At 74.9% G+C, this 42519-nt stretch carries 44 protein-coding genes; 28 read left to right on the top strand and 16 right to left on the bottom strand.

All coding sequences use genetic code 11. The features are described from left to right. Nucleotides 1-107: 107 nt before the first annotated feature. Complete coding sequence (gene htpG, locus ACIA5A_RS23895; RefSeq protein WP_396766329.1) at nucleotides 108-2000, bottom strand: molecular chaperone HtpG; 1893 nt, start codon at nucleotides 1998-2000, stop codon at nucleotides 108-110. 134 nt (nucleotides 2001-2134) lie between these two features. Here htpG and ACIA5A_RS23890 point away from each other — a divergent pair, with 134 nt between their 5' ends. The 3 genes from ACIA5A_RS23890 to ACIA5A_RS23880 are packed head-to-tail and all read left to right on the top strand — an operon-like array spanning nucleotide 2135 to nucleotide 4319. After that, nucleotides 2135-2863: a FadR/GntR family transcriptional regulator gene (locus tag ACIA5A_RS23890; protein ID WP_396766327.1), complete on the top strand. Its 729-nt coding sequence runs from the start codon at nucleotides 2135-2137 to the stop codon at nucleotides 2861-2863. Then, nucleotides 2860-3687, top strand: a complete 828-nt coding sequence (locus tag ACIA5A_RS23885) for a sterol desaturase family protein (protein WP_396766324.1) — start codon at nucleotides 2860-2862, stop codon at nucleotides 3685-3687. The genes ACIA5A_RS23890 and ACIA5A_RS23885 overlap by 4 nt, the downstream gene beginning before the upstream one ends. Then, the gene (locus ACIA5A_RS23880; RefSeq protein WP_396766321.1) at nucleotides 3684-4319 is read left to right on the top strand and encodes a lysoplasmalogenase; all 636 of its coding nucleotides are present in this window, start codon (nucleotides 3684-3686) and stop codon (nucleotides 4317-4319) included. The genes ACIA5A_RS23885 and ACIA5A_RS23880 overlap by 4 nt, the downstream gene beginning before the upstream one ends. Before the next feature lie 47 nt (nucleotides 4320-4366). Here the strand turns inward: ACIA5A_RS23880 and ACIA5A_RS23875 are convergent, their stop codons facing one another. Both ACIA5A_RS23875 and ACIA5A_RS23870 read right to left on the bottom strand, forming a co-directional pair. Continuing rightward, nucleotides 4367-5431 carry a PKD domain-containing protein gene (locus tag ACIA5A_RS23875; protein WP_396766318.1) on the bottom strand — a complete coding sequence of 355 codons (1065 nt, stop codon included), beginning with the start codon at nucleotides 5429-5431 and terminating at the stop codon, nucleotides 4367-4369. 97 nt (nucleotides 5432-5528) lie between these two features. Continuing rightward, nucleotides 5529-6392: an NAD(P)-dependent oxidoreductase gene (locus ACIA5A_RS23870; protein ID WP_396766315.1), complete on the bottom strand. Its 864-nt coding sequence runs from the start codon at nucleotides 6390-6392 to the stop codon at nucleotides 5529-5531. Nucleotides 6393-6607: 215 nt separating this feature from the next. Here ACIA5A_RS23870 and ACIA5A_RS23865 point away from each other — a divergent pair, with 215 nt between their 5' ends. The 6 genes from ACIA5A_RS23865 (at nucleotide 6608) to ACIA5A_RS23840 (ending at nucleotide 11468) form a co-directional block, all read left to right on the top strand. Beyond that, entirely contained in the window at nucleotides 6608-7165 is a 558-nt protein-coding gene (locus ACIA5A_RS23865) for a hypothetical protein (RefSeq protein WP_396766313.1), read from the top strand. A 61-nt stretch (nucleotides 7166-7226) separates the two neighbouring features. Continuing rightward, on the top strand, nucleotides 7227-7718 hold the full coding sequence (smpB, locus tag ACIA5A_RS23860) for an SsrA-binding protein SmpB (RefSeq protein ID WP_396766310.1): 492 nt from the start codon (nucleotides 7227-7229) through the stop codon (nucleotides 7716-7718). Between the two features lie 77 nt (nucleotides 7719-7795). After that, nucleotides 7796-8233: a VOC family protein gene (locus ACIA5A_RS23855; protein WP_396766308.1), complete on the top strand. Its 438-nt coding sequence runs from the start codon at nucleotides 7796-7798 to the stop codon at nucleotides 8231-8233. 50 nt (nucleotides 8234-8283) lie between these two features. Continuing rightward, complete coding sequence (locus ACIA5A_RS23850) at nucleotides 8284-8859, top strand: helix-turn-helix domain-containing protein (RefSeq protein WP_396766305.1); 576 nt, start codon at nucleotides 8284-8286, stop codon at nucleotides 8857-8859. Continuing rightward, nucleotides 8856-10118, top strand: coding sequence for an MFS transporter (locus ACIA5A_RS23845; protein WP_396766302.1), 1263 nt, complete (start codon nucleotides 8856-8858; stop codon nucleotides 10116-10118). Before ACIA5A_RS23850 ends, ACIA5A_RS23845 begins: the two co-directional genes overlap by 4 nt. Before the next feature lie 114 nt (nucleotides 10119-10232). Continuing rightward, the gene (locus ACIA5A_RS23840; protein ID WP_396766300.1) at nucleotides 10233-11468 is read left to right on the top strand and encodes an RICIN domain-containing protein; all 1236 of its coding nucleotides are present in this window, start codon (nucleotides 10233-10235) and stop codon (nucleotides 11466-11468) included. 28 nt (nucleotides 11469-11496) lie between these two features. On the opposite strand, the gene ACIA5A_RS23835 is transcribed toward ACIA5A_RS23840, so the two are convergent. Then, nucleotides 11497-11739 (bottom strand): flavin reductase, encoded by a 243-nt coding sequence (locus ACIA5A_RS23835; RefSeq protein ID WP_396766297.1) that lies wholly within the window; start codon nucleotides 11737-11739, stop codon nucleotides 11497-11499. Next, nucleotides 11736-12083, bottom strand: coding sequence for a hypothetical protein (locus ACIA5A_RS23830; protein WP_396766294.1), 348 nt, complete (start codon nucleotides 12081-12083; stop codon nucleotides 11736-11738). Before ACIA5A_RS23830 ends, ACIA5A_RS23835 begins: the two co-directional genes overlap by 4 nt. Nucleotides 12084-12203: 120 nt before the next feature. Here ACIA5A_RS23830 and ACIA5A_RS23825 point away from each other — a divergent pair, with 120 nt between their 5' ends. The 4 genes from ACIA5A_RS23825 to ACIA5A_RS23810 are packed head-to-tail and all read left to right on the top strand — an operon-like array spanning nucleotide 12204 to nucleotide 14232. Next, on the top strand, nucleotides 12204-12971 hold the full coding sequence (locus ACIA5A_RS23825; RefSeq protein ID WP_396766445.1) for a Scr1 family TA system antitoxin-like transcriptional regulator: 768 nt from the start codon (nucleotides 12204-12206) through the stop codon (nucleotides 12969-12971). After that, nucleotides 12962-13153, top strand: a complete 192-nt coding sequence (locus ACIA5A_RS23820; protein WP_396766291.1) for a DUF397 domain-containing protein — start codon at nucleotides 12962-12964, stop codon at nucleotides 13151-13153. The genes ACIA5A_RS23825 and ACIA5A_RS23820 overlap by 10 nt, the downstream gene beginning before the upstream one ends. A gap of 5 nt (nucleotides 13154-13158) precedes the next feature. After that, a complete protein-coding gene (locus ACIA5A_RS23815; RefSeq protein ID WP_396766289.1) occupies nucleotides 13159-13758 on the top strand; it encodes a GNAT family N-acetyltransferase in 600 nt (199 codons plus the stop codon). A gap of 27 nt (nucleotides 13759-13785) precedes the next feature. Further along, nucleotides 13786-14232, top strand: coding sequence for a hypothetical protein (locus ACIA5A_RS23810; RefSeq protein WP_396766286.1), 447 nt, complete (start codon nucleotides 13786-13788; stop codon nucleotides 14230-14232). A gap of 54 nt (nucleotides 14233-14286) precedes the next feature. On the opposite strand, the gene ACIA5A_RS23805 is transcribed toward ACIA5A_RS23810, so the two are convergent. Beyond that, nucleotides 14287-20067: a TIR domain-containing protein gene (locus ACIA5A_RS23805; protein WP_396766283.1), complete on the bottom strand. Its 5781-nt coding sequence runs from the start codon at nucleotides 20065-20067 to the stop codon at nucleotides 14287-14289. Between the two features lie 77 nt (nucleotides 20068-20144). Between ACIA5A_RS23805 and ACIA5A_RS23800 the strand changes: the two genes are divergently transcribed. Beyond that, complete coding sequence (locus ACIA5A_RS23800) at nucleotides 20145-21374, top strand: SLC13 family permease (protein ID WP_396766280.1); 1230 nt, start codon at nucleotides 20145-20147, stop codon at nucleotides 21372-21374. A gap of 250 nt (nucleotides 21375-21624) precedes the next feature. On the opposite strand, the gene ACIA5A_RS23795 is transcribed toward ACIA5A_RS23800, so the two are convergent. After that, on the bottom strand, nucleotides 21625-22059 hold the full coding sequence (locus ACIA5A_RS23795; RefSeq protein ID WP_396766277.1) for a hypothetical protein: 435 nt from the start codon (nucleotides 22057-22059) through the stop codon (nucleotides 21625-21627). Next, on the bottom strand, nucleotides 22052-23371 hold the full coding sequence (locus ACIA5A_RS23790; RefSeq protein ID WP_396766274.1) for a molybdopterin-dependent oxidoreductase: 1320 nt from the start codon (nucleotides 23369-23371) through the stop codon (nucleotides 22052-22054). Before ACIA5A_RS23790 ends, ACIA5A_RS23795 begins: the two co-directional genes overlap by 8 nt. A 144-nt stretch (nucleotides 23372-23515) precedes the next feature. Between ACIA5A_RS23790 and ACIA5A_RS23785 the strand changes: the two genes are divergently transcribed. Next, nucleotides 23516-24589: an NAD-dependent epimerase/dehydratase family protein gene (locus ACIA5A_RS23785; RefSeq protein ID WP_396766271.1), complete on the top strand. Its 1074-nt coding sequence runs from the start codon at nucleotides 23516-23518 to the stop codon at nucleotides 24587-24589. A 175-nt stretch (nucleotides 24590-24764) separates the two neighbouring features. Here ACIA5A_RS23785 and ACIA5A_RS23780 read toward each other — a convergent pair whose 3' ends face one another. Further along, the gene (locus ACIA5A_RS23780) at nucleotides 24765-26183 is read right to left on the bottom strand and encodes a hypothetical protein (RefSeq protein WP_396766268.1); all 1419 of its coding nucleotides are present in this window, start codon (nucleotides 26181-26183) and stop codon (nucleotides 24765-24767) included. 145 nt (nucleotides 26184-26328) lie between these two features. Here ACIA5A_RS23780 and ACIA5A_RS23775 point away from each other — a divergent pair, with 145 nt between their 5' ends. From ACIA5A_RS23775 to ACIA5A_RS23760, 4 genes are all read left to right on the top strand, one after another. Then, nucleotides 26329-27003 (top strand): glycosyltransferase family 2 protein, encoded by a 675-nt coding sequence (locus ACIA5A_RS23775; RefSeq protein ID WP_396766266.1) that lies wholly within the window; start codon nucleotides 26329-26331, stop codon nucleotides 27001-27003. Beyond that, nucleotides 27000-27680, top strand: a complete 681-nt coding sequence (locus tag ACIA5A_RS23770; RefSeq protein ID WP_396766264.1) for a DUF2064 domain-containing protein — start codon at nucleotides 27000-27002, stop codon at nucleotides 27678-27680. The genes ACIA5A_RS23775 and ACIA5A_RS23770 overlap by 4 nt, the downstream gene beginning before the upstream one ends. A 56-nt stretch (nucleotides 27681-27736) precedes the next feature. Continuing rightward, nucleotides 27737-28429 carry a methyltransferase domain-containing protein gene (locus ACIA5A_RS23765; RefSeq protein WP_396766261.1) on the top strand — a complete coding sequence of 231 codons (693 nt, stop codon included), beginning with the start codon at nucleotides 27737-27739 and terminating at the stop codon, nucleotides 28427-28429. Between the two features lie 67 nt (nucleotides 28430-28496). Further along, complete coding sequence (locus ACIA5A_RS23760; RefSeq protein WP_396766258.1) at nucleotides 28497-29393, top strand: GNAT family N-acetyltransferase; 897 nt, start codon at nucleotides 28497-28499, stop codon at nucleotides 29391-29393. Between the two features lie 12 nt (nucleotides 29394-29405). On the opposite strand, the gene ACIA5A_RS23755 is transcribed toward ACIA5A_RS23760, so the two are convergent. Beyond that, the gene (locus tag ACIA5A_RS23755; protein ID WP_396766255.1) at nucleotides 29406-30272 is read right to left on the bottom strand and encodes a sigma-70 family RNA polymerase sigma factor; all 867 of its coding nucleotides are present in this window, start codon (nucleotides 30270-30272) and stop codon (nucleotides 29406-29408) included. Nucleotides 30273-30404: 132 nt separating this feature from the next. Here ACIA5A_RS23755 and ACIA5A_RS23750 point away from each other — a divergent pair, with 132 nt between their 5' ends. After that, nucleotides 30405-31208 (top strand): SDR family oxidoreductase, encoded by an 804-nt coding sequence (locus tag ACIA5A_RS23750; protein WP_396766252.1) that lies wholly within the window; start codon nucleotides 30405-30407, stop codon nucleotides 31206-31208. Here the strand turns inward: ACIA5A_RS23750 and ACIA5A_RS23745 are convergent. From ACIA5A_RS23745 to ACIA5A_RS23725, 5 genes are all read right to left on the bottom strand, one after another. Continuing rightward, on the bottom strand, nucleotides 31183-32085 hold the full coding sequence (locus ACIA5A_RS23745) for an inositol monophosphatase family protein (protein ID WP_396766250.1): 903 nt from the start codon (nucleotides 32083-32085) through the stop codon (nucleotides 31183-31185). The two genes, ACIA5A_RS23750 and ACIA5A_RS23745, sit on opposite strands and share 26 nt — an antisense overlap. 15 nt (nucleotides 32086-32100) lie before the next feature. After that, complete coding sequence (locus ACIA5A_RS23740; RefSeq protein ID WP_396766248.1) at nucleotides 32101-32754, bottom strand: hypothetical protein; 654 nt, start codon at nucleotides 32752-32754, stop codon at nucleotides 32101-32103. Continuing rightward, complete coding sequence (locus tag ACIA5A_RS23735) at nucleotides 32751-33761, bottom strand: hypothetical protein (RefSeq protein ID WP_396766245.1); 1011 nt, start codon at nucleotides 33759-33761, stop codon at nucleotides 32751-32753. The genes ACIA5A_RS23740 and ACIA5A_RS23735 overlap by 4 nt, the downstream gene beginning before the upstream one ends. 55 nt (nucleotides 33762-33816) lie before the next feature. After that, nucleotides 33817-34593, bottom strand: a complete 777-nt coding sequence (locus tag ACIA5A_RS23730) for a methyltransferase domain-containing protein (RefSeq protein ID WP_396766242.1) — start codon at nucleotides 34591-34593, stop codon at nucleotides 33817-33819. 142 nt (nucleotides 34594-34735) lie between these two features. Next, complete coding sequence (locus tag ACIA5A_RS23725) at nucleotides 34736-35689, bottom strand: TolB family protein (RefSeq protein ID WP_396766239.1); 954 nt, start codon at nucleotides 35687-35689, stop codon at nucleotides 34736-34738. 139 nt (nucleotides 35690-35828) lie between these two features. On the opposite strand from ACIA5A_RS23725, the gene ACIA5A_RS23720 reads away from it, so the two are divergent. The 8 genes from ACIA5A_RS23720 (at nucleotide 35829) to ACIA5A_RS23685 (ending at nucleotide 41052) form a co-directional block, all read left to right on the top strand. Next, nucleotides 35829-36422, top strand: coding sequence for an HD domain-containing protein (locus tag ACIA5A_RS23720; protein WP_396766236.1), 594 nt, complete (start codon nucleotides 35829-35831; stop codon nucleotides 36420-36422). Nucleotides 36423-36535: 113 nt separating this feature from the next. After that, a complete protein-coding gene (locus ACIA5A_RS23715; protein ID WP_396766234.1) occupies nucleotides 36536-37090 on the top strand; it encodes a hypothetical protein in 555 nt (184 codons plus the stop codon). 96 nt (nucleotides 37091-37186) lie between these two features. Continuing rightward, a complete protein-coding gene (locus ACIA5A_RS23710) occupies nucleotides 37187-37870 on the top strand; it encodes a response regulator (protein ID WP_396766232.1) in 684 nt (227 codons plus the stop codon). 7 nt (nucleotides 37871-37877) lie between these two features. Next, nucleotides 37878-39266 carry a sensor histidine kinase gene (locus tag ACIA5A_RS23705; protein WP_396766229.1) on the top strand — a complete coding sequence of 463 codons (1389 nt, stop codon included), beginning with the start codon at nucleotides 37878-37880 and terminating at the stop codon, nucleotides 39264-39266. Beyond that, entirely contained in the window at nucleotides 39254-40156 is a 903-nt protein-coding gene (locus ACIA5A_RS23700) for a Gmad2 immunoglobulin-like domain-containing protein (RefSeq protein WP_396766226.1), read from the top strand. Before ACIA5A_RS23705 ends, ACIA5A_RS23700 begins: the two co-directional genes overlap by 13 nt. Nucleotides 40157-40202: 46 nt before the next feature. Next, on the top strand, nucleotides 40203-40682 hold the full coding sequence (locus ACIA5A_RS23695; RefSeq protein ID WP_396766224.1) for a DUF2975 domain-containing protein: 480 nt from the start codon (nucleotides 40203-40205) through the stop codon (nucleotides 40680-40682). Continuing rightward, the gene (locus ACIA5A_RS23690; RefSeq protein WP_396766221.1) at nucleotides 40682-40903 is read left to right on the top strand and encodes a helix-turn-helix domain-containing protein; all 222 of its coding nucleotides are present in this window, start codon (nucleotides 40682-40684) and stop codon (nucleotides 40901-40903) included. Before ACIA5A_RS23695 ends, ACIA5A_RS23690 begins: the two co-directional genes overlap by 1 nt. Before the next feature lie 2 nt (nucleotides 40904-40905). Continuing rightward, nucleotides 40906-41052, top strand: a complete 147-nt coding sequence (locus ACIA5A_RS23685; RefSeq protein ID WP_396766218.1) for a hypothetical protein — start codon at nucleotides 40906-40908, stop codon at nucleotides 41050-41052. Between the two features lie 30 nt (nucleotides 41053-41082). On the opposite strand, the gene ACIA5A_RS23680 is transcribed toward ACIA5A_RS23685, so the two are convergent. Further along, nucleotides 41083-42282, bottom strand: coding sequence for an RtcB family protein (locus tag ACIA5A_RS23680; RefSeq protein WP_396766216.1), 1200 nt, complete (start codon nucleotides 42280-42282; stop codon nucleotides 41083-41085). Nucleotides 42283-42519: the final 237 nt, after the last annotated feature.

Here is a 42519-nt window from a genome sequence, read left to right as displayed (position 1 = left end):
CACGCTCGGCGCGCCCCGCGCCCCGGGCCCGGCCTCGCCCCCGGCCCGCTCGGCCGGGCGGGGCCCCTGCTCCCCCCCTGGCTTAACGCCGGCGCCCCTCCTTTCATCTACAGGTTGCGGGCGAGGCGGTCGGCGAGGATGCGGGTGAAGCGGGCCGGGTCGGCCAGCTCACCGCCCTCGGCCAGCAGCGCCATGCCGTACAGCAGCTCGGCGGTCCCGGTCAGCGCGGCGGTGTCGCCGCCCTCGCCGTGCGCCTTGCGCAGCCCGGTGACCAGCGGGTGCGTCGGGTTCAGCTCCAGGATCCGCTTGACCCGGGGCACCTCCTGCCCCATCGCCCGGTACATCTTCTCCAGCGTCGGCGTCATGTCGTGCGCGTCGCCCACCACGCATGCCGGCGACGTGGTGAGCCGGGTGGACAGGCGCACCTCCTTGACACTGTCGGTGAGCGCGCCGCCGAGGAAGGTGAGCAGGTCGGCGTACTCCTGCCGCTCGGCCTCGGCCTTCTCCTTCTCCTCCTCGGTCTCCAGGTCGACCTGGCCCTTGGCCACCGAGCGCAGCGTCTTCCCGTCATACGCGCCGACCCGCTCGACCCACACCTCGTCCACCGGGTCGGTGAGGATCAGCACCTCGTAGCCCTTGGCCCGGAACGCCTCCAGGTGCGGGGAGTTCTCGATGGTGGCCCGGTTCTCGCCGGTGGCGTAGTAGATCTCGGTCTGGCCGTCCTTCATCCGCTCCACGTAGGCGCGCAGCGTGGTCGGCTCGGCCGGGTCGTGGGTGGAGGCGGCGCGGACCAGGTCGAGCAGCGCCTCGGTGTTGTCCGGGTCCTCCAGCAGACCCTCCTTGACCACCGGCCCGAACTCGGTCCAGAACGTGGTGTACGACTCGGCCGACATGTCCTTGAGCGTGCCGAGCACCTTCTTGACCAGCCGCCGGCGTACCGCCCGGATCTGCCGGTCCTGCTGGAGGATCTCCCGGGAGATGTTCAGCGACAGGTCGTGCGCGTCCACCACGCCCTTGACGAAGCGCAGGTAGTTGGGGATCAGCGCCTCGCAGTCGTCCATGATGAAGACGCGCTTGACGTAGAGCTGCACGCCGCGGCGGCCCTGCGGGGAGAACAGGTCGAGCGGGGCGTGCGAGGGCAGGAAGAGCAGCGCCTCGTACTCGAAGGTGCCCTCGCCGCGCATGTGGATGGTCTCGAGGGGGTCGGCCCAGTCGTGCGCGACGTGCCGGTAGAACTCCTTGTACTCGGCCTCGTCGACCTCGTCCCGCGAGCGCGCCCAGAGCGCCTTCATCGAGTTGAGCGTCTGCTCCTCGCGGGTGGTGGCGCCGTCCTCGCCGGGCTTGTCGACGGTCATCCGGATCGGCCAGGCGATGAAGTCGGAGTATCGCTTGACGATCTCCCGGACGGTCCACTCGGCGGTGTAGTCGTGCAGGTTGTCGTCGGCGTCGGCGGGTTTGAGGTGCAGGGTGACCGAGGTGCCCTGCGGCGCGTCGTCGATCTCCTGCACCGAGTAGGTGCCCTCGCCGCTGGACTCCCAACGGGTGCCGCCGGCCTGCCCGGCGCGGCGGGTCAGCAGCGTCACCCGGTCGGCGACCATGAAGGTGGCGTAGAAGCCGACGCCGAACTGGCCGATCAGCTCCTGCGAGGCGGCCGCGTCCTTCGTCTCGCGCAGCTTGCGCAGCAGCTCGGCGGTGCCGGACTTGGCGATGGTGCCGATCAGCGCGACCACCTCGTCGCGGGACATGCCGATGCCGTTGTCCCGAACGGTGAGCGTACGGGCGTCGCGGTCGACCTCCAGCTCGATGTGCAGGTCGGAGGTGTCGGCCGACAGGTCCTTGTCGACAAGCGACTCCAGCCGCAGCTTGTCCAGCGCGTCGGACGCGTTGGAGATCAGTTCACGCAGGAAGACGTCCTTGTTCGAGTAGATCGAGTGCACCATCAGCTGCAGCAGCTGACGCGCCTCGGCCTGGAACTCCAACGTCTCGACCCGGTCGCTCACACCGACTCCCTTCACCGTGGCGGGCCTACGGCGGAAAGGATACGAGGGGTGACCGGGGCGGCACGCACCGGCCGTCCGGGAAAACTGGTCCAATCAGTTGACGGGTTGATGTGTCCGGGGCCACACTGCTGCCCATGGCCTTCGTCCCCGTCCCCCGCGCCTCGGTCTCCGACCACGTCTTCGGCCAACTCCGCGACGCGATCGTGGCCGGCCGCCACCGCCCGGACGAGAACCTGCCCGGCGAGCGGGAGCTGGCCGCCGCGTTCGCGGTGAACCGGCACGCGGTCCGGGAGGCGCTGCGCCGGCTGCAACAGCTCGGCCTGGTCCGGGTGAGCCAGGGCGGCGCGACCCGGGTGCTCGACTGGCGGGTGCACGCCGGCCTGGACCTGGCGCTGTCGCTGGCCCGTTCGGGCGACGTACTCCCGGTCGAGACGCTGGTGCGCGACATGCTGGAGATGCGGGCCTGCGTCGGCGTCGACGCGGCCCGGCTCTGCGCCGAACGGGCCGACGCGGCCGCCGTCGCCGCGCTGGTCCACGCCGCCGAGGAGTACGGCACGCTCGCGCCCGACCTGGACCGGATGGCGGAGGCCAACATCCGCATCTGGCGGCTGGTGGTGCGCGGCAGCGGCAACACCGCCTACCAGCTCGCCTTCAACAGCCTGGTGGCCGGCACGTTCGCGGTCGGCGACGTCCCCCCGGACGCCCGCGCCGCCGAACTGCTCGACGTGGCCGGGCACCGCCGGCTCGCCGCCGCCGTCGCGTCCGGTCAGGGGGCGGCGGCCGCCCGGCACGCCCGGGCGCTGCTGACCGCCCCGGTCACCACCCACACCCCCACCCCCACCGGAAGGGAAGCGCGCGCATGATCCCCGCCGTGCTGTACGCCGTCCCGGCGTTCCTGCTGCTGATCGTCATCGAGGCGGTCTCCTACCGCTTCCTGCCCGACGACGACGAGCGTGGCTACGAGCTGCGCGACACCACCACCAGCCTGTCCATGGGGCTGGGCAGCCAGGTCATCGGCTTCCCCTGGAAGCTGCTGACGGTCGGGCTCTACGCGGCCCTGTGGACCGTCGCGCCGGTGCACCTCTCCCCCGGCGACTGGTGGACCTGGGCGATCGTCTTCTTCGCCGACGACCTGGCCTACTACTGGTTCCACCGGTCGCACCACGAGGTACGCGTGCTGTGGGCGAGCCACGTGGTGCACCACTCCAGCGTCCACTACAACCTCTCCACCGCGTTGCGGCAGAGCTGGACGCCGATGACGTCGCTGCCGTTCTGGCTGCCGCTGGCGCTGCTCGGCATCCCGCCGTGGATGATCTTCCTGCAGCAGTCGATCAGCCTGCTCTACCAGTTCTTCCTGCACACCGAGCGGGTCGGCAGGCTGCCCCGGCCGATCGAGTGGGTGTTCAACACGCCGTCGCACCACCGGGTGCACCACGGTTCCAACACCGAATACCTGGACCGCAACTACGGCGGCATCCTCATCGTCTGGGACCGGCTGTTCGGCAGCTTCGCCCCCGAGCGGGCCCCGGCGCGCTACGGCCTGACGAAGAACATCGGCACCTACAACCCGCTGCGGGTGGCCACCCACGAGTTCGCCGCGATCCTCTCCGACGTCCGCCGGGCCACCTGCTGGCGGCACCGCCTCGGCTACCTGTTCGGCCGTCCCGGCTGGCAGCCGGCCCGGTGAGGCGCCCCTGGCTCGCCCTGTTCGGGCTCGTCGCCGCCGTCGAGCTGGTCGCGGTGGCGGTCGACTCGACAGTGCTCCAGTGGCTGGCCAAGCCGCTGCTGGCGCCGGTGCTGCTGGCGTACCTCCTGACGCACCGACGCCGGGTGGACGCGGTGGCCGCCGGCCTCGTCGCGGCCACCGCCGGCGACGTGGCCCTGCTCGTGCCGGGCCGGACCGCGTTCCTGGTCGGCATGGGGTTCTTCCTGCTCGCGCAGCTCGCGTTCCTGGCCGGTTTCACGCGTCGCGGTCGCGCGCCGGCGGTGGCCTGGGCCGGTTACCTGCTCGCCTGGGCGGCCGGCAACGCGCTGCTGTGGGGCGCGCTGGGGCCGCTGCGACTGCCGGTGCTCGGCTACAGCCTGGCGCTGTGCCTGATGGCCGCCGCCGCGGCCGGCGTGTCCGCCCGGGTCGCGGCCGGCGGGGCGTTCTTCCTCGTCTCCGACCTGCTCATCGGCGTGGGCGCGGCCGGCACCGAGCTGCCCGGCGCGGGTCTGCTGGTGATGGGCACCTACTGTGCCGCGCTGCTGCTGATCACCACCGGCTGGGTGGCCGCCCACGCCGACGCCGCCCGCGAGCCGGAGCTGGTGCCCGCCTGAGCGGCGCGGGTGGCGGTGTGCGGGAGCCGCACACCGCCACCCGCCCGTCAGCGGATCCGGACCGGGGCGGAGAGCAACTCGTTGTCCGCACCGAGCGCGTCCCGGTGCTCCGCCACCGCGGCCACCGCGCGGAAGGTGACCTTGCCGGCCACCGCGTCCTGCGGCGTGACGGTGTACGCGAACGAGAACGAGGTACGCCCGCCCCCGGTCGTCGCCGGAACCGGCTTGGTGAGCGCGTCCACCTGCTCGAATCCCCACGGGTGGCTGCGCTCGAGGCGGACCTCCACGGTCTCGTCGTAGCGGGTGTTCCGCAGGTCGACGGTGACGCCGACGCGCTGCCCGGCGCGGGCCGTCGAGGGGGCGTTCAGCCTGACGACCGCGACGTCGTGCGTGCGGACCACCGAGGTGTGGGTGGCCGAGGCGGTGCGCCCGTCGACCGTGCGCGCGGTCAACCGCACCGGGTGGTCGCCGTCGGACGCGAAGCGGTGCCGGGGATACTGCTCGGTCGAGGTGGTGCCGTCACCGAAGTCCCAGACCAGCGAGTCCAGGTCGAGGCCAAGGCCGGCCGGGTCGAACAGGTTGGGCGTGAACGCGACCTCGTCGAAGACGCTCCACTCCACGTCGGCCACGTGGAAGTCGACGGCCGGCGGCGGCGCCACCTCCAGCCGGAACGTCGCCTGTTCGACGTAGTTGGCGCCGATCCGGAACCGGTACGTCATGCCGGCCCGCGCCTGGAAGGTCACCGGCGTCCCGCTGTAGGTGAACCGGCAGGAGACCTCGGCGAGCGAGTCCAGGGAGTCGCCCGTGTAGACGGCCATTCCGAGGTAGTCCGGCCCGGCGGTGGCGGTGACCAGTCGGTCGGCGGTGGGAGTGTACGAGTACCAGACCGTCCGGTCGGTCTCGAAGCAGGACGACGGCTCGCCCTCCTGCACGCTGGCGGCGCTGAGGTCCTGGCCGTTCGCGTACGGCAGCGCGCCGACCGGCAGCGCGCCGGCCAGGTCGTCGTTGGCCGGCGCGTCGGCGGCGGCGGACGCGCCCGGCGCGCCGACGGCCAGCAGTGCGACCACGCCCGGAACCGCGACGGCGATCCGGGCGAGTTGTCGGTTGACCACTTCTCCTCCTGAGGGGCCCCGTATCCCTTGTGGATGCGACCGGGCCACGGTAGGAGCGCGCGCCCCAGGACGGGGCTAAGGGAAGCTCTCGTTCCGGTTAAGGCCGCCCGAGCATCCGGGTCACCACGGTCAGGTCGTCGCCGCCGAGCCCCCGGTCCGCCGCGCGCCGCCACTCGGCGGCCAGCGCCTCGGCGGCCGGGAAGCTGCCCGCCGGGGCCTCGCGCAACGCCAACTCGACGTCCTTGAGGGCCAGCGCGAGCGAATACTGCGCGCCGTGCTCGTCGCGGACCACCCGGGCCAGCTTCTCCGCCGCCCAGGGCGCGACGAGCGGGCTGCCGTCGAGCGCCTGCCGGACGGTGTCCCGGTCAAGGCCGAGCGTGTCGCCGAGCGCCACCGCCGCGGCGACCCCCTCGTTGACGAACGCGAGCAGCAGGTTGTTGACGAGCTTGAGCCGCGAGCCGGTGCCGGCCGGGCCGAGCCACAGCGTCCGCTGCCCGACCGCGTCGAACACCGGGGCGACCCGCTCGCGCGCCTGCTCGGGGCCGGAGGCGAGCACGGTGAGGCGGCCCTGTTCGGCTGGGCCCCGGCTGCCGGCGACCGGCGCGTCCACCAGGGTGACGTCGGGCCGCTCGGCGGCGACCAGGTCGACCAGCCGCTCGGTCTCGGCCACGCCGATGGTGCTCATCTGCGCCCAGACCGCGCCGGCCGGCAGCGCGGCGAGCATGCCCTGGTCGGTGGCGACGGCGCGGACCGCGGCGGCGTCGGTCACCATGGTCACCGCCACGTCGGCGCGGCGGACCGCCTCGGCCGGGTCGGCGGCCACCTCGGCGCCCCGCTCGGCGAGCGCGCGGGCCGGCTCCGGGTGCCGGTTCCACACCACCGTGTCCAGCCCGGCGCGGACCAGGCTCGCCGCCATGGGCGTGCCCATGCCACCGAGTCCGAGCATCGCCACCCGTGTCATCCGCCGCTCCCCTCGTCGCCGCCCGGGCCAGCCTAGGTGCCGGTGGGGGCGCCGGCACCCGGAACGGCAGACACGCCCGTTCACTTTCGCAAGAACTCGGAAATTCTTTCTTATCAAGACTGTCTACTTGCAAGCCTTGAAAGGATTTCCATGCCTGTCTAGCGTTGTCCGCGCCACCGCCGCCCGCTGGAGCATCCGCTACCGGAAGGACGACCATGCGACGCACCCTGCGCGCCCTGCTCACCACGTTCGCCCTGCTCGCCGCCGCGCTCGCCGCGCCGGCCGCGGCGCACGCCTCGCCGCCGGCCCCGCAGGAACTGGGCGGACTCGACCTCGGTGCCTACTGCCGGTCGCTCGGGGCGGCCGACGCGGCGCTGACCGGCGCGACCGCGTACGACTGGCACTGCCGGGGCGGCGACGGGCACCTCGGCGATCTCACGTTCGACGCGGCCTGCCGGTGGACGTACCGCACCGACGCGGCGGTGGACCGCATCGGCGACTTCTACGACCCGACCTCGGTGCGCTGCTGGCGGGTCCGACCCGAGACGGTGGCGCCGGACTTCACGCTCTGGTGCCAGCTCACCGGGAACTCGACCGCCGAACTGCGCGGCGACACCGTCTACGGCTGGCGCTGCGTGCGCTACAGCCGCGCCGGCGTCACCTACTCCGACATCGACGTGCTCGCCGCCTGCCGGGAGACCACCTTCGGGTACGCGACGGTGGAGCGCTTCGTCCGCTTCGGCGACCCGTACTCCTGGCAGTGCCGCCTCTGACCCTCCCCACCACGCCCGCCGGCGCCGGCAGCCCGCCGGCGCCGGCGGGTATCCTGCCGGCGTGGCCAGGGAGAACGGGCGCAAGGTGATCGCCTCGAACAAGAAGGCGCGGCACGACTACGACGTCCTCAAGACCTACGAGGCGGGCATCGTGCTGGCCGGCACCGAGGTGAAGTCGCTGCGCGAGGGGCGGGTGTCGCTTGTCGACGCGTTCGCCCAGGAGCGCGACGGCGAGATCTGGCTCTACGGGCTGCACATCGCCGAGTACGGCTTCGGCACCTGGACCAACCACGCGCCCCGGCGCACCCGCAAGCTCCTGCTGCACCGGATGGAGATCGCCCGGATCCTGGAGAAGCTGCGCGACGGCGGGGTCACGCTGGTGCCGCTGTCGATGTACTTCGCCGACGGCTGGGCCAAGGTCGAGCTGGGCCTGGCCCGGGGCCGCCGGTCGTACGACAAGCGCCAGGCGCTTGCCGAGCGGGACGCCAAGCGGGAGATCGCCCGGGAGATGGGCCGCCGGCTCAAGGGCCGGGCGGCGACACGTCGGGGCTGAGCGCCCCGGCGGGTCGAGGACAGCTCCTGACCGCTGTCTCCGGCAGGCTGGGCGCAACCGACAGAGGGGGAGCCGCGATGGGACTCGACGTGCAATTCACCTTCGACTGCGCCGACCCGGCCGCGCTCGCCGCGTTCTGGGCCGAGGTGCTCGACTACCGGGTGCAGGGGCCGCCGGACGGCTTCGACTCGTGGGAGCAGGCGCTGACCGCGTTCGGCGTGCCGCCGGAGCGGCACAACGACGCCTCGGCGGTGGTCGACCCCGACGGCGCCGGGCCACGGCTGTTCTTCCAGCGGGTGCCGGAACCCAAGCGGGTCAAGAACCGGGTGCACCTGGACGTGCGGGCCGCGCCGGGCCTGACCGGGGAGGCCAGGATGGCGGCGCTGGAGGCGGCGGCGGACCGGCTCGTCGCGCGCGGCGCGAGCCGCGTGGCCCGCCACGAGCCCGCTCCCCCACTCGGCGCCGGCCACCTGATCATGACCGATCCCGAGGGCAACGAGTTCTGCCTGGACTGACTCCCACAAGACATCTTGTACTTCACTTCTTGTCCGTCTAGCCTCACCCTATGGCGGACGAGCCGAACCACGTACACCTGAGTGATCCCCGCGCCATGCGGGCGCTGGCCCACCCCACCCGGCTGCGACTGCTCGGCGAGCTGCGTCTGCGCGGCCCGCAGACGGTGGGGATGCTCAGCGAGCGCACCGGCGAGGCGGTCGGCTCGGTGAGCTGGCACATCGGCAAGCTGGCCGAGCACGGCTTCGTGACCGAGGCGCCCGAGCTGGCCCGCAGCCGCCGCGAGCGGTGGTGGCGGGCCGCGCACGCGGGCACCAACTGGGACCCGGTCGAGCTGCTCGACGACCCGGAGCGGCGACTCGCCGGCGACCTGCTGCGGCGCGCCGCGATGGCGCGCTACGTGGCCCGCTACCAGGCCTACCTGGATTCCGAGGCGAGCCTCGACGTGGCCTGGGTGCGCGGCACCACGAGCAGCGACACGGTGCTGCACCTGACCCCCGACGAGCTGGGCGAGCTGCGCGACGAGCTGTCCGCGCTGGGCCGGCGGTGGCGGGAGCGCGGCGCGCCCGGCCGACCGGGCGCGGAGATGGTGACGCTGATCTGGCAGGCCTACCGGGGGCCGCAGTGACCCGCGACCGCCGGCCGCTGGCCGGGCTGCTGATCGGGCACGCCGTCTCGCTCACCGGCAACGTGCTGACGCTCATCGCGCTGCCGCTCTACGTCCTCGCGGAGACCGGCTCGCCGGCGGCCACCGGGCTGGCCGGCGCGTTCGCCACCGCCCCGGTGGTGCTCGGCGGCGCGTTCGGCGGCGTGCTCGTCGACCGGATCGGCTACCGCCGGTCCAGCGTGCTGGCCGACGTCGTCTCCGGCGTGACGGTCGCCGCCGTACCCCTGTTGCACGCCACCGTCGGCCTGCCGTTCCCGGCGTTGCTGGCGCTGGTCTTCGTCAGCGGGCTGCTGGACACGCCCGGTCAGACCGCCCGCACCGCGCTGCTGCCGGAGGCAGCCGCCGCGGCCGGGGTGCCGATCGAGCGGGCGGTCGGCTGGGCGGAGGCCACCTCGCGCGGCGCCCGCATGATCGGCGCGCCGGTGGCCGGCCTGCTGGTCGGCCTGCTCGGCCCGCTGCCGGTGCTCGCCGTCGACGCGGCGACGTTCGCCGTCTCGGCGGTGGTCGTCACACTGCTGGTGCCGCGCGGCCTGCGCCCGTCCACCGAGGACGACGAGGTGGAGGCCGGCGGCTACTGGCGGCAGTTCGCCGCCGGGCTGCGTTTCCTGGCCCGGGAGCCGCTGTTGCGCGCCATGGTGCTGCTGGTGCTGGTCACGAACCTGTTCGACGCGGCCAAGAGCAACGTGCTGCTGCCTGTCGTCGCCGACCGCGAACTCGGCGGACCGGCCGCGTTCGGCCTGCTGGTAGGCGTGATGGGCGGCGGCGCGTTGATCGGCTCGCTGGTGTTCAGCGCGATCGGGCACCGGCTGCCGCGCCGGGCCACGTTCGTCACCGCGTACGCGATCTGCGGCGCGCCGCCGCTGTGGGCGCTCGCCGCCGCGCCGCCGCTGCCTGTGGTGGTCGCGGTGGTCGCGGTGGCCGGGCTGGCGGCCGGTGCGCTCAACCCGCTGATGGGCGCCGTGGAGTTGGAGCGGGTGCCGGCGGCGATGCGGGCCCGGGTGTACGGCGTGATCGGCGCCGGCGCCTGGGCGGCGATGCCGCTCGGCGCGCTGGGCGCCGGGCTGGCCGCCGACCGGTTCGGTCCCGCGTCCACGCTTGTCGTGATGGGCGCCTGCTACCTGCTTGTGGTGCTCACGCCGCTGCTGGGCGGGCCGTGGCGGTCGATGGGCCGACCGGTTCCGGCGACGCGCCGGGCGGCGCCGGAGGAAGCGCTCTCTTGACAGCGGGGTGGCTTCGTTCATACCTTCATCGAAGCCTATCTTTATAGTTTGTTTACCGTTCGGTGGGGCCGGCCGCCCGACGGTGGACGAACCCACCACCGCAGGAGGCACCCCGTGCGCAGCATCCGAACCGTCGCCGCCCTGGCGACGGCGGCGGTCGGCCTCACCGCCGCCCTCGCCACCGTCCCGAGCACCCCAGCGGTGGCCGCCCCCGGCGCGGTCACCTGGTCCGACGACTTCAACGGCCCGGCCGGCGCCGCCCCCGACGCGAGCAAGTGGCGCTACGACATCGGCGGCGGCGGTTGGGGCAACAACGAACTGCAGTACTACACCAACAGCACCCGCAACGCCGCGCTCGACGGCAACGGCAACCTGGTCATCACCGCCCGCAAGGAGAACCCGGCCGGCTACGGCTGCTGGTACGGAAGCTGCCAGTACACCTCGGCCCGGCTGCTCACCAACGGCACGTTCGCGCAGGCGTACGGCCGGTTCGAGGCCCGCATCAAGATCCCGCGCGGACAGGGGCTGTGGCCGGCGTTCTGGATGCTCGGCAACGACATCGGCAGCAACCCGTGGCCCAACAGCGGCGAGATCGACATCATGGAGAACGTCGGCTACGCGCCGTCCACCGTGTGGGGAACGCTGCACGGCCCGGGCTACTCCGGCGCCAACGGCATCGGCGCGTCCACCTCGCTGCCCGGCGGGCAGGCCCTCGCGGACGCGTTCCACACCTTCGCCGTCGACTGGGCGCCGGACTCGATCACCTGGTACCTCGACGGGGTCGCGTACTCCCGCAAGACGCCTGCCGACGCGGGCGGCAACCGTTGGGTCTTCGACCACCCGTTCTTCATGATCATGAACGTGGCGGTCGGCGGGAACTGGCCCGGCTCGCCGGACGGCTCCACCACGTTCCCGCAGACGATGACCGTCGACTACGTCCGGGTGCAGGCCTGGGACACCGGCGGCGGGGGCACCGGCGGGCCGATCGTCGGATACGGCAACAAGTGCGTCGACGTGGCCAGCGCGAGCACCGCCAACGGCACCCCGGTGCAGCTCTGGACCTGCAACGGCACCGCCGCCCAGCGCTGGACGTGGAACGCCGACGGCTCGGTACGCGCGCTCGGCAAGTGCCTCGACGTGGCGTCCGGGTCGACCGCCAACGGCGCCAAGGTGCAGCTCTACGACTGCAACGGCACCGGCGCACAGAAGTGGGTGTTCAGCGCCGCCGGCGACATCGTGAACCCGCAGGCCAACAAGTGCCTGGACGCCACCGGGAACAGCTCGGCCGACGGCACCCGGCTGCAGATCTGGGAGTGCGGCGGCACCGCCAACCAGAAGTGGCGACGCTGACCGTCAGGTGAGCCGGGGTGGGCGGCACTCACCGCCCGCCCCGGCCCCTCGCCCACCCGACGAAACGTCGGTAACGATCCGCGGCCCCGCCGCCGCGCGCGGGCCGCTGCGCCTCGGCCTCCGCCCACAGCGTGGCCAGGTGCACCAGCAGCGCGGGCCGGGCGTCGCGGTAGGCGGCGAGCAGCCGCAGCTTCGCCGGCGAGCAGGGCCAGGCGATCCCGCAGGCCCGGCACCGCCAGGTCGGCCGGGACGGGACGTGCTCCCGGCTCACCGCAGCCTCAGCGCGACCGCGCGCGCCTCCTCGTCGCTCAACGGCAGGAACCACAGGAACCGCCGCACGATCTCCGGCGGCTGCGGCCCGCCGGGACGCCCGCGCAGGTCGCGGATCGCCCGCCGGGTCAGCCGGACGAACTCCGGCAACAGCTCCGCGCGTCGCGCCGCGTCCGTCGGCGCGGACGTCCACGCCGGACACGGCCAGTCCGCGTCGCACGCGTCGCAGACCCAGGCCGGAGCGGCCGTCGAGTGCGACGCGGTTACCTCCGGCGCCGTCCGCGACCCGTCGGGCTCCCCGGCGGGTACGTCCGGCCGCTCGACACGCGTCTGGTCCTCGGCCATCGGGTACCCCTCCGTCGCTCGACACACCGTCCACCAGAACCCTGCCGACCGTTGCGGGCCCATCACACTGCGTTGCAGGATGGCGTCGGGATGATCGGGACGTTCGAGGAGGACATCGGGATGAACCGTGCCGTGGCAGCGGCGATGTCCGAGGCGGGGCACACCGCCGAGAGCCTGGCCGAGCGGGTCGGCGTCGACCCGAAGACCGCGGCCCGCTGGGCGAGCCAGGGCCGGATCCCGCAGACCCGGCACCGCGCCCAGGTCGCCGAACTGCTCGGCAGGGACGCCGCCGAGTTATGGCCGGACGCGCTCAAGCGCCGCGAGCCGGCGTGGTTCCGCCCCTGGGCCGACATCGAACGCGAAGCACTGTCGCTCCGAACCTTCCAACTAGCCTGGATCCCCGGCCTGCTGCAGACCGAGGCCTACGCACGGGCAACCCTGGCGGGCGAGGCCCTGTCGGAGGCGGAGATCGCCGGCCTGACCTCCGCCCGCATCGCCCGGCACGCGATCCTGCGTCGAGACCGGCCGCCGCTCCTGATCGCGGTCATCGACGAGTCCGTCCTCACACGGACCGCCGGCGACGATCGGGAGTTGATGGCAGAGCAACTCGGCTACCTGACGGAGTGCGCCGCGCTGTCCGCGGTCCAGGTCTACGTCGTGCCGCTGTCGGCCGGCATGTATCCGGGACTCGGCGGACCGTTCACCCTGGCGGAACTGCCGGACGGCGGGCGGGTCGCGCACGTGGACAGTCAGGCGCAGGCTCAGATCATCGAGAAAGCTGAGGAGATTGCTACCCTGGAGCGGCGCTGGCAGCGGCTGCGCGGCGAGGCGCTGTCCAGGGCACACTCCCTCGACGTCATCAGAGAAGCGGCACGTTCATGGGCCTGACCGGTGCGCGGTGGCGCAAGAGCACGAAGAGCGGCAACAACGGCGGCGACTGCGTCGAGGTGGCCGACAACCTGGCCGCAGTGGTCGGTGTGCGTGACTCGAAGGATCCGCGCGGGCCGGTCCTCATCTTCGGGGCGCCGGCCTGGCGGGCGTTCGTCGCCCACCTCGCGCACCGGCGCTGACGCCGATGAGCGGGTTCGCGCCGGAGCCCGTCGAGACCGCACGGCTACTCCTGCTGCCGCTGGCCGTCGCGCACGCCGAGGAGATGGCCGTCGTGCTCGCCGACCCGGCGTTGCACACCTTCATCGGCGGCGAGCCGGCCGCGACGGCCGCGTTGCGGGCCCGCTACGAGCGGCTGGTGGCCGGCTCGCCCGACCCGGCCGAGACCTGGTGCAACTGGGTCGTGCGCCTGCGCGACGACGGCCGGCTGACCGGCTTCGTCCAGGCCACCGTGACCGCAGCCGAGGGCCCGGCCCGGCACGCCGAGACTGCGGGCGCCCGCGCGGTCGGACACCGGCACCTCCACGAGGCGACGCCTGCCGACGCCGGGCCGGTCGCGGAGATCGCCTGGGTGGTGGGGACGCCCTGGCAGGGGCGCGGAATCGCCACCGAGGCCGCGCGGGGCATGACCGGCTGGTTGGGGCGACGCGGTGTGCGTACCCTCGTGGCCCACATCGATCCCGACCACCGCGCGTCGGCGGCGGTGGCCACGGCGTGCGGCCTGGCCGCCACCGACGTGTGGCACGACGGCGAGGTCCGCTGGACCGGCCCGGCCGCGCACCCGTAGCGGAACGTCGGGTTCACGCTCGATAGCATGCCGCGCATGTACGCGCTCTACGCCTGGGGAAACTTCATCAGCGAGGTCGGACTCGACCGGCGGCCGGCCTGGCTCGACCCGGCGGTGCTCCGCGGCGACCAACAGGTCGTCGACGCGAACCTGATGATCGGCGATAGCGACACGCTGCTGGTCGACGGTGCCGGCACCTTCTTCGAGATCGATCACGACGACAAGAATCTCGTCCCCGGCCGTGAGCTCGTCGGTCGCGACCTCAGCGGTTCCACGTGGCGGGTCTCCCGCATCCGGGCAGCCACCGACGGCACCCGCGAGGACGCCCTGCGCATCGTCGCTGCGGTCGAGGAGGACGGCGACTACTCCGAGGAGGACGAGCGGCACGCGTACAACTCGGTGCCGGTCGGCGAGATCGTCACCCTCTGGGAGGACGATCACGGCCAGTGGACGCTGGCCCTGGTCGAACTCTGAGACAGGGTCAACGGGGACGGCGTACGGCGTCGGCAGGAGTCCCCCGGCGGGCGGTCAGAACGGGGCGTCGACCGGGAGGCGGCGGACCTGGGTCAGGTAGGGGTCCAGCTCGCCGACCTCGAAGCGGCACGTGCCGATGACGTGCCAGAACTGGCCACCCGGGTCGCCGTCCAGCTTGTAGCGGCCGTCCGGGCTCACCGCCGCCCAACCGTCCGGCAGGCCGATCAGGGTGGCCCGCAACTGCGCGTGCTCCGGGTCCGCCACGTCCCACAGCCGGACCGTGCCGTCGTCGCCGGCGCTGGCCAGCAGGCTGCTGTCCGGGCTGAAGTGCACCGACCACACCCGCCGGGTGTGCGCGGCCAGGGTGCCGTGCTTGCGACCGGTGACCGGATCCCACAGCCGGATCACCAGATCGTCGCCGGCGGTGGCGAGCAGGTTGCCGTCGGGGCTGAACGCGCACGACCAGAGCCGCCCGACGTGCTCGGTGAGCACCGTGCGCCGCTCTCCGGTGGCCACGTCCCAGATCGCCGCCGTGCCGTCGTTGCCGGCGCTGGCCAGCAGCGTCCCCTCGCTGTTGAACCCGACCGAGTAGACCCGGTCGGTGTGGTGCTCCAGGGTCAGCCGGCAGGTGGCCGTGGCCGCGTCCCAGAGGCGGACCATCTGGTCGTCGCAGCCGGTGGCGATGGTCTCGCCGTCCGGGCTGAACGCCACCGTGCGCACCCGGCCCCGGTGCGGGGTGAGCGTGGCGAAGTGCCGGCCGGTGCGGCGGTACCACAGGCGGACCGTGTCGTCGTCGTTCGCGGTCGCCAGCGCGTCGCCGTCCGGGCTGAACGCGACCGCCCAGACGTGGTCGGTGTCCACGTTGAGTTCCCGCTCGTCGGCGCCGGTGTCGGTGTTCCACAGGTGCACGCCGCCGTCGCCGCTGGGCGTGGCCACCAGCGGCTCGTCCGGGCAGAAGACCACCGAGAGCAGGCGGTCGGCCGGGCTGGCGAGCTGCCCCAGCAGGCGGCCGGTGCGCGGCTCCCAGAGCCGGATCACGCCGTCGTTGCCGCAGGCCGCCAGCACCTCCCCGTCGTCGCGGAAGGAGAGCGCGGTGACCCGCCGGCCGTGCCCGCGCAGCGTCTGCTGGAGCTGCCCGGTGCGGACGTCCCACAACCGGGTGGTGCCGTCGTTGCTGCTGGTCGCCACCTGCTGGTGGTCGGGTCGCCAGACCACCGGCCAGACCGAGCCGCGGTGCCGGGTCAGCTCGTGCCGCAACTGGCCGTCGTCGGTGTCCCAGAGCTGGATCGCGCCGTCGCTGGCGGCGGTGGCGAGCAGGCCGCCGTCGCCGCTGAACCGGACGCTGTAGATCGCGCCGCGCTGCCGGCCGAGCACCCGCACCGGGCGGCCGGTCTCGGTCTCCCACAGCCGCAGTGCCCCGTGCGTGTCGCCGGTGGCCATCAGCGCGCCGTCGGGGTGGATGTCGAGGGCGTACACGTCGGCCTCGTGTCCGCGCGGCTGGCGCAGCAGCTCGCCGTCGGTGGCCCGGCGGATCCACACCCGGCCGTGCTGCCCGACGGCGGCCAGCAGCCGGCCGTCCGGCGAGTGCACCACTCGGTAGACCACCTCCGGCTCGCGGACCTCGAACGCGAGCCGGCCGGTGTGCAGGTCCCAGCCGCGCACCGTGCCGGCGCTGTCCGCCACCACGACCCGGCGGCCGTCCGGGCTGAACGAGGTGCCCCAGATCGGCGCGTCGTGCCCGGGCCACTCGTGGCGCAGCCGGGCGGTGCGGGTGTCGAAGAGCCGGACCACGCCGGCCGCGTCGCCGACCACCAGCCGGCCCCGGCGGCCGTCGGTGAGCAGCGGCCACACCCAGCCGGCGAAGACGTCCTCGATGACGTGCCGCACGTCGCCGTGGTCGGCGTCCCAGAATCGGACGGTGAGGTCGGCGGCGCCGGTGACGAGCTGGTGCGAGGCGGCGTCGTAGCGGACCGCGTAGACCCGGGACCGGTGGCCCGCGAGCGTCCGCACCGGCAGCCCGGTGGCCGTGTCGCAGAGCAGCACGCCGCCGTCGTCGCTGCCCACCGCCAGCACCGCGCCGTCGGGGCTGTAGGCGACCGGGACCGGCAGCCGGCCCACCTCGAAGCCGTAGCCCACGCCCACCGCGGGCGGGGCCAGGCCGGGCACCACCGGTCGGCCGGGCGCGACGACCGCGCCGCGCAGCTCCGGGGCGCGCAGCAGCGCCGCGTCGGCGCTGACGTCGATCAGTGCGGTGCGGTGCCAACTGCTGCCGGCGATCCGCGCCCCGCGCAGGTCGGCGCGGAACAACCGGGCGCCGGCCAGCTCCGCGTCGCGCAGGTCCGCCCCGGCGAGGCGGGCCTGGTCCAGGCGGGCCCCGCGCAGCCGGGCGTGCTCCAGCCGCGCCTCGGTCAGGTTCGTGGCCACCAGCCGGGTGTCGGTCAGGTCCGCGCCGGTCAGGTCCGCGCCGGCCAGCTCCCGGTGCGACAGGTCCTCGCCGCGCAGCACCGCGCCGCGCAGGTCGGCCCGGTCCGGCAGGCGCAGCCGGGCGCTGAGCCGCAACGCGTTGGCGCGCAGCGTCTCCCCCGCCGACTCGTCGCCGAGCACCCGGGCCGTCCACGCCGTGCACCGGGCCGGGTCGGCGAGGTCGCCGAGGAACTCCACGGCCAGCGCGGACAGCGACCGCACCGCCAGCGCGGCCGGCTCCTCGCCCCGGTTGAGCTGCTCGGCGACCCCCTCGGCGACCAGCCACTCCATCACCGACGTGTGGATGAACCCGAACAACCCGTCGTCGGTGCGGACCAGCAGGCTGCCGGCGCCGACCGCGTGGGTGGCCTGCGGCCCGGACAGCCGTGAGTCGGCCCGCCCGGCGAGCTGGCCGGTGGACTCGGCCAGCTCGGCGAGCCGCAGGTAGGACTCGCCGCTCTCCCAGAGCTGGAACGCCAGCCGGCTCACCGCCTGCCACAGCTCCGGGCGGCGCAGGTTGACCGGGGCGCCCGGGATGCCCTGGGTGCGCCGCTCCTCGAAGTCCAGCCAGGACTCCAGGATCTCCCGGTAGAGCGCGGCGGCGCTGAACGTGCCGCCGGCCCCGGCCACCGCGGCCAGCCGCCCCTCGTCCAGGTTGGCGATGAAGCCGAGCATCCGCGGGTTGCGGGAGAGCCCGAGCAGGTCCTTGACGCCGCCGAGCAGGCTCATCCGCTCCCGCGCGGCCTGCTCGTCGCCGCCGTAGCGGTTGCGCAGGAACGTCTCGATCTGGCCGGGGGTGAAGTCCTCCACCGCCAGCACGCGCCGGTGCGGCAGCAGGCCGACCCGCTCGCCCAACGCGGTCAGCACCTGCGAGTTGGTCTTGAAGTGCTGGGTGCGGCTGCTCACCACGATCTTCGCCGCCCCCTCGGCGGCCTGGAGCAGCGTCTCCAGGTGGTCGGCCGCCCGGTCGTAGGTCACCCGGGCCACCAGCTCGTCGAACCCGTCGAACAGCAGCACGATGCGGCCCTGCCGCAGCATGTAGCGGAACGCCTTGAGGTCGATCACCTGCTCGCCGTGGTTGGCCAGGTGCGCGGCGACCAGACCGTCGACGGAGTGCGCCTTGTCCAACGCCCGCAGCTCCACCAGGATCGGGATCAGGTCGGGCGCGGCGGTGGGCAGCCGGCGGGCCACCTCGCGCAGCGCGAACGTCTTGCCCCGACCGAAGTCGCCGAGCACCAGCACGAAGCGGCCGTCCGGCGCGGAGACGGTCTCCAGCAGCTCGTCCACCACGTCCTCGCGGACCCGCTGGTCGGCGCCGACCAGGTGCCGGTAGCGCTGCGGCACGTACTGCCCCGGCGGGTAGAGCCGGTCGGCCTGCAACCGGGCGGTCTGCGCGGCGACGTAGTCGCGCAGGTCGAGCAGGCCCTGGAACTCGGTCAGGTGCAGCACCCGCACGCCGCGCCGCTGCGCCTCCTCGGCCAGCCCGCGCGGCACCCGGTCGCCGTCGTAGACCAGCTCGGAGGCGATGTCCGGGTCGGTGGCGTGCACCCGGCGGGCGAACCGGTCCACGTCGTCCGGCCCCGGGGTGCCCACGTGCGCGCCGACCCGCTGCTGCCGGACCACCCCGTCGGAGCGGTAGCTGACGTAGAGGTGCGGCGGGTCGGCCTCGACCCGGCGCACCACCACCCGGTCGTAGCGGGCCTCGCACACCTCGGCGAGCCGGTCGAGCAGCCGGTCCACCGGCGACACCGGCGTGCCCGCCGCGACCGCGGCCTCGCCCTGGGTGACGCCCTCGACCACGGCGGGACGGCGCGGGTCGGGCACCTGGGCCGGGCCGGCCGCGCCGAACGTCGCCTCCGCCCGGGGCCAGGCCACCGCCGTCGACTCGCCCACGTCGAGGCGGTCGTCGCGGCCGAGCACCCAGCGGGTCATCCCGTCCGCGCCGAGGCGCAACACCTGGGCGCGGCCGTCACGCGGGGCGGCGGCCAGCGGCACCACCGGGTCGGCCCGGCCGGCCGGCGCGGCGTCGGAGAGCAGCAGGTTGAGCATCGGGCCGACCAGCCGGTTGACCGAGCCGCGGTCGCGCAGCGACACCCGGTCCGGCGGGGCCTCGTCGGCGTACGGGCTGCGCGGGCCGGGCGCGTGCGCCATCGCGCCCAGCCGCAGCCAGCCGGACTGCTGGTAGTGGCGCATCCGCTGGGCGAACCAGCTCGACTGCGCCTCGCCGAGGAAGCCGTAGCGGTCCTCCTCGCGGTGGGTGATGGCGATGGTGGAGTTCAGCCCGGCCACCACCACCCGCAGGTCGGGCACCGGGAACAGGGTCCACGGCTGCTCGCTGTCGAAGATCCGGTCCTCCAGGCCCTGGAACAGGTCGTCGAAGAGCCGCGCGTAGTGCCGCCACTTGGGCCAGTAGGGCGGCTGCGGGTCCACGTCGTCGGCCTCGCAGGTGGCGAAGTAGGCGCGGCAGGCGGCCATCGTCACGTCGCGCGGACCGGGCACCACGACCAGCCGGTGCGGCTCCAGGCCGAGCAGCACCCGCAGCCCGGTGAGAAAGCTCAGCGCGTCGGAGAACTCGCGCGGGCTGCCCGACTCGGTCAGGTTGCCGGCCACCACCAGCAGGTCCGGCCTGGGCACCCCGTCGTTCATCAGCAGCGTCAGGTCACCCATCAGGTGCTCCTGCAACTCGCCGGGGGTGACCGGGGCGCCGGGCTCGATCACGCCGCGGCCGAAGCGGGGCCCGCCGACCTGGAGCACGGTGACCGTGTCGCGGGCCGTCGGCGGCGCGGTCGCGGCCGGTGGGAACGGCGGCGGGTTGATCGGGGTACGCCGGGGGCGGCGCTGCGCGGGCGTCCCGGCGGCGGGCGCGCCCAGCACGTCGGCGGGATCGTCGAGGTGCAGCGGGAACACCGGCTGGCGCATCGGCTTGGCCCGGCCGTCGAGCGTCTCCCGGATCCGGTTGAGCACCCGGGCGCGCGCCTGCGCCGGATCGTCGACGCCGACCAGGTCGACGTAGGTGATGGTGGCGAGCAGTCCGTCGATCGGGCAGTCCTCCACCCGCACGGTGACCAGCTTGTTGCCGGTGCCGTCGGGGTCGGCGCGCAGCGCCGCCTGCCACTCCAGCTTGCCGTACGTCGAGTGCAGGTAGCGTTCGGACAGCACCGCCACCACGACCTCGGCCTCGCGGACGCCGCGGTCCATGAAGTCGATGAAGTTGGTGCCGGCGACGAAGTCCCACGCCTGGATCATCGTGCGGTAGCCGGCGGTCTCGAACTCCCACGCCAGCCACGTCGCCCACCGTTCGTCGGCAGGTGAGTAGCTGATGAAGAAGTCGATGGGGCGGTCGGACCGGATGGGGTGCGCGCCTACAGCCACCCGGTCATTATGACCACCGACGGTCAACAGATCGACACCCTCGGCAGCTCGGGCCGGGTGTGCGAGGATCAGCGGTCGTGGAGACCGTCGGCGACCCGCCGCCCGCCGCGCCGCACCGGCCCCGTCGGCGGCTGCACGTGCTGGACTGGATCGCGATCACGCTGGCCGCCGTGGGCGTGCTCTGCGTGCTCACCGGGCTGCTCCCGCGCGCCGACGCCGACGCCACCGTACGCCGGATCGTGCCCATCCTGATCTTCCTCGGCACGGTGGTGGTGCTGGCGGAGCTGACCGCGGTGGCCGGGGTCTTCGACGCGCTCGCCGCCCGGGTGGCGATCACCGCGCGGGGCAGTTTCCGGGCGCTGTTCTGGCTCTGCGTCGGCTTCGCGTCGGTGACCACGATCGCGCTCAACCTGGACACCACGGCGGTGCTGCTGACGCCGGTGATGATCGCCCTGGCCCGGACGCTGACCGTGCCGCCGACGCCGCTGGCGATGACCACGGTCTGGCTGGCCAACACCGCGAGCCTGCTGCTGCCGGTGTCCAACCTGACGAACATCCTGGCCAGCGACCGGATCGGGCTGGACCCGGTGCCGTGGGCGGCCCGGATGTGGTGGCCGCAGCTCGTCGCCATCGCGATCACCATGCTGCTGCTGTGGCTGTGGTACTGGCGACCGGCCCGCGCCGGGGCCGACCCGTTCGTCCCGCCGTCGCCGTACGTGCCGCCGGACCGCCTGCTCTACCGGACCGCGCTGCTGGCCTGCCTGCTCTTCGTCGCCGGGGTGCTGGCCGGGGTGGAGATCGGGATCGCCTCCGGGGTGGCCGCCGCGATCCTGGTGGCCGGCTTCGCGGTGCGGTGCCGGCACCGGCTGCGCCCGGCGCTGGTGCCGTGGCGGCTGCTGGTGTTCGTCACCGGGCTGTTCCTGGTGGTGCAGACCATCGGCCGGCACGGGCTGGACACGGTGATGGGCGCGCTGATCGGCACCGACCCGGGCGCGGAGGGCGCGCTGCGGGCGGGCGCGGTCGGCGCGCTGTTCAGCAACGCGGTCAACAACCTGCCCGCGTACGTGGCCGGCGAGGCGGTCATCGCCGCCGACCGGCACACCCAACTGCTGGCGCTGCTGGTCGGCACGAACGTCGGCCCGCTGGCCACGCCGTGGGCGTCGCTGGCCACGCTGATCTGGTACGAACGCTGCCGGGCGGCCGGGCTGACCGTCCCACTGGGCCGGTTCGTCGCGACGAGCGCCGCGCTGGCCGCGCTCGCCACCGCGTGCACCGTGGCCGCGCTGCTGGTCGGGCCGGGCGCCTGACGCTCTCGCCCGACGTTCCCCCGGTCCACCCCGCCTCACCCCGGGGCGCGGCCCGGCTCGGCACGGCCGCCGGGCGCGAATCGCGGGTCAGGTGCTCGGGGCTACCTGCGGGCGTCACCGGTTGTCACCGCCCGGAAGCACATGTCGCTTCTGGCCGGTATACCTCAGAGGCATAATTATGCCTCTGAGGTATACCGGCCAAAACGAGACGCTTCTTCTGCGGGGCCGAGCGGCAAGCGAGCCCGTGCGGTCAGGGCGCTCGGCGCCCCGCCCGGCGGATGGCGTAGAGCAGCGCGCTCACGGCGAAGAACCCGGCGCTGAGCGCCAGCCAGCGGCCGAGCAGGGGTTCCGGGGCCAGGCCGGTGGCCGCCGCGTAGGTGCCGTCGCCGAGTCCCAGCACGCCGGGCAGGTAGACCAGGAACAGCAGCGCCGACGCGAGCGCCGGGACCCGGACGTGGTTGCGCAGTGACCGGCCGGCGCGGCCCAACACCCGGTCCGCCGCCGCGTACGCCGGGAACAGCAGCAGGTCGTGGGCGACCGCCGCGCCGACGAACCAGATCAGCATCCGGCCGGCGGTCGGCTCGCCGGCCAGCCGCAGCGCGACCCAGCCGGTCACCGTGAGGCAGCCGAGCAGGAGCACCAGGTGCCAGGGCGCCGCGCCGTACGCCCGCCGCAGCTCAGCCATCGAACACGATCTCCTCCACCCACTTGGTGCAGTGCACCCCCGGTAGCGCGGGCACCACGACCCGGGCCGGGAAGCCGTGGTCGGGGCTCAGGTCGACGCCGTTGACCCGCAGCGCGAGCAGCGCGTCCGGGTCGGTGACCTGCCCGCCGTGCAGGGTGGCCCGGTTGAACAGGCCGCTGCGTTCCAGCGACCGGACCCGCGCGGCCGCGGGACCGGTGGCGCCGACCAGCGCGGCGAGGTCGCGCAGGCGTACCCCGGTCCAGGTCTGCGACGTCGACCAGCCCTCCACGCAGGCGATCGGCAGCGTGGCGGTGTGCTGCGGCAACGCGAGCAGCCCGGCCCGGTCCAGCGTGACCACGCGGTCGCCGGCGCGCAGCGACAGCCGCCAGCCCGCGCCGGCGCGGTCGGCGGTGACACCGGCCGCCGCGGCGGTGCGGTTCACCGGGAAGCCGGTCGGCCCGTCGCCCACCCGCCGGCCCCGGGGCAGCAGCAGCGCGGTACGCCGCAGCGCGTCCACGCTCTGCCCCACGGTCAGCGCGGCCAGCAGCAGCGCGCCGCCGCCGGTCATCGCCAGCACCCCGCGGCGGCTCATCGTCGCCGGGCCGGGGCGGCGGGCCACCAGGCCGTCCGGATCCGCCGGCTCCGGCGCGGTCCGCTCCACCGTGGTACGCGCGAAACCCGGCCCGCGCAGCGCGGTCACCATCCGGGGCAGCTTGATCGCCACGTGCGTGACGAGCGCCGCCGTGAAGATCCACGCGCCGTACCAGTGCGCGGTGTAGAAGTCGAAGCCGAACAGGTACGCGTACTGGACGTTGAGCAGGCCGGTGGCGCTCTGGAACAGGATGCCGCCGACCAGCAGCAGCAGCGACAGCCGTTCCAGCACCTGCGCGACGGAGCGGGCCGGCGGCCAGGTGAACAGCTTCGGCACCACCGACCACAGCTTCGCCAGCACCACCGGCACCAGCACGATGCCGAGCGTCACGTGCAGCCCCTGGGTGAGGCGGAACAGCCAGGCCGGCCGGGTCGGCCAGTCGAACACCGGCGGGTGCAGCCAGCCCACGTCGCGGGGGAACGCCTGGTCGAAACGGGGCCCGTAGGCGATCCAGTCGAGCAGCCCGGTGACGATCACCAGCGGCAGGGCGGCCAGCAGCACCGCGCCGAGCACCGAGGTCAGCCACGGCCCGCGTACCGGACTGCGCCAGGCCCGCTCGACGGTGTCCACGCCGGGCGGGCGGCGGCGGTCCAGGGCGCGCCAGAGCCGGGCCGGAGCGGCGTACGCCGGGTCGTGCGGCGGCGGGGCGTCGGTGGTCACGGGATGGGACGCTAGACCGCGCCGGCGGCCCGTGACGGCGTTTGCCGCATTACCGAAGCCTTACCGCGGCAGTCTCTTACGGACCGCTGACGTCCGGCGCGAACCGACCTCCCACCCGGGCCGGGTGCCCTAGCGTCACCGGGTATGCGGGTACTGCTCACCGGCGCGGCCGGGTTCATCGGATCGCAGATCGCCGACCTGCTCGCGGCCGAGGGCCACGAGCCGGTCTGCCTGGACGCCCTGCTGCCGCAGGCGCACGGCGGGGCGCTGCCGGAGTGGTCCCGGCGGCACGACCCGGTGGTCGGCGACGTGCGCGACGCCGCGCTGCTGGAGCGGCTGCTGACCGGCGTGGACGCGGTCTGCCACCAGGCGGCCATGGTCGGGCACGGCCTCGACCCGTCCGACGCGCCCGACTACGCGGCGCACAACGACCTCGGCACCGCGACGCTGCTGGCCGCCATGCACTCCGCCGGGGTACGCCGGCTGGTGCTGGCCAGCTCCATGGTGGTCTACGGGGAGGGCCGCTACACGTGCGACCGGCACGGCGTGGTCCGCCCCGCCCCGCGACGCGCCGCCGACCTGACCGCCGGCCGGTACGACCCGACCTGCCCCGAATGCGGCGACCCGCTCACCCCGGCGCTGGTGCCCGAGGACGCGCCGCTGGAGCCGCGCAGCACGTACGCGGCCAGCAAGCTCGCCCAGGAGCACTACGCCGCCGCGTGGGCCCGGCAGATCGGCGGCGGGGTGTGGGCGTTGCGCTACCACAACGTCTACGGCCCCCGGATGCCCCGCGACACCCCGTACGCCGGGGTGGCCTCGCTGTTCCGCTCCGCGCTGGCCGGCGGGCGCGCGCCGGTCGTGCTGGAGGACGGCCGGCAACGGCGCGACTTCGTGCACGTCACCGACGTGGCGCGGGCGAACCTGCTGGCGCTTGCCGCGCCACCGCCCGACGGGCTGGTGCCGGTGAACGTCTGCTCCGGTGAGCCGCGCACCGTGGGCGACCTGGCGACGACGCTGGCGGCGGCGATGGCCGGCCCCGCGCCGGTGGTGGCCGGCGGCGCCCGGGCGGCCGACGTCCGGCACGTGGTGGCCGACCCCACCCGCGCCCGGGAGGTGCTGGGCTACACCGCGAGGGTCACCTTCGCCGAGGGCGTCACCGCCTTCGCCACCGACCCCCAACGCTCCCCCGCCACCCACCTGACCCCCCACCCCGCCTGACTCGGGGCAGCTTGACACGGGCGCTCCCGCCCGGACACCCTCGACGCGACCGCCGGGCCGGCGAGCGCCGATCGAGAGCGCTTGCGTGCCAGAGAGCACCCGCTCCGGGTCCCTCGCGCTCAGGTGGAACGCGATGGGTGTCTGGTGGGCCGCGGGGCGGGGCTGGGCGGGTGGGTCAGGAGACGGTGAGGAGGAGGTGGTTGACGAGCAGGGCGGTCAACGCCTGGGCGGTCAGCCAGCGGCGCCGCGTCGACGGGGGCAGGTGGGCGACGGCGACGAGCAGCCAGACCACGAACGGCAGCCAGATCCGCTCCACCTCGGCCTTGCTCATCCCGGACAGGTCGGCAACGGTCACCACCAGCGCGGCGGCGGCCGGCAGCAGCACCGTCGGGCCGAGCCGGACCGCCCGCCGTGCCCGGACGACCCACGTCGCCGACCCGTCGACGGATGGCGACGCGTCCACGGCGGACCAGGCGACGCGGGCCGCGACGGCGGTCCGGCGCAGCGCGGGGCCGAGCACCAGCCCGGTGGCGACTAGCAGCGCGGCCAGGTTAGCCCAGACCCAGTACGCGTACGGGCGGTCCGCCGCCCAGCCCTGGTAGTACCGCTCGACGACCCGGTCGTACCCCTCCCACCAGTGAAACCCGGCCAGCACGAACAGCGCCGTGACGGCGGCGACACCGGCGGCCGCCGCGAGCAGGGTCGCCCGGTGGCGGTCGCGCCGCAGTGCCAGCACGGTCACCGCCAGCGCCCCGACCAGCACGAACCCGTACGACAGGTGCAGCGCGAAGCCGAGCAGCAGGCCGCCGGCCAGCGCGGCGCGCGGCCCGCGTACCGCCAGCAGCGCCAGTCCGGCGGCGACCACGCCGGTGAACACCGCGTCGGCGGAGGCGCCCAGCCACACCGCGCCGGGCAGCAGCACCAGGAACGGCAGCACCGCGCGGGCCGCGTCGGCGGCGCCCAGCGTGCGCAGGGTGACCGGCACGCTGACCACGACGGTGGCCCCGACCAGCACGCAGCACAGCGCGGCGGCGGTGCCGCCGCCGAGGCCGACCCGGTCCAGCCAGACGAAGACCAGCAGCGCGCCCGGCGGGTGCCCGGCGGTGTGGGTGGACCAGGAGTCGGGCTGGAAGTCCAGGATCCGCCCGGTGAAGCCGGCCAGCATGGCCGGGATGTCGGTCACCCCGCGCACCTCGTGCAGGTACTCCGCCTGCGGGGTGAGCCGCCGGGTCAGCCCGGTGGACCAGCCGTCCACCAGGGCCAGCGCCAGCGTCCAGGCCACCGCGGCCAGCCAGCCGGCGGCCAGCAGCGGCCCCCACCGGGCGGTGCGCGACCAGCGCAGCCCCGGCCCGAGCACGACGAGCGCGACCACCACCGCGAGCGGCGTACCCCAGCCGGCGTGCGGTCGCCAGGTGGCGTAGAGCGGGGCGGCGTCGGCGTGCAGGCCGACGCCGCGCCGGTTGAGCACCAGACCGACCAGGACGGCGGCGGCGAGCAACGCTGCCTCGACGGCGGCCGCGACCAGGTCGCCCCGGCGTGGGGTTCCGGTGCGGTTCGCGGCGGGCGCGCGGCGCAGGGTGGGTGCGGTTCTCATGACGACCGCACGGTACGGCCCGCCGACGCCGGCCGGGACGGCAACCGCAGACCCGTCACGAGACGGTAAGAAATGCCTGCTCGGTAAGGGTTACGTAAGCACGATCGGGGCTCGTGCGGGCGGCTGCCGGCCTAGCGTCGGCGGCATGCGGAAACAGATCGACGTGGTGCTGCCGTGCCTGGACGAGGCCGCCGCCCTGCCCGGGGTGCTGGGCGCGCTGCCGCCCGGCTACCGGGCGATCGTGGTGGACAACGGTTCCCGGGACGGTTCGCCCGAGGTGGCGGCCCGGCACGGCGCCCGGGTGGTACGCGAACCCCGCCGCGGCTACGGCGCGGCCGTGCACACCGGCCTGGAGGCCGCCGAGACCGACCTGGTCTGCGTGCTGGACGCGGACGGCTCGTTCGATCCGGGCGAGCTGCCGGCGCTCGTCGCCCCGGTGGCGGCCGGGACGGCCGACCTGGCGGTGGGCCGCCGCCGCCCGGTGTCGGCCGGCGTCTGGCCGTGGCACGCGCGGGCCGGCACCGCGCTGGTCGCCGCGTTGCTGCGGCAGCGTGGCGTGCCGTTGCGCGACCTCAGCCCGATCCGGGTGGCCCGGCGCGCGGACCTGCTCGCGCTCGGCGTCACCGACCGGGCGTTCGGCTACCCGCTGGAGTTGATGATCCGCGCGGCGGCGGCCGGCTGGCGCATCCACGAACGCGACGTCCGCTACGCCCCCCGCGCCGCCGGCACGAAGTCCAAGGTGTCCGGCTCGGTACGCGGCACCGCGCGGGCCACCCGCGACTTCCTCACCGTGCTGCGCACCGTGGACGGCCGACGGTGACCGTCCTGCTCGTGGTGGCGAAGGCGCCGGCGCCGGGGGCGGTGAAGACCCGCCTCTGCCCGCCGGCCACCCCGGACCAGGCGGCCCGGATCGCCGCCGCCGCGCTGCGCGACACGCTGGACACGGTGGCCGCCACCCCGGGCGTGCTGCCGGTGCTGGCACTGGCCGGGCGCTTCCCGGACGCCGAGGACGGCGCGGACCTGGCCGCCGCGGTCGCCGGCTGGCCGGTCCTGCCGCAGCGCGGCGACGGCCTGGCCGATCGGCTCGCCCACGCGCACGCCGACGTGGCCGACGCGTACCCGGGGCGGCCGGTGGTGCAGATCGGCATGGACACCCCGCAGCTCACCCCGGGGCGGCTCGCCGCCGCCGTACGCCGGTTGGCCGCGCCCGGCGTCGACGCGGTGCTCGGCCCGGCCGCGGACGGCGGCTGGTGGGGCCTAGGCCTGCGCGACCCCGGGTGGGCGGCGTCGCTGCGCGGCGTGCCGATGTCCACCGCGGACACCGGCCGGCTCACCCACGCCGCGCTGGTCGGCCGCGGCCTGCGGGTCGGCGCGCTGCCGACGCTGCGCGACGTGGACGACTGGGCCGACGCGCTGGCGGTGGCCCGGGCCGCGCCCGGCGGCCGCTTCGCCCGCGAGGTAGCCGCGCTGCGGCCGACGCTGGTAGGTCACCCGTGAGCGCGAGGAGTGAGCCGGGGTTGCGAGCCCCGCAGTCGCGAACCGACGCCGGCACCGTGAGCGCGAGGAGTGAGCCGACCGACGCCGGCACGCGGGGCGCGGGGACCGAGCGGTTGCGGGCGGCCGGGGTGGACGGGTTCGGCGGCGCGCTGCGGCGGCGGGCCGGCGCCCACTGGCTGGTGCGGGCCGACGGGGTCCGCCGCCGGCTGCCGGTGGACCGGTGGCACGGTCCGGCGGAGGCGGCGACCGCCGCGGTGGTGGCCCGGTGCCAGGGGCCGACGCTGGACCTGGGTTGTGGACCGGGTCGGGTCGCGGCGGCGCTGACCCGGGCCGGCGTCACCACCGTCGGGGTGGACGCGTGCCCACGCGCGGTCGCGTTGACCCGGGCGCGGGGGGCCGTCGCGGTGCGGGCGGACCTGTTCGCGCCGCTGCCCGCCGAGGGCCGGTGGCGGCACGTGGTGCTGCTGGACGGCAACATCGGCATCGGCGGCGACCCGGAACGGTTGCTGCGCCGGTGCCGGGAGCTGCTGCGCCCGGACGGCACCGTGCTCGTCGAACTGGATCCGCCCGGCAGCGGCGCCTGGCGGGGTCAGGCGCACGTCGTCTCCGGCCGGCGGCGGGGGCCTAGTTTCGGCTGGGCGTGGCTGGACACCCGGTCGGTGCACGCGCCGGCCGCCGCGGCCGGGCTGGCGGTGCGGGACCTGCGCCCGGACGGCGGCCGCTGGTTCGCGGAGTTGGCCGCCGCCTGAGCCCCACGCCGGCCGGGGCCGGAAATCCGCTACGGGCGGGGTCCGCGCAGCCACTACCGTGCCCCGCATGACCTCCACCCTGCACTTTCACGCCGACCCGGGCGAGTTCCTCACGGTCGCCGGCGACCATCTGGCCGCCGACCCGGTGGTCAACACCGTGGTCGCCTCCGTCGCGCACCGGATGGCCGCCCGCCGGGCCGAGGGGGCCAGGCTGCCGGCGGACGACTGGTGGCTGGTGGTGCGGGACGAGTCCGGGGCGGTGGTCGGGGCGGGCATGCGGGCGGCGCCGTTCCCGCCGCGTCCGCCGTTCCTGCTGCCGATGCCGGCGGAGGCGGCGGTCGCGTTGGCCCGCGCCTGGCACGAACGCGGCGAGCGGGTGTCGGCGGTCAACGGCGCGCTGCCCGCGGCCCGCGACTGCGCCGACGAGGTGGCGCGTCTGGGCGGCGGCCGGGTGGAGGTCGCCCAGCACACCCGGCTGCACGAACTCGACACGCTGGCGCCGCCCGCGCCGGCGCCGGGCGGGTTGACGGTCGCCGGGGAGGACGACGTCGACCTGGTCACCGCCTGGTTCGGCGCGTTCATGGCCGACGCGGACGAGCAGGCGGGCCGCCCGCGCGGCGCCAGCGCCCACGAGACGCCCGACCGGGACGAGGTGTTCCACCGCATCCGGGGCGGCCGGATCTGGCTCTGGGCCGACCCGGCCGGCCGACCGGTGCACCTCACCGCCGCGAACCCGCCGGCGTTCGGCGTGGCCCGGGTGGGGCCGGTCTACACGCCGCCGGAGCAGCGCGGCCGGGGGTGGGCCGGCAACGCGGTCGCCGAGGTGAGCCGGTTGCTGCGGGCGGAGGACGCCCGGGTGTGTCTCTTCACCGACCAGGCGAACCCGACGTCGAACCGGCTCTACGCCCGCCTCGGCTTCCGGCCGGTGGTGGACATGGCCAACCTCGTCGTCGTCCCCTCCTGAGGCTCGGCCGGCTCAGTCGTCGAGGCCGAGCGCGACCAGCCGGCGCCTGTCGGCGATCACGTCCACGGCGACGATCCGCCCGTCGGTGACCGTGAACGCCATCACCGACAGCGTCCGGCCACCGGCGCTCACCAGCACCCCGGCGGCGCCGTTGACCAGCACCGGCCGGGCGTACGGGAAGAGCCGGCCGAACGTGGTGGCCTGGGCGGCGACCTGCCGCGCGCCGGTGAGCACGGTCGTGTGCCGGGCGCGGGCGGTCCCGCCGTCGGAGCGCAGCACCACGTCCGGGTGCAGCACCGCGATCAGCGCGTCGAGATCACCCTCGCGGGCGGCGGCGAGGAACGCGTCCACCACCGCCCGCTGCCGGGCCAGGTCCCTCTCGGGCGCGGGGGCCTGCCCGCGTACCCGGCGGCGGGCCCGGCTGGCGAGCTGCCGGGCCGCCGCCGGCGAGCGGTCGACGAGGGGACCGATCTCGTCGAACGGCACGCCGAACATGTCATGCAGCACGAACGCGAGCCGCTCGGTCGGGTTGAGCGTGTCCAGCACCACCAGCAGCGCCAGGCCCACCGAGTCGGCGAGCACCGCCGCGTGCGCCGGGTCCGCGTCCGGCGGCGGCGTCTCGACCACCGGGTCGGGCAGGCGTACGTCCAGCGGGTCCTCCCGGCGGGCGGCGCGCGACCGCAGCGCGTTCAGGCTGACCCGGGCCACCACGGTGGTCAGCCACGCGTCCAGGTTGTCGACCGTGTCGGCGTCGGTGCGGGCCAGCCGCAGCCAGGTCTCCTGCACGGCGTCCTCGGCCTCGGTCAGCGAGCCGAGCAGCGCGCGCAGGCGCGGCCGCTCCCGTTCGAACCGCTCCGCCAGCCAGGTCTCGCCGTCCATCGCCACCTCCCTCTCCCACCCTCCCGACCCGCGCCGCGCCGCCGGTGTGACGGGGTGTGTCACCTGTCACATCGGTCACACCGGGGTCGCCGCGCGGGTCGACCTGTCACGCGACGATCCCGGGAGGACGACATGCACACCCCCATCCTGGTCACCGGCGGCACCGGCACGCTCGGCCGGCACGTCGTACCGCTGCTGCGCGCGGCCGGGCACCCGGTCCGCGTGCTCAGCCGGCGCGGCGGCCCGCCGGGCGACGGCGTCACCCACGTGACCGCCGACCTACTGACCGGCGTCGGCCTGGAACCGGCGCTGCGCGGCGTGACCACCGTGCTGCACCTGGCCGGCGGCGCCAAGGGCGACGACCGGGTCGCCGCCAACCTGGTCCACGCCGCCCGGCGGACGGGAGTGACTCATCTGGCGCACGTCTCGGTGACCGGCGCCGACCGGGTCCCGCTGGCCTGGCTGCGGTCCAAGCGCGACGCCGAGCGGGCGGTGGCCGACTCCGGCCTGCCGTGGACGGTGCTGCGGGCCGCGCAGTTCCACGACCTGGTGCTGACCATGCTGACCGCGATGGCGAAACTGCCGGTGGCGCCGGTCCCCGGCGGCCTGCGGCTGCAACCCGTCGACGCCGCCGAGGTGGCCGCGCGGCTGGTGGAGCTGACCCTCGGCGCGCCGGCCGGCCTGGCGCCCGACCTGGCCGGGCCGGAGACGCTCGGCCTGGACGAGCTGCTGACCGGCTACCTGGCGGCCACCGGCCGGCGACGGCTGCGACTGCCGGTGCGGCTCCCCGGCAAGGCCGGACGTGCCTACCGCGACGGGGCGAACCTGGCCCGCCCGGGCGCCACCCGGGGCGTACGGACCTGGGACGCCTTCCTGGCCGAGCGGCTCCGGCGCGCCGTCGGTGGCGCGCCTACCAGCCCACCGAGTCGAGGCTGACCGGGGTGAGTCGGCGCACCTGCGGCTCGATCCACTGGGCCGCGGTGACCAACTTGACCAGCCGGTCGATCGTCTCCGGCGGGCCGGCCACGAAGCTGCGCTGGTCCGCCGGGGCGCCGTACCGGTCGTCGAACGTGCCGCCGTCCAGCGCGCGCACGGCCATGCCGGCCTCGGCGGCCAGCAGCATTCCGGCCGGCAGGTCGACCGCCTCGGGACGGTAGCCGACGATCCCGTCGATGTCGCCGCGAGCAAGCATCACCCAGGACAGCAGCGGCGCCCACAGTTGCAGCACCCGGCGGGCGGTGGTGTCGAGGACGACCTTCAACGCGCGGGCCGCGCTGTCGTCGCGGCGTACCCCGTGGCCCTGGGTCCAGGCCAGCACCGGGGCGGCCGGCACCGGCCGGCGCGCGGCGCGCAGCGGGCGCCCCGCCGGGTCGGAGCCGTGCACGAAGGCGCCCTGGCCGCGCACCGCGGACCAGGTCCGGCCGGCGATCGGGTCGTGCACCACGCCGAGCACCGGGGAGCCGTGCCGGCACAGGGCGATGCCGACCACGTACGCCGGAAGGCCGATCGCCACGTTGTTGGTGCCGTCGAGCGGGTCGACCAGCCACGCCCAGGTGGTGTCCGGCGCGTACTCGCCGCCCTCCTCGGCGATCACCCCGTGCTCCGGCCAGCGGGCCCGGATCCGGTCCACGATCAGCCGCTCGGCGGCCAGGTCGAGGTCGGTGACCAGGTCGCCGGTGTCGTCCTTGGCGCGGGCGTGCACCTCCCCCCGGATGCCGCGGCGCAGCAGCCGCCCGGCCGCCCGGGCCGCCTGCACCGCGAACCGGTGCGCGTCGCGCAGGTCGGGCCCGTCCCTGTTCGGCTCCACGTCCATGGCTCCTCCAGCCAGTCAGCCCCGTGCCACCAGTCGCGCGATCTGCCGCGCCATCCGCGCCGTCTCCGCCGCGTCGCAGCGGTCCCGGCGTACCCGGTAGCTGCGCCCGTCCACCGCGCCGAGGCTCAGGTCGCACGCGCCGGGAGTGGTCCGGCCGAGCGCCACGGTCACCGCCGGTGCGCCGACGGTGACCTCCGAGGTGTGGAAGCCGCCGGCGCGCAGCGCGTACGAGTCGCCGGCGGAGTGCGTCTCCACTGTCGCGGTCGTCGCGGTGACCAGCCGGTCGGTGGCCGCCACCTCGTCGACCTCGCCGAGGCTGTGCACCTCGTAGACCCGCCAGGACGGGTCGGCGGGCGTGTCGGTGACGTCGATCAGCTCGTTGCGGACCGTGCCGTGCAGCACGTGGCTCAGCAGGTCCCAGCTGTGCGAGTGCATGGCGGAGGTGCTCGGGCGCACCGTCGGCGGCTCGGCCGGCCAGGCGTGCACGCAGATCCCGTCCGGGCCGTCGCGCTCCACCGGCAGGCAGGTGAAGCCGAGCGGGTGCCGGACCGCCCGCAGCGTCCGTCGCCCGTCGGCGACGTCGGCGAGCACGTCGAGCACCCAGTCACGCAGCAGCTCCGGCCGGGTGCCCCGGTCGATCTCCCGTTCCAGGTCGGCGTAGCTGGTCATGTGTAGGGGTTCCTCGCCTGGAGGGCCTTGCGCACGATGTCGGCGACCTCCCGGTCGCCGAAGGACCGGGGCAACGCCAGGCCGAGCGCGGTGAACAGCCGGCGCACCTGCTCGACCGACGGCTCGTCGTCGAGCCGGACCTGGCCGGCCGACTCGACAGGCACCCGCCGGCTCTGCCGCCGGCTGTAGTCCAGCTCGATGTTGAACCGGTTGTAGTAGACCTCGCCCCGGTCGATGCGCAGCGCCGGCGTCCGCGGGTTCTCCTGGGTGATGACGACGCATGAGGAGGAGAGGTCGTAGCGGAACGTGGTCATCTGGGCGGAGAGCCGCAGCTCGACCGTGAGCAGGCCGGAGCGTTGCATGTACCAGCACGCGGCGAGCACCGTGGCGTACGACTCCTTGCGGGTGCGGTCGACGGTCCACGGCTCGGTCTGCTCGGTCGGCTCGTCCGACTCCAGGCTGCGCCGGAAGCGCGCGTACCGCTCGCAGACCTCCTCGTCGGCCGGGTCGATGATCTCGACGGCGACGGTGAGCGTGGCGTTGCGCCGGCGGGCCAGCCGCAGGCACTCGGGCAGGGTGACCGCGCGCAGGTAGGTGCCGGTGCCGCCCTTGAAGTCCCACCTGTCGGTGTGCTCCCGGGCCTCGGCGAGCGCCTGGCCGACCTCGCTGCCGTGCAGCACCCGCACCATGGAGGAGCTGTGGATCGCCTCCCGCGCCCGGCTCAGCGCGCCCTCCGGGCCGGTGAGTTCGCGGATCGGCGGCACCAGGTCGGTGAGCCGCTCGCGGGTGTCCACGATGACCTGGCGGACCTCCTGCTCGGCGGTGCGGCGGCGCAGCCGGTCCCGCAGCACCGCCTGCGCGAGCAGGCCGAGGACCAGCAGGATGGCGCTGTTGACCACGTCCTGGCTGACCGTGTTGGTCAGGCCGAGCACGGCCACCGTGACGGCCAGCAGCAGGCCGATGAACGCGTCGAGATTGCTGACGACCCAGCCGATCAGGCGCGCCATGACATCCCCCCGTCGACGACGGAGCCTCCATGATAGCCCTTTGTCAATATCGCGATCACGCGCTGTTCCGGGGCGGTGGCGGTGCGCCGCGCCGCCGGGCGGCACAGATCAGCGACCCGCCGAGCCCGGGCGCGGCGCGGGCCAGCCACCGCGAGGCGACCCACCGCCCACCCGGCAGCCGCCAGCCGACCTCGTTGGAGCGGATCGCCGTCGGCGTGAACCCGGCCCGGCGCAGCGTGCGACGCAGCAGCGACGCGGTGAACGGCCGGATGTGCAGCCACAGGTAGGGGTGCAGCGGGTCGACCTGGCGCGGCGCCCGCCCGGCGAGGAACGCCAGCCGGTCCTGCACCGGCGCCAGGTTGGGGGTGGTGAGCACCAGCAGGCCGTCCGGGGCCAGCACGCGATGGCACTCCCGCAGCAGCGCCAGCGGGTCGTAGACGTGCTCGATCAGCTCGCCGGCGAGCAGCCCGGCGAAGCTGCCCGCCCGGAACGGCAGCCCCCGGGTGGCGTCCAGGCAGACCGGCAGCGCCCGACCGCCGGCCGCCCGCCGCGCGGTCCCCAGCGCGGTCTCGGCCGTGTCGGCGAGCACCAGCGGCCCGGGCAGCACCGCCGGGTCGAGCATGCCCCGCGGCCCGCATCCCAGTTCCAGCACCGGTCCGCCTTCGGTCACCCCCTCGGCCACCAGCCGGGCCGCGACGGCGCGGCGCACCCGGTGGTACGGATCGTCGACGTACCCGTCGACCTGCGCGCCGTCGTGGTAGCGGTGGTGGTTGGCGTGCCGGCCGTGCGCCTGCGCGCGGTGCGCCGAGGTCCCGGTCGGCGGCTCGGGCATCACACCTCCCCAGCGGTCGCCGGCCCCCTCGGCGGCGTCCACCCCCAGCCTCGCACCGCTCGCGCCCGGCGGCGTGGACATCCACTCCGGATACGCCGACGCGGCGGCCGTCGCCGGGCCGCCGCGTCGGTGTCCGGGCGGATCAGGCGGCCCGGGCCCAGTCCAGGCGGGAGGAGTCGTCGTACTCGTCGCCGGGCACCCACCACTGCGCGCCGAAGCCGCTGGTGGAGATGATGATGTTGCCCCCGTCGGGGTACTCGTTCTCCGGCGGGATCGACAGCGCCGCGCAGTAGCGCCCGTCCGGCGAGAACACCGGCGACAGGTAGAACCGCGGTTCGTCGGTGAGCTTCTTCAACCCGGCCCCGCCGATCCGCACCGAGGCCAGCGACTGGTTGAGCGTCGCCAGGTCGGGATACCACCGGGTGGTGCAGAAGACCACCCGCTCGGAGTCCGGCGTGAACACCGGCCCGGCGAAGCGTTCCCCGGCCTGCGGGGTGTAGAGCCGCCGCACCGTGCCGGTCGCCAACTCCAGGACGCGCAGTTGCGGGCCCTCGGAGCGGCTGCGCCAGTGCATCACGATCATCGAGCCGTCCCGCGACCAGTCCGGCGAGCTCATGGCGTGACCCTGGACCAGCACGCGGGTGCCGCCGGTCGCCACGTCGACAGCGATCAGCCGGTCCTGCTGGCTCCCCGTCACCAGGGCGATCTCCCGGCCGTCCGGCGACCAGGTCGGCGCGCCGTAGAGCACGCCGGGCGGGTCGGCCAGCAGCGTACGCCTCTCCCCGGTGACGCGGTCGTACACCGCCACGTACGGCAACAGCGTGCCGTCGCCCGACCAGGCGTTGTTCACCCAGGCCACGTACCGGCCGTCCGGTGAGGCCTTGGCGTGGTCGCCGTCCGACAGCAGCGGTCGCGGCGTGGTGCGACCCGGGTCGATCTGGATCACACCCCAGCCGACGCTGACCAGCCACGGCCCGTTGGCGGCCTCGGCGGCCGACGCCGGGGCGGCGGCGAGCCCGCCGGCCAGGCCGGTCGCGGCGGCCGCGCCGGTCAGCGCGGCGGCGCGCAGCAGGGTACGACGATTCAGTGCGGTCATGCGGTCTCCCCGTGATAGACGTCCGCCCCACCCTCCTGATCGGACGCTCACCGAGGGATCGGGCGAGCGGACCGTTCACCGTCGGCCACTCGGCCAGGACGCGGGGTGACCGCCCTCAACAGCCGGTACCCTCGCCCCGGTGACCTCCGACGCGCTGCGCCGTGCCCTGACCGACCCGGGTGACCCCCCGGTGCTCCCGCTGCCCGGGGTGGCGGTCGAGCTGCTGGACGCGCTCGCCGCGCCGCCCCGGCTCGGCGCGCACCTGCGGCTGGTGCACGACGTGGCCTGGCGCCTGACCGACGCGTTCGCCGACCGGTTCGGCGCGGTGCCGTTCGACAGGCAGGCGGTGCTGTTCGGCGCGGCGGTGCACGACCTCGGCAAGGTGGAGCACCCGGCCGAGCTGACCGGCCCCGGCTCGGCCCACGAGGAGGCCGGCTACCAGTTGCTGCTGCGCTTCGGCGTGCCCGAGGAGCGGGCCCGCTTCGCCGTCACCCACGCCGCCTGGCGCTCCCCCGGCGTGCAGTTGGAGGATCTGCTGGTCAGCCTCGCCGACAAGGTGTGGAAGGGCCGCCGGGTCGCCGACCTGGAGCAGCTCGTGGTGGACCGGCTCGCCGGCATCACCGGGCAGGAGCCGTGGCAGACGTTCCTGGACCTCGACGACGTGCTCGCCGAGCTGGCCGCCGGCGCGGACCACCGGCTGGCCTTCCAGGCCGAGCATCCGGTGTACGGCTGAGCCGCCCGGGCTGTTACCCGGCGGTTACGCCACGGCGAAGGCGCTGTTGCCCAACAGGTCGACCGTCGGGCCAGGGACACCGGAGGGTGTCCCCGGCACACGGGAGGTCAACCATGAGACTCACCAGGACACTGTTGGCGCTCGTCGTCCTGCTCGGCGGCCTGGTCGCCGGGGTGAGCGGCGCGAGCGCGGCGGCGCCGTACTGCGGGATCACCTGGGGCAGCACGGCCAAGGCGGCCGGCGCGCTCAGCACCGCGCCGCTCGTCGACGTGCGCACCGAGCGGCAGGACTGCTGGGACCGCGTCGTGTTCGAGTTCGCCGGGCCGGTGAACGGCTACTCCGTCGCCTACGGCGAGACGTACACGGAGGGGCAGGGCTTGGCGCTGAGCCCGTACACCGCCGGCGGGTCGCTGCTGTCGGTGTCGCTGCGGGCGCCCGCGTACGACGACGGGCACGTCGCGACCGTGCCCTACCGCGTCGGCGAGCACGCCGCGACGGTGCTCGGCGCCCGCACGGCACGCGACGTCGTCTTCGGCGGCAGCTTCGAGGGCTACACCACCTTCGCGGCCGGCGTACGCGCCCAACTGCCGTTCCGCGTCCTCGTGCTCAGCGGTCCCGGCACGCACAGCCGGATCGTGCTGGACGTGGCCCACCAGTGGCAGGCGTGAACCGCTCGTCGAGGTGACGGGGGGGCCGGTCGGCCCCTCGGCACCGTCCGATCCGACCACGCCGGCCGGGGTTCCGCAGGACTACCCTGAGTGATCGTGGAGGGCCGCGTGCTGGTCGTCGAGGACGACGCCTCCATCCGGGAGGTGTCGGCTCTCGGCCTGCGCCGTGCCGGGTTCCGGGTGAGCACCGCCGCCGACGGCCCGGCCGGCCTCGCCGCCTGGCGGGCGGGCACGGTCGACCTCGTCGTGCTCGACGTGATGCTGCCCGGGCTGGACGGGTTCGAGGTGTGCCGGGAGATCAGGCGCACCAGCCGGGTGCCGATCCTCATGCTCACCGCCCGCACCGACACCATCGACGTGGTGGTCGGTCTGGAGTGCGGCGCAGACGACTACCTCCGCAAGCCGTTCGACCTGCCGGAGCTGGTCGCCCGGGTCCGCGCGGTGCTCCGCCGCGCCGTCGCGCCGGCGACGGCCGGAGCCATCGTGACCGCCGGACCGCTGGAGATCGACCCGGCCCGCTTCGTGGCCCGCCGGGACGGCCACGAGCTGCCGCTCACCGCCACCGAGTTCCGGCTGCTGCTGGAGCTGGCCCGGCGCCCCGGTCAGGTGTTCACCCGCGAACTGCTGCTGCACCGGGTCTGGGGCTACGACCACCTCGGCGACTCCCGGCTGGTCGACGTGGCGGTGCAGCGCCTGCGCGCCAAGGTGGAGACCGACCCGCACGCCCCGACGCTGATCCGCACGGTTCGCGGCGCCGGCTACAAGCTGGCGACGGGGTGAGCGGGCCGTGGCGGCCGGCGGCGTCGCACCCGGGCGGCTGCGTCGCCGGCTGGTCGTCGCGTTCGTGCTTGTCGCCGGCCTGTCCGCCGGGACGCTGGCGGCCGGCTCCTACCTCATCCTGCGGCAGGCCCGCTTCGACGGTTCGCTGCAACGCGCCGCCGCCGACACCCGCTACCAACTGCTCGTCGCGGCCCAGTTCCTGCCGCTGACCGAGTCCCGCCGCGCCGACCTGCTGGCCGGTTTCGAGGAGTCGGGCCGGCACGTGCTGCTCGTCGCCGGCGGATCCTGGCCGTCCGACCCGCACTACGCGCCCGTGCCGGGCCGGGACCTGCGCGCCGCCGTCGCCGCCGGGCAGCTCGGCTTCCAGCGCACCCCCGGCCGGCCGCGCCTGCTGGTCGTCGGGGGCCGGATCCCCGGCTCCACCGCCGAACTGTACGTGGTGACAGTCGAGGACGACGTGGTCGACGCCCTCGCGCCGCTGCGTACCGCCTCGGTGGTGGGGTGGGCGGCGGTGGTGCTGGTCGCCGCCGCGGTGGGCAACACCCTGGCCCGCCGCACGCTGGAACCCGTCGGCCGGGCCAGCCGGGCCGCGCGGGCGGTGGCCGAGGGGTTGCTGGGCACCCGGCTGCCGGTGCGCGGCCGTGACGAGTTCAGCGCCTGGGCGGTGTCCTTCAACGAGATGGCCGAGGCGCTCGAGGCCAAGATCGAGGCGCTGTCGCAGGCGCAGGCCCGGGAGCGGCGGTTCACCGCCGACGTGGCGCACGAGCTGCGTACCCCGGTCACCGCCCTGGTGGCCGCGGCCTCGCTGCTCGCCGACGGGATCGACGCCCTCCCCGCCGACCCGCGGCGGGCGGCGGAGCTGCTCGTGGCCGACGTGGTCCGGCTGCGCCGGCTGGTGGAGGACCTGCTGGAGATCTCCCGGCTGGACGCCGGGCGGGAGGCGCTCGCCACCGGGGCGGTGGACGTCGCGGCGCTGGTGCGGCGGATCGCCGCCGACGCGCCGGCCGCCCGCGTCGCGGTGGCCGACGACGTGTCGCCGGTGGTGACCGACAGGCGCCGGTTGGAGCGGATCCTGACGAACCTGGTGACCAACGGGATCGAGCACGGCGGCGGCCGGCTCGACGTCGCGGTCCGACGCGCCGGCGCCGACCTGGTGGTCGAGGTCGCCGACCAGGGGCCGGGGATCCCGGCCGCGCACCTGCCCCACATCTTCGACCGGTTCCACAAGGTCGATCCGGCGCGCGGCGGGCCGGGCAGCGGGCTCGGGCTGGCCATCGCCCGGGAGAATGCCCGGCTGCTCGGCGGCCGGCTGGACGTGACGAGCGAGGTGGGCCTCGGCGCCCGCTTCCGGCTCACCCTCCCCGTCGACGCCGGGGCGGCCCGATGCGACGCCTGATCCCGCCGCTCGCCGCGCTGCTGCTGGTCGCCGCCGGGTGCGCCCCGCCGCGTACCGGTTCGCTCGGGCCGGCGCCGGTCGCCCCACCGACCGGCGCCACCACGCCGGCCGGCCCGTCGACGGGCGTGCCCGCGCCGGTGTCGCCGCCGAGCCGCGCCGCGACCGTCGGGGCGCCGCCCGCCCCGGGTACGCCGACCGCCGCGTCCCGCGAGCCGGACGGCACGGTGGGCGTGCAGCTCTGGTTCGTGCGGGCCGGCCGGCTCGCCCCCACCCGGCGCGTGTTTCCCGCCACCGTGGCCACGTCCCACCTGGCGCTCGACGCGCTGGCCGCCGGCCCGTCGACGGCGGAGCACGCCGCCGGCCTGACCACCCTGGTCCCGGCCGGCACGCGGGTGACCTGGATCGCCGACGGCGTCGCCACGCTCGTCCCGCCGGCCGGGTTCGACGCCGGCGGGGCGGTCGCCGCCCGGACCCGCCGGGCCCAGGTGGTCTGGACGCTCACCCAGTTCGCCACCGTCCGGCGGGTGGTCTTCGCCTCGGGCGGCGCCGCGACCGGGCGCGACGACTACGCCGACCTGCTGCCCCCGATCGTGGTGACGGCCCCGGTCGTCGGCGACCGCGTCGGCAGCCCGGTCACCGTCACCGGGACCGCCGACGTCTACGAGGCCACGGTCAGCGCGCGGGTGCTGGACGCGGCGGGCCGGGAGATCGGCACCGGGTTCACCACGGCCTCCTGCGGCTCCGGCTGCCGGGGGGCCTACCGGCTGGCCGTCCGCTACCGGCAGGCGGCGGCCGGCGCCGGCGTGGTCGAGGTGTTCCAGGTGTCCGCGCGTGACGGTTCCCGGGTCGACGTGGTGCGCGTCCCGGTCGCGTTGACCGCGAGCCGATGACAGCCAATCGATTGACTTTCGATAGTTTACGAGTGATAGTCGATGCATGGTGACTACCGAGCGCGCGGTCACGGCACTCCGCGCCTTCCTCGTCCTGCTGTTCGGCATCCTGCTGCTGTTCCAGACCATGTCGCTGCCCGGACAGTTCGCGCACATGGCCCGGGAGAACCCGGACGACGCGTACCTGCGCTGGCCGGCCACCGCCGTCACGGTGTTCTGGGTGCTGTGCGTGCAGGTGGTGATCGTCTGCACCTGGCAGTTGCTCACCCTGGTCAAGAACGACCGGATCTTCACCGAGGCGTCTCTGGCCTGGGTCGACGGCATCGTCTGGGCGATCGCCGCCGGCTGGGTGAGCCTGGCGGCCGTCTTCCTCTGGGTCGGGTTCCACGCCGACGACCCCGGCCTGCCGCTGCTGCTCTTCCTGCTCACGACCGGGGTCAGCGTGCTGGGGCTGCTGATGGTCGTGATGCGCGCGCTGCTGCGGCAGGCCACCACGCTGCGCACCGACATGGAAGCGGTGATCTGATGCCCATCGTCGTGCGCATCGACGTCGAGCTGGCCAAGCGCAAGATGAGCGTCGGTGAGTTCGCCGAACGCGTCGGCCTCACCCCGGCCAACGTCGCGGTGCTCAAGAACGGCCGCGCCAAGGCCGTCCGCTTCAGCACCCTGGAGGCCATGTGCCGGGTCCTCGACTGCCAGCCCGGCGACCTGCTGGAGTGGGTCGACGCCCCGGAGGAGGACCGATAAGGGTGCTGCTCGCCGCCGCCGTCGCGCTCGGCGTCGCCGGCATCGTGTACGGGGAGGCCGACGACTCCCCCGGGCTCCAACTCCTGTCCGCCCTGTTCGTCATCGGCGCGGTCGCCGTCGCCGTGCGCGTCGCCCGGCGTACCCGGTAGGGCCGGCGCCCCCTCGGCGCCGGCCCCGCCTCAGCCCTTCACGCAGACGACCTGCTTGAGGTGCGCGACCACCTCGACCAGGTCGTCCTGCTGGGCCATCACCTCGGTGATGTCCTTGTAGGCGCCGGGGATCTCGTCGACCACCCCGGCGTCCTTGCGACACTCCACCCCGGCCGTCTGCGCGGCCAGGTCGGCCGTGCTGAACGTCCGCTTCGCCTGACCCCGCGACATCCGCCGCCCCGCCCCGTGCGACGCGGAGCAGTACGCGTCGGGGTTGCCCCGGCCACGCACGATGTACGAGCCGGTGCCCATCGAACCGGGGATCACGCCCAGGTCACCCGCGCCGGCCCGGATCGCGCCCTTGCGGGTCACCAGCACGTCCACCCCGTCGTAGGTCTCCTCGGCCACGTAGTTGTGGTGACACGAGATCGGCTCGTCGTAGCCGACCCGCGGGAACGCGTCCCGGACCACCTGGCCGAGCAGGGCCAGCATCACCGCCCGGTTGCGTCGCGCGTACTCCTGCGCCCACCACAGGTCCCGCCGGTAGGCGTCCATCTCCGGCGTGCCGGCGAGGAACACCGCGAGATCCCGGTCCGGCAGGTCCGTGTTGTGCGGCAGCCCGCGCGCCACCGCCATGTGCCGCTCGGCCAGCTCCTTGCCGATGTTGCGGGAACCGGAGTGCAGCATCAGCCACACCCGCCCGTCGTCCGCGCCACCCTGCTCCAGGCAGACCTCGATGAAGTGGTTGCCGCCGCCGAGCGTGCCGAGCTGGCGCCGCGCCCGCGTCTCCAACTGCGCCACCTTCCGGTCCAGCGTGCCGAACCGCCGCCAGAAGTCGTCCCAGCCGGACTGCTCTAGCCCGCGTACCCGACGCGTGTCGACCGCGTCGTCGCGCATCGCGAAGCCGACCGGGATGGCCGCCTCGATCGCCGAGCGCAGCGGCCCGAGGTCGTCGGGCAGGTCGGCCGCGGTGAGCGAGGTCCGCACCGCGGACATGCCGCAGCCGATGTCGACGCCGACCGCGGCCGGCGACACCGCCTGCCGCATGGCGATCACCGAGCCCACCGTCGCGCCCTTGCCGAAGTGCACGTCCGGCATCACCGCGACGCCCTGCACCCAGGGCAGCGCGCCGATGTTGCGCAGCTGCCGGGCCGCCTGCGCCTCGATCGCGTACGGGTCGGTCCAGACCCGGACCGGCGCCCGGGTGCCGGCCAGCGGGGTGAAACCCATCGTGGTCTCCTCATGTCGTGGGGTGTGGGCGGTACCGGACTCGAACCCCGCCCGTCGCGTCGACGGCGTCAGACGGGCGGACGAGAGAACCGCCCGGCTCCGGTGTGGGGGCGGGCGGTTCGCGCGGATCGTCGCGTCGGCGCTAAGGCGTGTTTCAGAAGTCGTGGTGGCCGGTGAAGGTCTCGGCGTGGCGGTGATCGACAACTGAAGAGGTCTCCGGTATCTGGTTCTGCGACC

This window comes from Micromonospora sp. NPDC051300 (genome assembly GCF_044455315.1).
In the GTDB taxonomy this organism is placed as follows: Bacteria; Actinomycetota; Actinomycetes; order Mycobacteriales; family Micromonosporaceae; genus Micromonospora; species Micromonospora robiginosa.
Note: the sequence above shows the minus strand (reverse complement) of the source record. Positions and strands in the feature narration are given on the sequence as shown.

Coding starts and splice junctions, on each gene's coding strand:
- ACIA5A_RS23750 (WP_396766252.1), top strand. CDS start 30,405: ATGCACACCCCCATCCTGGTCACCGGCGGCACCGGCACGCTCGGCCGG.
- ACIA5A_RS23825 (WP_396766445.1), top strand. CDS start 12,204: ATGAACCGTGCCGTGGCAGCGGCGATGTCCGAGGCGGGGCACACCGCC.
- ACIA5A_RS23735 (WP_396766245.1), bottom strand. CDS start 33,761: ATGGCGCGCCTGATCGGCTGGGTCGTCAGCAATCTCGACGCGTTCATC.
- ACIA5A_RS23760 (WP_396766258.1), top strand. CDS start 28,497: ATGACCTCCACCCTGCACTTTCACGCCGACCCGGGCGAGTTCCTCACG.
- ACIA5A_RS23730 (WP_396766242.1), bottom strand. CDS start 34,593: ATGCCCGAGCCGCCGACCGGGACCTCGGCGCACCGCGCGCAGGCGCAC.
- ACIA5A_RS23690 (WP_396766221.1), top strand. CDS start 40,682: ATGCCCATCGTCGTGCGCATCGACGTCGAGCTGGCCAAGCGCAAGATG.
- ACIA5A_RS23870 (WP_396766315.1), bottom strand. CDS start 6,392: ATGACACGGGTGGCGATGCTCGGACTCGGTGGCATGGGCACGCCCATG.
- ACIA5A_RS23715 (WP_396766234.1), top strand. CDS start 36,536: ATGAGACTCACCAGGACACTGTTGGCGCTCGTCGTCCTGCTCGGCGGC.
- ACIA5A_RS23740 (WP_396766248.1), bottom strand. CDS start 32,754: ATGACCAGCTACGCCGACCTGGAACGGGAGATCGACCGGGGCACCCGG.
- ACIA5A_RS23725 (WP_396766239.1), bottom strand. CDS start 35,689: ATGACCGCACTGAATCGTCGTACCCTGCTGCGCGCCGCCGCGCTGACC.
- ACIA5A_RS23785 (WP_396766271.1), top strand. CDS start 23,516: ATGCGGGTACTGCTCACCGGCGCGGCCGGGTTCATCGGATCGCAGATC.
- ACIA5A_RS23695 (WP_396766224.1), top strand. CDS start 40,203: ATGGTGACTACCGAGCGCGCGGTCACGGCACTCCGCGCCTTCCTCGTC.
- ACIA5A_RS23855 (WP_396766308.1), top strand. CDS start 7,796: ATGGGACTCGACGTGCAATTCACCTTCGACTGCGCCGACCCGGCCGCG.
- ACIA5A_RS23820 (WP_396766291.1), top strand. CDS start 12,962: ATGGGCCTGACCGGTGCGCGGTGGCGCAAGAGCACGAAGAGCGGCAAC.
- ACIA5A_RS23745 (WP_396766250.1), bottom strand. CDS start 32,085: ATGGACGTGGAGCCGAACAGGGACGGGCCCGACCTGCGCGACGCGCAC.
- ACIA5A_RS23815 (WP_396766289.1), top strand. CDS start 13,159: ATGAGCGGGTTCGCGCCGGAGCCCGTCGAGACCGCACGGCTACTCCTG.
- ACIA5A_RS23775 (WP_396766266.1), top strand. CDS start 26,329: ATGCGGAAACAGATCGACGTGGTGCTGCCGTGCCTGGACGAGGCCGCC.
- ACIA5A_RS23755 (WP_396766255.1), bottom strand. CDS start 30,272: ATGGACGGCGAGACCTGGCTGGCGGAGCGGTTCGAACGGGAGCGGCCG.
- ACIA5A_RS23885 (WP_396766324.1), top strand. CDS start 2,860: ATGATCCCCGCCGTGCTGTACGCCGTCCCGGCGTTCCTGCTGCTGATC.
- ACIA5A_RS23865 (WP_396766313.1), top strand. CDS start 6,608: ATGCGACGCACCCTGCGCGCCCTGCTCACCACGTTCGCCCTGCTCGCC.
- ACIA5A_RS23890 (WP_396766327.1), top strand. CDS start 2,135: ATGGCCTTCGTCCCCGTCCCCCGCGCCTCGGTCTCCGACCACGTCTTC.
- ACIA5A_RS23795 (WP_396766277.1), bottom strand. CDS start 22,059: ATGGCTGAGCTGCGGCGGGCGTACGGCGCGGCGCCCTGGCACCTGGTG.
- ACIA5A_RS23700 (WP_396766226.1), top strand. CDS start 39,254: ATGCGACGCCTGATCCCGCCGCTCGCCGCGCTGCTGCTGGTCGCCGCC.
- ACIA5A_RS23850 (WP_396766305.1), top strand. CDS start 8,284: ATGGCGGACGAGCCGAACCACGTACACCTGAGTGATCCCCGCGCCATG.
- ACIA5A_RS23680 (WP_396766216.1), bottom strand. CDS start 42,282: ATGGGTTTCACCCCGCTGGCCGGCACCCGGGCGCCGGTCCGGGTCTGG.
- ACIA5A_RS23810 (WP_396766286.1), top strand. CDS start 13,786: ATGCCGCGCATGTACGCGCTCTACGCCTGGGGAAACTTCATCAGCGAG.
- ACIA5A_RS23780 (WP_396766268.1), bottom strand. CDS start 26,183: ATGAGAACCGCACCCACCCTGCGCCGCGCGCCCGCCGCGAACCGCACC.
- ACIA5A_RS23830 (WP_396766294.1), bottom strand. CDS start 12,083: ATGGCCGAGGACCAGACGCGTGTCGAGCGGCCGGACGTACCCGCCGGG.